57 protein-coding genes, 1 tRNA gene and 1 pseudogene are annotated in these 57,671 nt (G+C 32.1%); 18 read left to right on the forward strand and 41 right to left on the reverse strand.

Annotation, left to right across the window (positions count from 1 at the left end; translation table 11 throughout):
- Window positions 1-3: 3 nt before the first annotated feature.
- The 3 genes from AAGD53_RS00515 to AAGD53_RS00525 all read right to left on the reverse strand — a co-directional run bounded on the left by AAGD53_RS00515 (window position 4) and on the right by AAGD53_RS00525 (window position 3,140).
- On the reverse strand, window positions 4-603 hold the full coding sequence (locus tag AAGD53_RS00515; protein WP_341762871.1) for a bifunctional (p)ppGpp synthetase/guanosine-3',5'-bis(diphosphate) 3'-pyrophosphohydrolase: 600 nt from the start codon (window positions 601-603) through the stop codon (window positions 4-6).
- A gap of 395 nt (window positions 604-998) precedes the next feature.
- Window positions 999-2,192: a hypothetical protein gene (locus tag AAGD53_RS00520; protein ID WP_341762872.1), complete on the reverse strand. Its 1,194-nt coding sequence runs from the start codon at window positions 2,190-2,192 to the stop codon at window positions 999-1,001.
- A gap of 63 nt (window positions 2,193-2,255) precedes the next feature.
- Entirely contained in the window at window positions 2,256-3,140 is an 885-nt protein-coding gene (locus tag AAGD53_RS00525; protein WP_341762873.1) for a sensor histidine kinase, read from the reverse strand.
- A gap of 534 nt (window positions 3,141-3,674) precedes the next feature.
- Here AAGD53_RS00525 and AAGD53_RS00530 point away from each other — a divergent pair.
- Entirely contained in the window at window positions 3,675-4,493 is an 819-nt protein-coding gene (locus AAGD53_RS00530; RefSeq protein ID WP_410521123.1) for a DNA adenine methylase, read from the forward strand.
- Between the two features lie 60 nt (window positions 4,494-4,553).
- On the opposite strand, the gene AAGD53_RS00535 is transcribed toward AAGD53_RS00530, so the two are convergent.
- From AAGD53_RS00535 to AAGD53_RS00545, 3 genes are all read right to left on the reverse strand, one after another.
- Window positions 4,554-4,862, reverse strand: coding sequence for a hypothetical protein (locus AAGD53_RS00535; protein ID WP_341762875.1), 309 nt, complete (start codon window positions 4,860-4,862; stop codon window positions 4,554-4,556).
- A gap of 58 nt (window positions 4,863-4,920) precedes the next feature.
- Window positions 4,921-6,090: a tyrosine-type recombinase/integrase gene (locus AAGD53_RS00540; RefSeq protein ID WP_341762876.1), complete on the reverse strand. Its 1,170-nt coding sequence runs from the start codon at window positions 6,088-6,090 to the stop codon at window positions 4,921-4,923.
- Window positions 6,091-6,159: 69 nt separating this feature from the next.
- Window positions 6,160-7,001, reverse strand: a protein-coding gene (locus tag AAGD53_RS00545; protein ID WP_341762384.1) for an IS5 family transposase whose coding sequence is annotated in 2 segments (ribosomal slippage) — window positions 6,160-6,629 and window positions 6,629-7,001 — 843 coding nt in all. Because the reading frame shifts where the segments join, the coding sequence is not laid out codon by codon here.
- A 172-nt stretch (window positions 7,002-7,173) separates the two neighbouring features.
- Here AAGD53_RS00545 and AAGD53_RS00550 point away from each other — a divergent pair.
- Together AAGD53_RS00550 and AAGD53_RS00555 are read left to right on the forward strand one after the other, a co-directional pair.
- The gene (locus AAGD53_RS00550; RefSeq protein ID WP_341762723.1) at window positions 7,174-7,659 is read left to right on the forward strand and encodes a helix-turn-helix domain-containing protein; all 486 of its coding nucleotides are present in this window, start codon (window positions 7,174-7,176) and stop codon (window positions 7,657-7,659) included.
- A gap of 20 nt (window positions 7,660-7,679) precedes the next feature.
- The gene (locus AAGD53_RS00555; protein WP_341762877.1) at window positions 7,680-8,177 is read left to right on the forward strand and encodes an IS630 family transposase; all 498 of its coding nucleotides are present in this window, start codon (window positions 7,680-7,682) and stop codon (window positions 8,175-8,177) included.
- 669 nt (window positions 8,178-8,846) lie between these two features.
- On the opposite strand, the gene AAGD53_RS00560 is transcribed toward AAGD53_RS00555, so the two are convergent.
- A tRNA-Arg gene (locus AAGD53_RS00560) sits at window positions 8,847-8,923 on the reverse strand.
- A 700-nt stretch (window positions 8,924-9,623) separates the two neighbouring features.
- On the opposite strand from AAGD53_RS00560, the pseudogene AAGD53_RS00565 reads away from it, so the two are divergent.
- Both AAGD53_RS00565 and AAGD53_RS00570 read left to right on the forward strand, forming a co-directional pair.
- Window positions 9,624-9,893: pseudogene (locus AAGD53_RS00565) on the forward strand (helix-turn-helix domain-containing protein); the annotation flags it as partial.
- A gap of 79 nt (window positions 9,894-9,972) precedes the next feature.
- Complete coding sequence (locus AAGD53_RS00570) at window positions 9,973-11,616, forward strand: IS1634 family transposase (protein WP_341762878.1); 1,644 nt, start codon at window positions 9,973-9,975, stop codon at window positions 11,614-11,616.
- A 137-nt stretch (window positions 11,617-11,753) separates the two neighbouring features.
- Here AAGD53_RS00570 and AAGD53_RS00575 read toward each other — a convergent pair whose 3' ends face one another.
- The 3 genes from AAGD53_RS00575 to lgt form a co-directional block, all read right to left on the reverse strand.
- Window positions 11,754-12,794: a transposase gene (locus AAGD53_RS00575; RefSeq protein ID WP_341762879.1), complete on the reverse strand. Its 1,041-nt coding sequence runs from the start codon at window positions 12,792-12,794 to the stop codon at window positions 11,754-11,756.
- Between the two features lie 375 nt (window positions 12,795-13,169).
- Window positions 13,170-14,249: a class I SAM-dependent methyltransferase gene (locus AAGD53_RS00580; RefSeq protein WP_341762880.1), complete on the reverse strand. Its 1,080-nt coding sequence runs from the start codon at window positions 14,247-14,249 to the stop codon at window positions 13,170-13,172.
- The gene (gene lgt, locus AAGD53_RS00585) at window positions 14,228-15,019 is read right to left on the reverse strand and encodes a prolipoprotein diacylglyceryl transferase (protein WP_341763369.1); all 792 of its coding nucleotides are present in this window, start codon (window positions 15,017-15,019) and stop codon (window positions 14,228-14,230) included. Before lgt ends, AAGD53_RS00580 begins: the two co-directional genes overlap by 22 nt.
- Before the next feature lie 131 nt (window positions 15,020-15,150).
- On the opposite strand from lgt, the gene AAGD53_RS00590 reads away from it, so the two are divergent.
- The 4 genes from AAGD53_RS00590 (at window position 15,151) to AAGD53_RS00605 (ending at window position 19,343) form a co-directional block, all read left to right on the forward strand.
- On the forward strand, window positions 15,151-16,314 hold the full coding sequence (locus AAGD53_RS00590) for a mechanosensitive ion channel family protein (RefSeq protein WP_341762881.1): 1,164 nt from the start codon (window positions 15,151-15,153) through the stop codon (window positions 16,312-16,314).
- 18 nt (window positions 16,315-16,332) lie between these two features.
- Window positions 16,333-17,085 carry a class II aldolase/adducin family protein gene (locus AAGD53_RS00595; protein WP_341761789.1) on the forward strand — a complete coding sequence of 251 codons (753 nt, stop codon included), beginning with the start codon at window positions 16,333-16,335 and terminating at the stop codon, window positions 17,083-17,085.
- A gap of 416 nt (window positions 17,086-17,501) precedes the next feature.
- Complete coding sequence (locus AAGD53_RS00600) at window positions 17,502-18,452, forward strand: IS110 family transposase (protein WP_341762882.1); 951 nt, start codon at window positions 17,502-17,504, stop codon at window positions 18,450-18,452.
- A gap of 141 nt (window positions 18,453-18,593) precedes the next feature.
- Entirely contained in the window at window positions 18,594-19,343 is a 750-nt protein-coding gene (locus AAGD53_RS00605; protein WP_341762883.1) for an IS5 family transposase, read from the forward strand.
- Window positions 19,344-19,403: 60 nt separating this feature from the next.
- Here AAGD53_RS00605 and AAGD53_RS00610 read toward each other — a convergent pair whose 3' ends face one another.
- From AAGD53_RS00610 to AAGD53_RS00635, 6 genes are all read right to left on the reverse strand, one after another.
- Complete coding sequence (locus AAGD53_RS00610) at window positions 19,404-19,727, reverse strand: transposase (protein ID WP_341762884.1); 324 nt, start codon at window positions 19,725-19,727, stop codon at window positions 19,404-19,406.
- Between the two features lie 72 nt (window positions 19,728-19,799).
- Window positions 19,800-20,213, reverse strand: a complete 414-nt coding sequence (locus AAGD53_RS00615) for a hypothetical protein (protein ID WP_341762885.1) — start codon at window positions 20,211-20,213, stop codon at window positions 19,800-19,802.
- A 76-nt stretch (window positions 20,214-20,289) separates the two neighbouring features.
- Complete coding sequence (locus AAGD53_RS00620; RefSeq protein WP_341763457.1) at window positions 20,290-20,430, reverse strand: hypothetical protein; 141 nt, start codon at window positions 20,428-20,430, stop codon at window positions 20,290-20,292.
- Window positions 20,431-20,725: 295 nt separating this feature from the next.
- A complete protein-coding gene (locus AAGD53_RS00625) occupies window positions 20,726-21,214 on the reverse strand; it encodes an IS630 family transposase (protein WP_341763370.1) in 489 nt (162 codons plus the stop codon).
- 27 nt (window positions 21,215-21,241) lie between these two features.
- The gene (locus AAGD53_RS00630; RefSeq protein WP_341762886.1) at window positions 21,242-21,388 is read right to left on the reverse strand and encodes a hypothetical protein; all 147 of its coding nucleotides are present in this window, start codon (window positions 21,386-21,388) and stop codon (window positions 21,242-21,244) included.
- Window positions 21,389-21,442: 54 nt separating this feature from the next.
- Entirely contained in the window at window positions 21,443-21,766 is a 324-nt protein-coding gene (locus AAGD53_RS00635) for a hypothetical protein (protein WP_341762887.1), read from the reverse strand.
- Between the two features lie 218 nt (window positions 21,767-21,984).
- Between AAGD53_RS00635 and AAGD53_RS00640 the strand changes: the two genes are divergently transcribed.
- Complete coding sequence (locus tag AAGD53_RS00640; protein ID WP_341762889.1) at window positions 21,985-22,239, forward strand: hypothetical protein; 255 nt, start codon at window positions 21,985-21,987, stop codon at window positions 22,237-22,239.
- A 53-nt stretch (window positions 22,240-22,292) separates the two neighbouring features.
- Here AAGD53_RS00640 and AAGD53_RS00645 read toward each other — a convergent pair whose 3' ends face one another.
- From AAGD53_RS00645 to AAGD53_RS00665, 5 genes are all read right to left on the reverse strand, one after another.
- A complete protein-coding gene (locus tag AAGD53_RS00645) occupies window positions 22,293-22,892 on the reverse strand; it encodes a phosphatidylglycerophosphatase A (RefSeq protein ID WP_341761759.1) in 600 nt (199 codons plus the stop codon).
- A gap of 8 nt (window positions 22,893-22,900) precedes the next feature.
- A complete protein-coding gene (locus tag AAGD53_RS00650) occupies window positions 22,901-24,121 on the reverse strand; it encodes an aspartate kinase (RefSeq protein WP_341761760.1) in 1,221 nt (406 codons plus the stop codon).
- Between the two features lie 158 nt (window positions 24,122-24,279).
- Window positions 24,280-24,528 (reverse strand): 50S ribosomal protein L27, encoded by a 249-nt coding sequence (gene rpmA, locus AAGD53_RS00655; RefSeq protein WP_341761761.1) that lies wholly within the window; start codon window positions 24,526-24,528, stop codon window positions 24,280-24,282.
- Window positions 24,529-24,552: 24 nt separating this feature from the next.
- Window positions 24,553-24,870: a 50S ribosomal protein L21 gene (gene rplU / locus AAGD53_RS00660; protein ID WP_341748347.1), complete on the reverse strand. Its 318-nt coding sequence runs from the start codon at window positions 24,868-24,870 to the stop codon at window positions 24,553-24,555.
- 328 nt (window positions 24,871-25,198) lie between these two features.
- Window positions 25,199-25,546 (reverse strand): hypothetical protein, encoded by a 348-nt coding sequence (locus tag AAGD53_RS00665; RefSeq protein ID WP_341762890.1) that lies wholly within the window; start codon window positions 25,544-25,546, stop codon window positions 25,199-25,201.
- Between the two features lie 364 nt (window positions 25,547-25,910).
- Here AAGD53_RS00665 and AAGD53_RS00670 point away from each other — a divergent pair, with 364 nt between their 5' ends.
- The gene (locus tag AAGD53_RS00670; protein WP_341762891.1) at window positions 25,911-26,330 is read left to right on the forward strand and encodes a helix-turn-helix domain-containing protein; all 420 of its coding nucleotides are present in this window, start codon (window positions 25,911-25,913) and stop codon (window positions 26,328-26,330) included.
- A 59-nt stretch (window positions 26,331-26,389) separates the two neighbouring features.
- Here AAGD53_RS00670 and AAGD53_RS00675 read toward each other — a convergent pair whose 3' ends face one another.
- From AAGD53_RS00675 to AAGD53_RS00715, 8 genes are all read right to left on the reverse strand, one after another.
- Window positions 26,390-28,699: an NB-ARC domain-containing protein gene (locus tag AAGD53_RS00675; protein ID WP_341762892.1), complete on the reverse strand. Its 2,310-nt coding sequence runs from the start codon at window positions 28,697-28,699 to the stop codon at window positions 26,390-26,392.
- Entirely contained in the window at window positions 28,696-30,084 is a 1,389-nt protein-coding gene (locus AAGD53_RS00680) for a hypothetical protein (RefSeq protein ID WP_341762893.1), read from the reverse strand. The genes AAGD53_RS00675 and AAGD53_RS00680 overlap by 4 nt, the downstream gene beginning before the upstream one ends.
- Window positions 30,057-31,337, reverse strand: a complete 1,281-nt coding sequence (locus AAGD53_RS00685) for a hypothetical protein (protein ID WP_341762894.1) — start codon at window positions 31,335-31,337, stop codon at window positions 30,057-30,059. Before AAGD53_RS00685 ends, AAGD53_RS00680 begins: the two co-directional genes overlap by 28 nt.
- Window positions 31,338-31,615: 278 nt before the next feature.
- Window positions 31,616-31,948 carry a HesB/IscA family protein gene (locus AAGD53_RS00695; RefSeq protein ID WP_341761768.1) on the reverse strand — a complete coding sequence of 111 codons (333 nt, stop codon included), beginning with the start codon at window positions 31,946-31,948 and terminating at the stop codon, window positions 31,616-31,618.
- A gap of 4 nt (window positions 31,949-31,952) precedes the next feature.
- Window positions 31,953-32,336, reverse strand: coding sequence for a Fe-S cluster assembly scaffold IscU (gene iscU, locus AAGD53_RS00700; RefSeq protein ID WP_341753738.1), 384 nt, complete (start codon window positions 32,334-32,336; stop codon window positions 31,953-31,955).
- 102 nt (window positions 32,337-32,438) lie between these two features.
- A complete protein-coding gene (locus AAGD53_RS00705; RefSeq protein WP_341762185.1) occupies window positions 32,439-33,695 on the reverse strand; it encodes an IscS subfamily cysteine desulfurase in 1,257 nt (418 codons plus the stop codon).
- 22 nt (window positions 33,696-33,717) lie between these two features.
- The gene (locus AAGD53_RS00710) at window positions 33,718-34,851 is read right to left on the reverse strand and encodes a cysteine desulfurase family protein (protein ID WP_341762895.1); all 1,134 of its coding nucleotides are present in this window, start codon (window positions 34,849-34,851) and stop codon (window positions 33,718-33,720) included.
- 65 nt (window positions 34,852-34,916) lie between these two features.
- Window positions 34,917-35,333: an Rrf2 family transcriptional regulator gene (locus AAGD53_RS00715; RefSeq protein WP_341761770.1), complete on the reverse strand. Its 417-nt coding sequence runs from the start codon at window positions 35,331-35,333 to the stop codon at window positions 34,917-34,919.
- A 194-nt stretch (window positions 35,334-35,527) separates the two neighbouring features.
- Here AAGD53_RS00715 and AAGD53_RS00720 point away from each other — a divergent pair, with 194 nt between their 5' ends.
- The 4 genes from AAGD53_RS00720 to AAGD53_RS00735 all read left to right on the forward strand — a co-directional run bounded on the left by AAGD53_RS00720 (window position 35,528) and on the right by AAGD53_RS00735 (window position 40,335).
- Complete coding sequence (locus AAGD53_RS00720) at window positions 35,528-37,681, forward strand: LPS-assembly protein LptD (RefSeq protein ID WP_341762896.1); 2,154 nt, start codon at window positions 35,528-35,530, stop codon at window positions 37,679-37,681.
- A 10-nt stretch (window positions 37,682-37,691) separates the two neighbouring features.
- Window positions 37,692-38,579, forward strand: a complete 888-nt coding sequence (locus AAGD53_RS00725; protein ID WP_341762897.1) for a SurA N-terminal domain-containing protein — start codon at window positions 37,692-37,694, stop codon at window positions 38,577-38,579.
- Between the two features lie 23 nt (window positions 38,580-38,602).
- Window positions 38,603-39,442 (forward strand): 16S rRNA (adenine(1518)-N(6)/adenine(1519)-N(6))-dimethyltransferase RsmA, encoded by an 840-nt coding sequence (rsmA, locus tag AAGD53_RS00730; RefSeq protein ID WP_341763372.1) that lies wholly within the window; start codon window positions 38,603-38,605, stop codon window positions 39,440-39,442.
- A 128-nt stretch (window positions 39,443-39,570) separates the two neighbouring features.
- The gene (locus tag AAGD53_RS00735; RefSeq protein WP_341762898.1) at window positions 39,571-40,335 is read left to right on the forward strand and encodes a polysaccharide deacetylase family protein; all 765 of its coding nucleotides are present in this window, start codon (window positions 39,571-39,573) and stop codon (window positions 40,333-40,335) included.
- 373 nt (window positions 40,336-40,708) lie between these two features.
- On the opposite strand, the gene AAGD53_RS00740 is transcribed toward AAGD53_RS00735, so the two are convergent.
- The 4 genes from AAGD53_RS00740 to AAGD53_RS00755 all read right to left on the reverse strand — a co-directional run bounded on the left by AAGD53_RS00740 (window position 40,709) and on the right by AAGD53_RS00755 (window position 45,532).
- Entirely contained in the window at window positions 40,709-41,494 is a 786-nt protein-coding gene (locus tag AAGD53_RS00740; protein WP_341762899.1) for a succinate dehydrogenase iron-sulfur subunit, read from the reverse strand.
- Window positions 41,495-41,787: 293 nt separating this feature from the next.
- On the reverse strand, window positions 41,788-43,677 hold the full coding sequence (gene ftsH / locus AAGD53_RS00745) for an ATP-dependent zinc metalloprotease FtsH (RefSeq protein ID WP_341762900.1): 1,890 nt from the start codon (window positions 43,675-43,677) through the stop codon (window positions 41,788-41,790).
- Between the two features lie 11 nt (window positions 43,678-43,688).
- Window positions 43,689-45,125: a tRNA lysidine(34) synthetase TilS gene (tilS, locus tag AAGD53_RS00750; RefSeq protein ID WP_341762901.1), complete on the reverse strand. Its 1,437-nt coding sequence runs from the start codon at window positions 45,123-45,125 to the stop codon at window positions 43,689-43,691.
- Window positions 45,125-45,532 carry a hypothetical protein gene (locus AAGD53_RS00755; protein ID WP_341762902.1) on the reverse strand — a complete coding sequence of 136 codons (408 nt, stop codon included), beginning with the start codon at window positions 45,530-45,532 and terminating at the stop codon, window positions 45,125-45,127. Before AAGD53_RS00755 ends, tilS begins: the two co-directional genes overlap by 1 nt.
- A gap of 262 nt (window positions 45,533-45,794) precedes the next feature.
- Between AAGD53_RS00755 and AAGD53_RS00760 the strand changes: the two genes are divergently transcribed.
- Together AAGD53_RS00760 and AAGD53_RS00765 are read left to right on the forward strand one after the other, a co-directional pair.
- Entirely contained in the window at window positions 45,795-46,475 is a 681-nt protein-coding gene (locus tag AAGD53_RS00760; RefSeq protein ID WP_341762903.1) for a palindromic element RPE2 domain-containing protein, read from the forward strand.
- A gap of 177 nt (window positions 46,476-46,652) precedes the next feature.
- Window positions 46,653-47,693 carry a transposase gene (locus AAGD53_RS00765; protein ID WP_341762904.1) on the forward strand — a complete coding sequence of 347 codons (1,041 nt, stop codon included), beginning with the start codon at window positions 46,653-46,655 and terminating at the stop codon, window positions 47,691-47,693.
- Here AAGD53_RS00765 and AAGD53_RS00770 read toward each other — a convergent pair.
- From AAGD53_RS00770 to AAGD53_RS00785, 4 genes are read right to left on the reverse strand one after another with little or no spacing between them, the layout of a single operon-like run.
- Window positions 47,665-50,400, reverse strand: a complete 2,736-nt coding sequence (locus tag AAGD53_RS00770) for a hypothetical protein (RefSeq protein WP_341762905.1) — start codon at window positions 50,398-50,400, stop codon at window positions 47,665-47,667. The two genes, AAGD53_RS00765 and AAGD53_RS00770, sit on opposite strands and share 29 nt — an antisense overlap.
- 12 nt (window positions 50,401-50,412) lie before the next feature.
- Window positions 50,413-51,435 (reverse strand): hypothetical protein, encoded by a 1,023-nt coding sequence (locus AAGD53_RS00775; protein WP_341762906.1) that lies wholly within the window; start codon window positions 51,433-51,435, stop codon window positions 50,413-50,415.
- A gap of 16 nt (window positions 51,436-51,451) precedes the next feature.
- On the reverse strand, window positions 51,452-52,021 hold the full coding sequence (locus AAGD53_RS00780) for a hypothetical protein (RefSeq protein WP_341762907.1): 570 nt from the start codon (window positions 52,019-52,021) through the stop codon (window positions 51,452-51,454).
- A gap of 55 nt (window positions 52,022-52,076) precedes the next feature.
- Window positions 52,077-52,781 carry a hypothetical protein gene (locus AAGD53_RS00785; protein ID WP_341762908.1) on the reverse strand — a complete coding sequence of 235 codons (705 nt, stop codon included), beginning with the start codon at window positions 52,779-52,781 and terminating at the stop codon, window positions 52,077-52,079.
- Between the two features lie 312 nt (window positions 52,782-53,093).
- Here AAGD53_RS00785 and AAGD53_RS00790 point away from each other — a divergent pair, with 312 nt between their 5' ends.
- Window positions 53,094-53,270: a hypothetical protein gene (locus tag AAGD53_RS00790; protein WP_341762909.1), complete on the forward strand. Its 177-nt coding sequence runs from the start codon at window positions 53,094-53,096 to the stop codon at window positions 53,268-53,270.
- Window positions 53,271-53,356: 86 nt separating this feature from the next.
- On the opposite strand, the gene AAGD53_RS00795 is transcribed toward AAGD53_RS00790, so the two are convergent.
- The 4 genes from AAGD53_RS00795 to AAGD53_RS00810 form a co-directional block, all read right to left on the reverse strand.
- Window positions 53,357-55,000, reverse strand: coding sequence for an IS1634 family transposase (locus AAGD53_RS00795; protein ID WP_341762910.1), 1,644 nt, complete (start codon window positions 54,998-55,000; stop codon window positions 53,357-53,359).
- A gap of 145 nt (window positions 55,001-55,145) precedes the next feature.
- Window positions 55,146-56,048 carry a hypothetical protein gene (locus AAGD53_RS00800; RefSeq protein WP_341762911.1) on the reverse strand — a complete coding sequence of 301 codons (903 nt, stop codon included), beginning with the start codon at window positions 56,046-56,048 and terminating at the stop codon, window positions 55,146-55,148.
- A 105-nt stretch (window positions 56,049-56,153) separates the two neighbouring features.
- Window positions 56,154-56,468: a hypothetical protein gene (locus tag AAGD53_RS00805; protein WP_341762912.1), complete on the reverse strand. Its 315-nt coding sequence runs from the start codon at window positions 56,466-56,468 to the stop codon at window positions 56,154-56,156.
- A 50-nt stretch (window positions 56,469-56,518) separates the two neighbouring features.
- Entirely contained in the window at window positions 56,519-57,652 is a 1,134-nt protein-coding gene (locus AAGD53_RS00810; protein ID WP_341762913.1) for an RNA-guided endonuclease TnpB family protein, read from the reverse strand.
- Window positions 57,653-57,671: the final 19 nt, after the last annotated feature.

Here is a 57,671-nt window from a genome sequence, read left to right on the forward strand (position 1 = left end):
TTCTTAAGAATTATTTTGGAATTTACGCCAAAGATTTTCAATCGCCTGCTCATAAGCAATGAGTTCTGATATAGTCCAATTAAACTGGTTAAAAATATCATAGGCTTCATTTATTTCATCATTAATAGCAACTGTATTAAGTCTCTCCTCATAAAATAACTTTCTTAATTTTTCTTCCTGCGTTTTTTTATATTCTTCATGGTTGGCAATGCCAAATTCGGCTATATTATGCATCCTTCTAGTCCGTATTTGTATTTCTATGTTACGGTCATAGATATCAGCTATAACTACGAGATGCAAAGAACGGTAACCATTATCCTTAGGATCAGCAATATAGTCTTTAGTCTTTCCCATATTAACAGGATAGATATTGTAAAGAGTAACCAATACTTTGTAACAGTCATATTGTTTATTCACAATAATCCTAAAACCAATTAGGTCAGTTAATTTTTTCACCTCTATATTCTTCCTTAACATCTTTTGTAAAACAGAATAAGGGTCTTTTAATCTGTACTGTATTTCAGCTTCTACATCATTTTTTCTCAGATTAGTCCTAATATTAGCCATAATGTTACGTAAATCATTAGTAGTGCTACCTTGCATAATTAATATTATACTCTATACTCAGAATCTTTAATGTTAACAATTAACAACTAGTCTGTCAATTATCAGCAATTAATTAGTTAATAAATTAATACATATTTGTCATAAAAGACTCATAAACTATCATTCTGCCATTCCATTAGATAATTTGGTGTACAGGCATACTTTAAATATAAAGCCATATTACACTAATAATAGAAATGCTTCAATGCTTTTTTATATTATTTTTAAAAAATTAATTCCTATTTTTTGTGTTTCAGAAGACAGACACTGAGGTTAGATTAAAATCTTGCATTGGTTGTCCTAACCTCGGTGCTGAACACCACACCACGTGGCATCCTATCCCCAAATACTCTCATTAATCAGAACACTGTTATTTTTTCCCTAATATAGTGTTAAACCACCGACAAACTACCAGTCAGTTTTTTGTTGTGGATATCTATAGCCTTAATTAACCACTCTATTGCTACATCAGCAACCATTACTCCTCCCAAATCTATTATTATCTTGCTGACAACTTTATTAGCATTTAGAATTCTTATTAGTTTTATTATCCCAGTAGTACTCATAGTGTCCTCATAGCCAAAATCTATCTCTTTGATGGCTCTATTAATTTCTAGAGCCTTAAAAAGTCTAACAATCCCAAAATCATAAATCTTATTGCCCTCAAGTTCTATGTACTTTATAGTGCGATTTTTTGCTAGAAAGCGTGCTAGTATAGCTGCACCATAATGATCAATATTGTTGCATTTAAGCTTTATACAATCCAATGTGCTATTAGTCTTTAGTCCTTTGATAAGCAGACTTATTCCTTTACGACCAATATTGTTGCTGTTAAGATTTATTTCACTTAAAACTTTATTATGTTGCAAAGCTTTGCTAAGCAGTCCCACCCCTTCTGCTCCAATTCCAGTATTTGCAATATCTAGAGAGGCTAGGGTTTCGTTATGTTCGAGAAGATTACTTAATGATCGTACTCCTTCTACACCAATATTGTTACACGCAATATCCAGCATCTCTATAGACTTATTATGTTTTAGAGTTTTAGCAAGCTCTCCTACTCCTTTTGCTCCTATGTTATTTTCAGCAAGAGATAGCCTATATATACTATTATTATCCTCTAAAAACATAGATAAGCCTTCTGCTCCACCATCTTCAATATTATTTCCATCAAGATTTAGTACAGTTATATTATGGTTTTTTAAAGCTTCTGCAAGTCGGCAAGCTCCTGTATCACCAATATTGTTATCACTAATATCTATTTGGGTTATAGTGTTATTGCCTTTCATCGCTTCTGCAAGTTTACATATACCTCTATTGCCAATATTGTTCTCGCTAATATCTATTGTAGTTACAGTGTTATTATTTTGCAAAAAATCCGCAATTAGCTCTATTCCATCATCGTCAATCGCATTGTTGCAAAGATATAGGCTCTTTACTGTGTTATTGTTCCTCAAAGCTCGGATAAGTTGCTTTACACCACTAGTACCAATATTATAGTTTTCAAGATTTATATCAGGCACATTTTCACCAGCTTGTAGTTTTTCAAGAAGTTCATAAAAGTTATTAATTTTAACAAGTTCAGTCATAATATTTATCCTCCAAATTTATTAGATATTTTTACATAGTTGTGTAAATAATTATTAATCTCATCATTGATGCAATCCTTTAGCTGATGTTGATGTTACAGGTATTTGCAAAGTAAAGGTTGTACTCTTACCCTGCCGGCTACTAACATCAATTTTACCATTTACTTCATAAATAAATTGTTTGACTAAACTTAGACCTAATCCTAAAGTTGATTCTGAGCTTGAATCCGTCGCCAATTCTTCACCATCGAGACCATTTAATTGCTTATAGATATATTGTCGCTGCTCTTCAGACATGCCAATACCTGTATCATGAACAATGAATTGTAAAATATCTTTGGCTTTCTGAGCTTCTGTGGTTTTTTTACTATTGTAGTCTTTATCATTTTGTAATATTTTGATACCTTCAGGAAAAAAGTAAGTGGTTAAGGTAATACCGCCTTGTTCAGTATATTTAATGGCATTAGTAATTAACTGGGTTAATATTGCCTCAAGTCGGTAACCGTCACCAATGATAATGGTTGGAATGTCATCTCTGAAATTATTTGCAAACCTTATGCCCTTATTTTTAGAGGATAACATTAGTTTATTAAGAACGTTATTTACTAACGTTTCAGGGTTGAATTTCCTAGAAGTTGTAGCGGCAGGTACTACGCTTGTGGCAGCAATTGAGATTGGGTAGCTAGTAAAATTTACTATATTTCTAGAGTAATACATTAAGTCCTTAGCATAAGTGACAAACACAGCTATAGTACTCTTTTTGTTGGGTTCATCCTCGTGTTCATATAGTACTGTAAAAAGAGCAAACATCTCACTACAAGGTTTGTTTATGCTAATGGATATAGTTCTTACAGAATCTTGGTGGATAAAATTAGCTAGTTCTAGACTAATATTATTTTTTTCATGGGTAGATTTGTTTTCTTGTTGATTTTTTATATCGGTAGGCATAGAATTAACTCCTATTTTACTCTAGGTGGAATAGACACTGAGGTTAGAGAAAAATTTTGCGATTGATATCTAACCTTAGTGCTTGACATTTACATTATTGTAACGTCGTCTTAACAAATACTCTTATTTTTCCTCAGAGTACAGCGGTTTTTCACGATTAGTAATTTTTTTTATAAAGTTTTTTAGAATAGTGTTAAACTAGAGACAGTGAGTAAGATTATTCTTATAGTCGCTGGCTAAACAGCTAAGAAACAAGCCGTAAATTAGTTGTTCAAACAAGCTACCTAACGCGGTTAATTGCATAAATATCTAATTATCTACTTACATTTTAAGGCAAATATCAGCCTAAAATTGTATCAGGTTTTTTTATACCCAATAAAGCTAATTGTTTAGCAGAAGAAAGGGTGTACTTCCATTGACCATGACTTTTAAACCACCATTTTTACCAATATACCGATGATTCTTGTAGCATTTTTGTGATATTTATGATACAATAAGTGAGATATTTATATACTTGAATAATGAACACTTACCATCATGGCTACTACCCAAAATAAGTCGTTACCATTCTTTAATTGGGTTGGCGGCAAAAGAAAACTTGCCGATCAATTGATACAATATGTTCCTGATACTTTCAATAATTATTATGAGCCTTTTCTTGGTGGTGGTGCATTATTCTTCAAAATAAAAGATAGGTGTCAGAAATGTTTTTTATCTGACATTAATTTAGAATTAATTACCAGCTACAATGCTGTAAAAAAGAATCCAATAGCAGTAAATGATTTATTGTCCCAACACAAAGCACAGCACTCAAAAGAATATTATTACAGTGTACTAAACAATGATAACAGCAATGACCCTACTAACATCACTGCTCGGTTTCTTTATTTAAATAAATATTGTTTTAATGGCATTTATTGTATCAACAAAAAGGGCAAGCTTGGCTTGCACTTTTCTACTCATAACTATGGTATCTCTCATTTTAAGAAAAGACTAAAACAATGCAGTAGCTTTCTAAGTGATACCGTAATTTACGTCACTGACTTCTCATTTATCGAACCTCAGGAAAATGATTTTGTCTATTTTGACCCGCCTTATCATAAGGCTGGAGAGAAATTTTATACTCGATTGCCCTTTAATGAACAGGAACAAGTCAGGCTAAGAGATTTTGCCAAGGAACTCACTAGCAAAGGTGTAAAACTAATGATTTCTAATAGTGACACCAATTTTATCAGAGAAATATACCAAGATTTCACCATAAATACTGTTGACATTAAATACACCATAACTGGACAGAAAGTAAACGTACAGAAAGAAATCGCCAAAGAGCTTATCATTACTAACTATGAATAAGCTGATTGCTATGCTGATTACTCAATATATACTCAGCACTACTCTTACATTTAAGTATATTTAGTTTTTTATCTGTTTCGTCAATTCTTCAATCATTCTTTGTTGTACTTCAATCTGTATTTGCAATGCCTCAATAATATTATTAAATTGAACATTATCAGTAATTTCTTTTGTTTCCTTTGGCAGAGCTACTTTATTTTCTGTAAAAAATTCTGTGTCTTTCAGAATTTTGTCGAATGGAATCGCAGCTTTGTTCTGAAACTCTCTAACTTGCTCCTTAGCTATAATATCATATACTTCTGTTGACCTTTGATCCTTATGACCTAAAGCCTCACCTATTATCTCTCTATTTGCTCCAGCTTTACGCATCCAACTATACTCGATGAAAATCAACAATTGCGTTGTCGTTGTCCAAGACCTGCGGTGCTCACGTACTAATGTACGCTGCGCTCCTCGGCTTGAACACTCCTAGCACTTGTTGATTTTGATCTTCGTCTACCAACTCTTCATTTACGAGCAGTATACCATGTGTTCTTCTTAAGTCATGTATCCTTAAGTCGTCAATACCCGCTACTTTACAAATTTTCTGCCAAGCCTCCTGTGGGACTGCTATGTGACCACTCTTACTATCTTTATGGCTACTTGGAAATACCCATACTGATTTATTATTATTTTCTTTTTGTCTTCTTGTCAATATGCTTAGGGCAGAGTTCACTAAATGAACTCTTTGTGTTTTATTATTTTTAGCAATCTTAGCTGGTATAGTCCATGTCATGTTTTCAAAATTAATATCCTGCCATTTCATAGATAAAACATTACTTCTCCTAGCTCCAGTAAATAATAGCATTAAGATAGCATCTGCAGTTATACTAGTACATTCTGCAATAACTGTCTTAATAAACTTTGTCAATTCCTCTATGATTGCAATATATCGTGTTCTGACATTTTCCGGATTTCTTTCAATATCCTTTGCTGGATTCTTCTCTAACATTTCCCATTTAATACCCCTATTGAACATCGCACTAAATAACTTAACAAAGTCGTTAGCACTATATAGACCTCTATTATTGCTAATATCATTAAACGTTTTCTGAATATCAGCCCTTGTTACAGTAGCTATTTTCATGTCATAATAATCTTTACCTAATCGTTTCATTCTAGCAATATCATTTTCCCAGCCTCTATTTCTACGTTTACAGTGTTCTTCAATATAATGTTTATCAAAAAACTCTTTAACGGTTAATTTGGTTAATTTATCATCTATTGGATTATTTGTTAGTTCGGCTGGTTGATTATCTATTTGATTATTTGCAATAGCTAATTTTTCAAGAGGGTTAATGCCTCTTGCTATCTGTCTTTTTAGTTCAGCAGCTTTATTTCTTGCCTCTGCTATCGACATATAAGGAAATTTACCTAATTTAATTGAACGACTAGGACATTTCTTCTGCACTGTTTTACGTAAGTAAAAAGTCTTGCTTTTGTTTGCAATAAGATATAAGCCCTTTTCTTTGATATCATTATAAAAATCTTGTTTAGTTTTGGGAGGAATAATTTTGCTTATAGAATCTTGAGTAAAATGTAATTTGAAAGTTGCCATATATCTACCTTAATTATATTATTAGTTTCAATAGCGTTTACACTAATGATGTTAGAGCTTGTCCGCAAACTAAGTAATAGAAGTAATCCTACGAAGAAGTAATCGACTCATAGCCAAAAAAATTATATTTTCACTAGAATCAGTAAGAAAATCATATTCCTTGGAGAGCCTTCTATTTCTATTTATCCAAGCAAAGCTTCTCTCAACAACCCATCGCCTTGGCTGTACTTTAAACCCAACTTCCCTTGTTGGCAATAGTTCTAGTGGTGTATTTTTTGGTATCCAAAATCTGCACACTGGGCGTTTAACAATTTCTAAATCTATGTTATACTTTTCCTTAATGAGACCCTTTAAATCTTTAGACTGATACCCCATATCAGCCCACATTTGTTTAATAGTAGTGTACTCTTTTTGCATGTTACTGAGTAGCACTGTAGCTCCGTATCGATCATTCTCATTCGCAGAACCGACATAACAACCTAATACAAAGCCTTGTGTATCGGTAATAATATGCCTCTTTCTGCCCTTAATTTTCTTAGCTCCATCATAACCTTTAGCTCCCCTTTTTCTGTTGTCTTGACAGACTGACTATCTATTATGCAAGCACTAGGATACTCATTTCTACCTAATTTTCGTCTAACATCCTTGATAAGTTCATGGTTCATACGTTCAAATACACCTTGCTTCTTCCATCTTCTAAATTGTTCATATACTGTCTTCCAAATTGGAAAGTCATGCGGCATATATCTCCACTGACACCCAGTACGTAATACATAAAAAATTGCATTCAAAATCTCTCTTTTGCTATGTTTTAAAGGTCTACCTCCCTTTACATACGATACTTGAAACAAACCCTCTATCCTTAACCATTCTTCATCTGTTAAATCTGTTGGATAATTTTTTCTGCTCATTCTTCTATACTTCTTACTAATAATACTTTGTTCACTTCATCATACCTTAATTTTAGTTTGCGGACAAGCTCTTATACTAATTCCCTAATTTAAATTAGTATAAATAGTAGAAAAAAGATGAGATTATGTTATAATATTCCAAGTTTATGAATAAATTAAGGAAAGGAATATAATGGGATGTCATCAAAGATTAATAACAGAAGAGTTATACCAACGTGCTATTGAGCAACTTGCAAGCATGAACCGAGATAATAGAGTTGCTATTAGACTTATGGCTATAATTGCTGCTAAAGAAAATGGTGTTGGTGTAGTATGTAAGGTATTTAATATAACAACCAATACGCTTAGGAACTGGGTAAAAAGCTTTGCTCAAGGTAATGATAAAAGCCTTGAATATAAACAAGGTAGAGGACGAAAAAGTAAATTAACAAAAAATTGTTGTGAAGCAATAAATAAATGGTTACAAGACGATTGTAACATGACAATAAAAAATATCATCATAAAACTTAAAGAAAATTTGGAGATTGATGCTAGTAAATCGGTTGTACATAGAGTATTACAGAAACTTAAATTTGCATACATTACCCCAAGACCAGTGCATTACAAACAGAATAAAGAAACTCATGAAGGGTCTAAAAAAAACTTCAAGAAACAATAACAAATAACCCTAGCAGTTACTTGTATTTCTTTGATGAATCACGTTTTGGGACTCATTCTAAATTAGGTTATGGTTGGTTTCGTAAAGGTAGCAGAACTCAAGTTAAAGCCAAAATGGGCTTTCAAAATTTCTATGTTTATAGTGCGGTTAACCCAATCACAGGTGATGATTTTACTTTAATGATGCCAAATGTCAATACCGTTTGTTTAAATATATTTTTGGCAGAGATGTCTAAACAGATAGGAGAACAAAAAGCGATTATTGTTATGGATTGTGCTGGATGGCACAAAGCTAAAGAGCTAATTATTGCAACAAATATAGAAATTCTTTATTTACCCCCATATTCTCCTGAATTGAATCCGACAGAAAAATTGTGGCAATATTTAAAGTCTAATACTATAAAGAATAGAGTATATGACACAATCGAACAACTAGAAATAGTAGTATGTTCCTGCCTTAAAAATTTAAGTGCCTCACTAATTAAATCGATTTGTTGTATGAATTATTTGCTAAATTAAATTAGGGAATTAGTATTATTGGTATTTTTTATTTAAATTAAGTGGTTTTTTATTGATTTTTAATATAGGAGGGCATAGAGTAAAATCCTGTTTTTTGTTTTGTAAAAAATAGACATTGAGGTTAGAATTAAAAATTTGACTATTATCATTCTAACCTCGGTGCTTGATACTGCACCACGCAGTTTCATGTTCTACAAATACACCCATTATTCCTGATAGTACAGGGGATTTTCACTAGATTTAGAAAATTTTTAGAATAGTGTTAACTTAGTAACATCAGCTAAAATTGTTATTATAGTTGATGCCTAAATATCTGATAAGTAAGCACTTAATTGATAATGTGTATTGAGTTATATACCGATGATTTTTGTGATATTTATTGTTAATTTAATTATTAATATTAAGTTTTAAGCAAAAAACAATTAAAAAAATTAACTTATTTAATTAACCTATTTTAGTTTAAAACTATAATAACAATTCAACTAAGAATGTGACTAGAAACTATTATTTTTCATGTAGGTTTTATTTTGGTTTTGCAAGAAATTACCCCAATTTTTATCATAAATTGACAAATATATTAGGTTTAGATGGTTTTTAAATATTAATTCAAACTATAGGAGGAAAGCTTATGAGTACTAGGACTTCAATGGCTAAAACTAATAAAAAATTTGGCGCACCCGGAGGGAGTCGAACCCCCAGCCTTATGATCCGTAGTCATATACTCTATCCAATTGAGCTACGGGTGCTATATATACTCTTCTGTTTTAAAGAATTGTTTTTTGAGATATTATTGGATTCACGTACCAAAGTACACTGAGTGCGTTCCTAATTCATTTTCAATTCGTAAGACCATTCGAGTATACTTGAATCCTAGATAGCATAGTGTGCTTATTTTTATAAAACATCTTAAAATTGAAAATTTTTAGAAAGAGTATACTATATCCCTAAACTCCTATTATGTCAAGATCACAAGTTTCCAAACCTAGAACAGGGCAGTTTAAAAATCGCAACTGTGAGTAGAAGGGGGTGCAAATGTTTAGAACAGGAATAAAAGAACTAAAAGATACTGCAAGCTAGGAAATAAGGTATCTAGAAAGAGATAAAGATAGTAAGAAAGAGTGGCTTTGTTGCATAAATAGGATTTGAGATAAATTACCCCTAACCCCAAAATAGAAGGTTAGCAAACGGCAACAGAAATTGGTTTGCCAATCTCAAACATTTTGTTTAGAAGGTAGCATTTAAAATTGTAAAAGTAAAGACTTGATCTGACAGTTTGGAGTTGTTGGATACGAAAATATGGAATAAAATCGTACCCAGCAAATTTTAACAACCTCTTATTAAGGAGATTGTCAGATGACAACATATCAAGAAAAAATTATAAAACCAAGAATTGGTTTATTACAATTAGCAGAACAACTAGGAAACGTATAGCAAGCTTGTAAAGTAATGGGCTATAGCAGAGATACATTTTACCGCTATAAGGAACTGCATGAGCAAGGTGGAGCAGAATCTTTGTTTGAGATGACTAGAAAGAAGCCATGTTTGAAGAATCGTGTTCCATCTAATATCGAGGATGCAGTAGTTAATATAGCTGTTGAATTTCCTGCTTATGATCAGGAACGTACTGCTAATGAATTACGTAGGAGAGGTATCATTATCTTTGGAGGTGGAGTAAGGTCTGTTTGGCTACGTCATGACTCATCTTCTAGACGAAAAAGTGCTTAAAACACCTAAAGAATGAGGTTTATAAGGATTATGCTATAAGATTTGTAGTCATGTAAATGATGTTTTTTATTTGACAATACTGGAATTTAGAGATATAATCTCTTTCATGTATATTACAACTGTTCCAAATAGAAATTCTCGTCCTGCAATATTGCTTCGTACCTCTTATCGCGAAGACGGGAAAGTATTAAATAAAACCCTAGCTAACTTAACTAACTGGGATGATTTACGCATTGAGGCTTTTAAGAAGATGCTTAAAGGTGAATTTGATGGTTTAGATGGTGTTCCTGAGGTTGGTGAAAGTTTTGGGACTATTTTTCTACTAAAAAAAATTGCTGATGAAATTGGTATTACTAAGGCTCTTGGTACTAGAAGCAAAGAAGCTTTATTGAGTCTATTTTTGGTTTTAGCACGCTTTGCTCACCAAGGGTCTAGACTTTCCAGCGTGAAATGGGCGAAATCGCATGCGATATCTGATGTATTATCTGTCGATTCATTTGATGAAAACCATTTATATCAGGCTCTAGAATGGTTAGAAGAGAACCAAGAAAAGATCGAATTAAAATTATTTAAAACTTATCAAAAGAAAAATAACAAGCTGCCTGTTATGCTTTTATATGACGTCACTTCCAGCTATTTCGAAGGAACAGAGAATGAACTTGCGGAATATGGGTACAATCGGGATAAAAAGAAGGGTAAAAAGCAAATAGTGATTGGTCTATTAACTGATGATTATGGCGAACCTTTGGCTGTTAGAGTTTTTAAGGGTAATAGTGCTGATCCTTCTACCATTTATGAGCAGATTGAGCTAGTAAAATCTAATTTTGGTATTAAGAATATCGTCTTTGTTGGTGATAAAGGAATGATTAAGAGGACAGGCAAAGAAGCCCTGAGCAAAGAAGGATGGGACTATATTACAACCTTAAGTAAAGTTGAGATTGAAAGCTTAAAGAAAAGCGGAGTTTTGCAATATAGTTTTTTTGCAGAACAGCTATGCGAAGTAACCAATAATGGCAAAAGATATATTTTAAGGAAAAATGGTTCTATAGCCCGAAAAGTTGAGTTTGATAGGAATACCCGAGTTGAAAAATTGGTTGCAAAGATTGAAGAGCGTAATATATATGTATCAACCCATAAGAAAGCAAAGCTAGAACTTGGTTTAAATAATATTCAAAAAATTGCCAAAGAATGGCGGATAGATAAATTTATCAACCTAAAATTAGATGGCAACCAAATAGTGGTTGAAATTGATCAAGATAAGAAAAAAGAGTTGTTTGCTCTTGATGGTTGTTATGCGATTGAAACACAGATTGAAATTAAACTGATGAGTAAAGAATTGGTTGATAAAGCTTACCATAATTTACATGAAGTAGAATCGAATTTTAGCAGTATGAAGACAGGATTACTCGAAGTAAGACCGATCTTTTTAAGGAAAAGCAACAGAACGAAGGGACATGTATTTGTTTGTATGTTGGCATTAAAAATATGGCACTATATGAAAAATAAGTTGAAACAAGGTTGTGGCGTAACCAAGGATGGTAAATATAATGTAACCATTGAGGAAGCATTAAGAGAGCTGGATAAAGTATGTTTTTTATATTACACAATCAAGGGTTGCAAAGTTGCAAGATTACCAAAATTAAGCGAGTTTCAACAAAATTTATTCAATTTATTTGATTTAACGATGCCCCAAATGACAAAATCTGCAAAATGATAAAATGTAGTCAGTAACAAAAATTTAATTTTCTGTCCCACACACCGCATGACAATCTACTTCTATAGCATAATTTTTGCTCATATTTATCTCGAAGATGAGTCACGTACTTCATGTCACACTACTGGACAAAAAGGTTAGGTTGGTTGCACAAAGTGTAACTTAAACAATTTTATGATTAAGGAATCAAAAAATTGCTTAGAACGACTATAAGCTTGTTTAATTGATCTTATACCTAACTGTAGTACAGAATAACTCCTACATCCTAGCGTTTTCTTCATTTTTATCGGTTGCTCTTGCTCTCCAATTGCTCCTATTTTTATTGCCATTGCATATGCTATAAATAAACATTTTATAAAATTCTCTAATCGCACTTTACTCTTTATATGCGTATCTTCCATTCTAAAACCATTACTTTTGCACCCTTTAAAGGCTGCCTCGATATCCCATCTCTTCCGATATATTTCAGATCCGTTTGACATGTTCTTACTGTACACTATCGATAGATATTCTCCGCTTGCTAATTTGATATGATCAAATTTCACTGGGACAGAATAAAACCTTGTAGAAAAATTTCTTATCTTTGTTTCTTTCATGCTATCGATCCTAATCCATTGACCTTCTTTATTAACTATTCTATTTGTCCTTCTCACCCTTAATGCATAATTAATATTTTTATTGTGAAGATAGGTAATTAATTTCTCATTATCAAATTCCCTATCTCCTAATATTCCCTCTATCTTTTCCTTACCAAATTCCTCTATAAATTTCGATATTACTGCAATTTGATCGTCTGCCGTACATGCTCCTTTATAAGGAATTATTTTATATATTAATGGCATAGCAATTTTATTATATGATACCGACAATACTAATATATTTCTTATCTCCTGTCCTAATTCCCAAGTGGTTCTATCTATTGATAAAACCACTTTCCCTTGAGGAATATAATTTTTCATATACTTATAATAATCATCAATATTGATATTGTCTTCTTGAAGAAATCTATATACCGCTTTTATTTTTGAATCTAATAATTTATCTCCTTCTATTTCTTCTGCCATATTTTTATATTTGCTTCCTCGACACAACATTAATGATTTTATTATGCCCTTGAACGTGTTTAGTCTTGTATCTTTCATCTCAAAATGATTATATAGTAATTCGGCTAGTAACATAGAGTACCACAGATTTTTTTGTGTTCAATCTAAAATACTCTATTTACTAGCTCTTGCAACCACCCCATCTCTTTTGTCCAGTAGTGTGACTTCATGTACTCCTAGTCCTCCCACCTTTTGTTTTACGTTCCAATTTGCTTGCACCTTATGATTTTCTTTAATTTTTAAATTATCAAATACTAATAACCATTTATCTTTACTAGATAAGTAAGATAACGCTTCTTTTTTTGCTGATCCGACATCTTCCGATATTAAATTAGTCCTAGCCTTTTCATTGATTGACTTTGCTAGTTTTAAAAATTCTTCATTAATATCTAAGTTACAATTGCTTCGTCGACCTACGGTCTCCTCGCAATGACGCCGTGGAATTATACCTTACTCCTGTACAAGGCACAATACTTTAAACAATAGTCCCATTTTATTCGGAGCGATTAGCCTATCAACTTGTTTTGCTATTATATTTGCTTCTATAATAGGTAATTTATTTTGCAATAGTTTACTTCGTAATAATATACCATTACCAATTAGAAAATCACGTTGTGTTATTGATCCATAAACATTTATTCCTATATTTTGGGCTACTGTTTTTAAAGCATAAAAGTCAACATGTGCTGACAAATCAGCTTCTCCTAAAGTTTCAAGCAGAGGGTAATATTTATGATTTTTTATCGCTTGTAAAGTAGGGTCATATTGGTTACGCATCCTTTTTATTGGATATATATCATAACCGTAATCAATAACTAAGCTAGCCCCACCAAATTTCATTATATGCTTGCTAATAAATTTTATGATTTCTAATGATTTAGGTGATTCTTCTATTACTGCTCCGTCATATGCGTTTGGGTGTTCTTGCAGTAAGTAGTGTTGCAATTCTTTACTAACTTCTATCTTATCGAACTTAATTTTACCATCAGTTGGGTCAATAATAAGTATTGACTCGTACCAAAGTTCTTTGCTTTTAATATATTGTTTAATTGGCATAGCGTCAAAAAATTCGTTAGCTATTATAATAGAAGGAATTTTAGATATATATTGTACTGCTGTATGATGTTTAATAGGTAAACCAACTAATTTGAGGTTTGTTTTCTGTTTCTTGATAAAATGAAGATTAATTTCAATCAATTCTATTGAAATGGATTGGTAGAATTTTGGAACTAATTTAGCAACATTGAGAAAATCCCGCATTAATACTCCTTGTCCAGGACCTAACTCAACTAAATTAGTCTTCTGAGGACATCCCATTTTATGCCATTGATCAATAGCCCATAACGCTATCATTTCACCAAAAAGCTGAGAAATTTCTGGAGCTGTGGTAAAATCTCCTAGGCAACCTAACTTATCTTGTTTTTTGTAGTAAGAAGAAGGATTTACCGACATTACTTGGAGCATCATTTCGTCAAGCTTAATACTACCATTCTGTTCAATAAGTTTTCTTACTTTAGAGTCGATTGGCATCTAATTCGTATTATTAAATAAATTCCTAGTATTAGCATAGGTAATGATAAAATTTGTCCCATAGTTAAGTTATTAAAAATAAAGCCTATGTGAAAATCTGGCTCACGAAACATTTCTATAATAATTCGAAATACAGAATATAATATTAAAAATATAGCAAAATTCAAACCACGGATATTTATAGTTTTGTATTTAAAAGTGGCATAAGCTAGAATTGACAGTAATATAATTCCTTCAAAAAATGCCTCATAAAGTTGGCTGGGGTGTCTTATTTGTAGATCACTATTTGGGAAAATCATTCCCCAAGGCATTTTAGTTACTCTACCATATAATTCACCATTAATAAAATTGGCTATTCTACCTAAAAATAAACCGATAGGACCAATTGTAGCTAATAGATCACATAGAAATAAGAAGTTAATTTTATACTTATGGCAGAAAAAATAACTAGATATGATTAAACCAATCATACCACCATGAAATGACATACCGCCTTCATAAGTCTTTAAAATGGTAATAGGATCAGAAAAATATTTAATCGGATTATATAGTAATACATAGCCTAATCTTCCCCCTATTACTATACCGAGAATAGCCCAAGTAACAAAATTTTCTAAGTGTGACGCGGTAACACCAACTTCAAATTTTTTTATAATTTTATAAGCATAGAACCACCCAACTATTATACCCAAAACATAAGCCATGGAGTACCAATAAACGGTAAATGATCCAATAGAAAAAATAACAGGATTGATATTTGGGAAGAGCATACGGTAATTATATACACCAACTTGATAGATTGCAAGTGTTGGAAAAAATATTAAATAAATCATCGAATTAATTAGACTAATAGTTGACTAATTAATATCATACAATGAACAAATATCAAAAAGGTTGATTTATGACGCAGTATTTATTGCATCTTTATCACAAATACGATAAAGAAACTTTCATGTTAATAATTATGATAGTTTCAATCATTCCATTGGTTATTGTTATTAAGACAGTAATATTTTCAATGATAAAAAACTATATTAATAAACGGCATCATGATTATGAAAAAACATTTAAAAAATATTCTATATACACCTACTTATTACATACATTGCTAAGTTTATACCTTATATTTTGGGGCAATATCTTACAGGCATTTCCTATTCCACATTGGATAATTAGTATTAAGAATATTGTAATAACACTCTATACAGGTAGCTTCGTTACATTGCTAATCCTATCTCTTATAGAGGCTTTTGCCGATATTTATCGAAACAAAATGGCAACTTCTGTACAAGCCTATTTAAGTTTATACACACAAATATCAAAAATACTTATTGTTTCTGTTGCTACCATTATAATTATTTCCAGTATTTTGAATATTTCCCTTGGTGCATTTTTTACTAGTTTAGGAGCAGCGGCAGCGTTGTTAACCTTCCTATTTAAAGATACTGTTACAGGTTTGTTAGCAAGCTTACAACTTATTTCTCAGGATATAATACGAATTGGTGATTTTGTTACTGTTAACCAGTATAATGTTGAAGGTACTGTAGAAAAAATTACTATTACAGTAGTTAAGATTAAAAATGCCGATCAAACTATTTCAACAATACCTACATCTAGTCTTTTAACAACTAATGTAGTGAATTCTCGTGGTATAACGGAATCAGTGGCAAAAAAAATTCAGAGAGCAATATGTATTGATACAAATAGTATCGTATTTGTTCCAACTATATTTATACAGGAGTTACAAAAATCACCATATCTTGCACCGGAAGCAATAAATAAAGTGAATTTGGAACATATAGGTAGCGATATAACAAATATAAAAATATTTAGATTATATATAAAAGAATATCTTAAAAATCACCCTGCGATATATAAAGAAAATTTTACATTTTTGGTACGTCAGTTAGCTCCAACCCCTAATGGTTTACCAATAGAATTATATGTCTTTACTAATGAAACAAGAGGGGATATATATGAAGATATTCAAAGCGGTATTTTTGATCATTTGTTTGCAGTGATTCCTGAATTCAAATTAAAAGTATTTCAAAATAATAATGTATAAGCTTAAACTAATATAACAATGACTTTAGAAGAGATCAAATTTAACTTAGCTTCTGCATATCAAATTCTTGCGATTTTGACCCTAGATGACCATACTTATACACATCTATCTGCAAGACCTGAAGGGGCAGATTTTTACTATATTTATCCTTTTGGTTTAAGGTTTGAAGAAGTAACTAGCGATAATTTACTGCGAGTTGGTTTTGATGGAACAGTTCTAGAGGGTAGCGAAGATAGTTACAATGAAACCGGCTACGTCACTCACGGTAATATATACAAAAAAAGATCAGACATTTTATCTATCTTTCATCTACATACTCCAGCAACTGTTGCTGTATCATCTATGCGAGTTGGATTGATGCCCATAAGTCAATGGGCGTTGCATTTTTATGGAAAACTATCTTATCATGACTATAACTCTCTTCTACTTAAATCTAATCAAAGTAATACAATGCTTGATGATCTTGGACAAAATTATGTTATGTTTCTACGTAATCATGGAATATTAGCTTGTGGTAAAACAATCCATGAAGCTATGTTCTATACTTATCATCTAGAGCAAGCATGTAAGACCCAATGTTTAGCATGTTCAACAAATCAGGAGTTAATCTTGCCATCTCAAGAAATTTGTAAAAAATCTGTGCAAGATCTATTGTCATTTGAAGAAGATTTAGGCAAACGTGACTGGATTGCTTGGCTTAACTTACTTAAGAGAGTTAATTTTGCAAAGTATAAAGAATATACTCAAATAGATTTGAAGAATTGGATTTGAAAATGAATGGTGAGCATGCTAGGCGTACAACTAGTCACACTACTGGACAAAAGAGAAGGTTTTTACTTACATGTTACCAAATTTTTGGCAAAAAGTGTCTCTAGTTAATCCTATTATTTACCTCGTAAGTGGATTAAGATAGACTTTTTATGTACTAGTTACGACTTAATCTGACAATAAGTAATAATCAGGCAGCTTGATAAGTAATAGCCAAGTTGTCTGATATTCTCTCTATATTACTAGGTTCTTATATCTTTAAATTATGATATAAGTAATTGTAAGAGGGTGACTTGATAGGTTCTTGATTGAAATAATCGTGCACAGAATAAGTACCCTCTTACAAGGTTTGCTTTGAACAAATTGCAGAAGGTGCTGGAAGCAGCAGCCTTGCCCAATAAGATGAAGGAGATTATATCATGAGTAAAATAATAGGTCTAGATGTAAGTAAAAAATGGTTAGATATATGTTTATATGAGTCTAACAATAAACCGATATATAATCGTTTTTCCAATGATAAGTTAGGGCATGAAGAACTGATAAAATTAATAAAAGAGCAAGAAATTAAGATAATAGTATGTGAGCCTACTGGAGGTTATGAAGCAGAGATTTGCCAAGAATTGTATAATAATAAGCAACAGATACATAAGGTCAATACCTATAGTTTTAATTCATTTAGTAAATCGGTGAATTTGTGTAAAACTGATAAGAAGGACGCATTTAAATTAGCATATTATGGCGATAAGATGCAACTTACAGCTAATTATTTATATCAAGTTGAATCAGAGACTTTGAAGAGATGTCAGCAAAGGCGAGAAGATTTAGTATTAATGCTTAGCAATGAAAAGAAGAGGCTACATCATAGTATTGATGGCATTGATAAAGAGAGTATAGAAAAACTCATTAAATTTTTACAGAATGAAATAGCTGAGCTTGATAAGAAATTAAATGAGGTAATAGATGAATCAGAAGAGTTGAAAGAGAAGGTAAAAATATTAGAGAGTGTGCCTGGTATTGGTAAATGCGTAGGTAAAAAACTAATTAGTTTTTTACCTGAATTAGGAAATAAAAATTATAGTAGTAACGAATTGTCAGCAATTGTGGGGATAGCTCCTTATGCTCGTGATAGTGGTAATAAGCAAGGACGAAGATTTATTAGAGGTGGCAGGAAAATACCACGAGATGCTTTATACATGGCGGTATTGGCGGGGAAAAATGGTGTCAAAAATAGTTTTCAATATTTAAAAGCTTTATATGATAGGCTTGTTAACAATTTTAAACCTAAAAAGGTTGCTATAGTTGCGTGCATGCGTAAACTACTTGAAGTGTGCCATAAACTTATTCAACAAAAACGTTGTTTTGTTATTTAGATAAATATTTTTTATTTTTTTGAAAATTTAGATAAAAGATAATTGCTGTTGACAAAAATTGTAGTTAGGAAAAAGGAATAAAAAGTTGTCATAGTAAGAAGAAATGGTAGTTTCTAGTTATCAAAAAAAGGAACTACCAATATGAAGTATTACATAGAAGAACAAGCATGGGAAGTAATTTTATCATTTTTTAAGGAAAGAAATGGTATACACAAGAATGAAGAAAAAATGAGACAGTTTATTGAAGCAATATGGTTTATTGTTAGAACAGGTTGTCAATGGCGTCTTCTACCTGACGATTATGGTTGTTGGTACAGTATTTATCGCAGATTTAAGAGATGGGTTGATAAAGGTATATGGGATGCTTTAATGGATTATATTAAAGTAGATGCAGATATGGAATTGATTATGATTGATGCAACTATTATAAGAGCACATGCTTGCTCATCTGGATATATCAAAGGTAATCAAGAAGAAGCAGCTTTAGGTAGAAGCAGAGGTGGTTTTAGTACTAAAATTCATGCCCTTGTTGATGCCCTTGGTAATCCATTAAAGTTTATACTAACTGCTGGGCAAAGAAATGATATAACTCAAGCGGGAAATCTTACTCAAGATGTTCAGAATACGACAGTGATAGCCGATAAAGGATACGATAGTAGTGCATTTGTAGAAAGTTTAGAAAATAAGGGGTGTGAGATTGTTATACCACCAAAATCTAACCGTAAAGTACAACGTGAATATGATAAACATACTTATAAGGAACGACATTTAATTGAGTACTTATTTGGTAAAATCAAACATTTTAGGCGTATATTTTCTAGATTTGATAAAGCCCCAGCCACTTTTTTAGCTTTTCTAAATTTCGTTGGAACTTTAATATGGTTACGTTAAAATTTTTGTCAACAGCAATTATCTTTTATCTAAAATTTCAAAAAAATAAAAAATATTTATCTAAATAACAAAACAACGTTTTTGTTGAATAAGTTTATGGCACACTTCAAGTAGTTTACGCATGCACGCAACTATAGCAACCTTTTTAGGTTTAAAATTGTTAACAAGCCTATCATATAAAGCTTTTAAATATTGAAAACTATTTTTGACACCATTTTTCCCCGCCAATACCGCCATGTATAAAGCATCTCGTGGTATTTTCCTGCCACCTCTAATAAATCTTCGTCCTTGCTTATTACCACTATCACGAGCATAAGGAGCTATCCCCACAATTGCTGACAATTCGTTACTACTATAATTTTTATTTCCTCCCGACTTCCGCATTTTTTAATAAGGCATAAGCTTAGAAGGGTCATAGTGCTAGGATTTTTAAAATTTAGGCACAACATTATTTTGTTATTTTAAATATATTTCAGCATGGTCTGAACGTTTGATGTTAAAGGTTTTATAGATTTTTCTAGCTTCGTTTTTTATTGCACTTGGTAGTCTATAAAAATCACCAGTCTTTGTATGTCTTAAGATTGAAGCCTGTACTGATATTAATAATTCAACAATATTAGTTACACTAATCTTTTGGGTCAGAGCAACCTTGTATTCTATAGTCTTAAGCACTGCAAAACTCATATAACACATCGCTATGTGTGCTTCTATCCTTTGTTTAGTCCAGTGAAAAATTGGACGCATTTGTAAATTATGTTTATTGATTCTAAATTGCTCTTCAATTACCCATAATCTAGCATATTTTGCTATTGCTTCATGTGGAGTTATAGTTTGGTCATTGGTGATTACCCCATGTATGCCATCCCACAACGCATCCTGCTCTATCTTCTCTGCGTCAATATAGCTCTTGCCATTTTCACTAGAAGTATATTTTTTTACTCCACTATTAGATATAAGAACCTAGGGTTTTATTTAATACTTTCCCGTCTTCGCGATAAGAGGTACGAAGCAATATTGCAGGACGAGAATTTCTATTTGGAACAGTTGTAATATACATGAAAGAGATTATATCTCTAAATTCCAGCATTGTCAAATAAAAAATATCATTTACATGACTACAAATCTTATAGCAAAATCCTTATAAACCTCATTCTTTAGGTGTTTTAAGCACTTTTTCGTCTAGAAAATGAGAAGCCAGTTATCAGACCTCCCAACCATTCATTATCAGTTAAATTACACAAGCCTAAAACAGAGAGAGATAAAGCTGTAAAATATCAATGAAAGAGGAGATATCAAGCATGGAGAGTAAAGAATAGTTATGACCGAAGGGAGAGCGTAGAAAATACGCTTTTTCGTTTTAAAACTTCTTTTGGTATACTCAATTAACCTGAAGAGTTGCAGAAATGGTTAACGGTAATAGTTTGGAAATTATCGTTTATTAAGGTACGTAACCTATCTTTATAATCGGCGATGTTGCTGAAAAATTTGTTTATTGCTTCCGAAAATTGTTCAAAATTATGATAAAATTTATTATTAGTTGTAATACTGTGCATAAACTTCCATAATCTCTCAATTGGGTTAAGATTTGGACTATATGGTGGCAAAAATACTAGCTCTATTTTACTATTTACTAGGTATTCTTTAACTTTCTTGGATTTGTGGTAACTAGCATTGTCACAGATTAAATATATTCTTTCCTTGTCACTATTCTCCTCTTCCAATCTCTGTAGAAAATTAACTATCTGCTCCCCATTTATTTTGGGGTTCTCTGTCCTTACTAACTGTAAATCAGCTAGGTTAATAGCACCAATCATGTGCTTTCTTCTCCAGCCACTGAATGTTGGTAAGGTCTTATCTTGCTTCTTTCTTATCCAACCGCACCTTGCCCTTGCTTGATACTAAGGATGAACACCATCCATAAAATATATGGCTTCCTTATCTCTGAGATTCCCTTTTAGTAAACTGTAGTTTAACTTAAATAATTCTTGCTTGTCAAAATCCAGCTTAGCCGGTACTATTTTCGCCTTCTTGTAAACAAAACCCAATTTGTATAGTAATTTTGTTACTCCCGTTATCGTATATGTTACCCCATATTTGTTCTAAATGTGATGCATGATATCTTTAGCATAAACATAATTATTTGCTTCTAGGTGACTCGCTAATTCTTTCCTCTCACCATCACTTAATTTGCTTGTGCTACTTCCATTGTTGGTATCAAGCTTATTGGCTTTTTGATAATCAACAATATGTTTTCTTATCGATTCGTGGCTCAAGAGTAGTACCTTAGCAATCTCTACATTACTATACCCATCGTCATACATCAAAACTGCCTTAATACGATCACGTATGCGTCCGTCTCGTTCTGTCTTATGACGTTCCTTCAACTTTTCTCTTTGTTCTTCTGTCAATACATTCTTACTCATAATCTCCTAAACTCTACAATATCTCTCCTATCTTTGCAACCCTTCATTTACGAGCAGTATAGCAAGTTTTTATCAAGAGATAATCAGAATATGACAAATGAAATATCGATTAAATGCCACCTTCTAAACAAAATGTTTTAGATTGGCAAACCAATTTCTGTTGCCGTTTGCTAACCCTCTATTTTGGGGTTAGGGGTAATTTATCTCAAATCCTATTTATGCAACAAAGCCCAGAAGAATTATTAAAATTTAACAGAAGTCATTGGTCATGCGAAAATAATTTAAACTGGATAAAAGATAAGGTTTTTGAAGAAGATAAGTCAACTATTAGTACTGGAGAAGCTCCGTTAATAATGTCATTATTGAGGACAATAACTCTTGCTATAATAGCTCTATTTTCAAACAAAATTACTGAAACTAGAGAAAATTTTAACAATTATAGACATAGGTTATTTAAATTATTCTCAACTTAAAGTTAGGATTTTTAAACTGCCCTGAACCTAGAACATCCTAATTAAAATATTATTTAGCCAAACCAATTTATTAAAGTAAAAGTGATAGCATAATGCATGACTGAAGCAAAGATTGCTGCTGCAATGTCATCTACCATAATACCAACACCCCCTTTGATATTAGCATCGAGCCAATTTATTGGCCATGGTTTTATTATATCAAAAAATCTAAACAACACTAAGGGCAAAGCAAATAAAAAGATAAAATTTATTAGTTGTGAACTTAAATATTTTGTAAGTCCTGAGTAGTTTACGAAAACCACAGAAAAACAACTTAGTATTATTGTTAGCATTTGACCAACTACCTCATCAATCACCACTTCTTTTGGATCGTCCTGTGTAGCATATTGTATGTATATTGAAGAGAAGTATGTGCCTAACATAAATAACAATAGGCAAATCAAAAGAGTAATAATAAAGAGAGTAATAAGTTGTGCTTGTAAAGTTGTGAAATTAGTAAATGAAAAAATTAGTTGATTAGTTAGAGAAAGATATACGATCAAGTAGCACAAAGGGAAAGCAGCTAAAGACCCAAATGTACCAGGACAATATTTTATTCTACCTATATAGAAAAAAGTTACAAAAAGTTCTACAAATTTTTTTCTTTTAGACATAATTCTGCTTAATTTTCTGATAATTCAAATAATTGATGCAAGCAACGTATTGTTTTTTCAGTATCTAGGTCTTTTATTAGGATAGAAATTTTAATTTCTGAGATTTGTATCTTTTTCACTGGTATATTTTCTTTTTCTAGTTCATTTAATACCGTACCAAGTAGGGTTTGATCATTTTTAATACCATAACCAATAATTGACACTATAGAAATTTGACTGTCAATGATAAAATTATTTATTTGATTAGTATTTTTTAGATCATCTAGTAAATGTTGTAATTTATTTTTATCGGATAGTTGGATAATGAAACTATATTGTATATTTGTCTTAATATTTTCCATTAATTCTAGGTGAATATTATGGTCAGCGATGAGTTTGCATATCTTAGAAAAACTCAATTGGGAGGATACCACTAATTGTAATAAATTCTTGTTGGAAGTAATACCAGTAATTTGCCTATTTTCCATAATTTTATCTCTAGATGTTATTAGTGTACCATTTTTTTCGTGGTATAATGGGAGTAAAAACGACGATAAAACGCGTATGGGTACATTATATCTAATAGCAACCTCTAAGGAACGTGGATGCAGCACTTTAGCTCCACAAGATGTAAATTCCAGCATTTCTTCAAAACTAATCTGTGATAATTTTGTTGCTCCCGGGACAATGCGAGGATCAGCAGTAAACACTCCTTCCACATCAGTGTATATATCACATCTATCAGCTTTCATAGCAGCTGCAATTAAAGAGGCGGTAGTATCTGATCCTCCTCGACCAAGCGTTGTCAACCTATTATTATTGGTAACACCTTGGAATCCAGCAACTATTGGAATGATGTTTTGCTTAATACATTCTATTAACAAACTAGTAGAGAGTTGTTCAACCAAAGCTTTGCTATAATTATCATTGGTTAAGATCGGTAATTGCCATGCCAGCACAGATCTTGCACTCATGCCTTGTTCTTGTAGTTTAAGGGCTAGTAAAGATGCTGTTACCATCTCCCCGCTACAAAGAGCGGCATCATATTCTGCGAGTTCTGAATTGGTCTTAAGACTAGAAACTTCATTACATAGAGTAACTAGTTGGTTGGTAACCCCGGCCATAGCTGAAACGACAATTATTACTTGATTGCCATGCTGCTTTTCAAGCTTAATTATTGGAATAATTTCTTTTATTCTTGCAATGTTAGCAACGGAAGTTCCACCAAATTTTTGAACTATTACTGACATAAATCTGCAAGCGTAATTTTCGATGTCATTCCTACGTAGGTAGCAGAATCTAAAAAAATAGACCTAGAGGGTTTGTTAGACTTTTTTAGACCCCTGTCTACGCAGGGGTAACATTGTGTGGTTAATAGGGATGACATCTGCAGGCAGAAATAGCATCATCACTGCACAATATTGACTATTTTATAGTCTCTCTTACTAGAAAATTCTACTTTGCCTGCAATCAATGCAAATAACGTATGATCTCTACCAAGTCCAACATTCTTACCTGGGTGAAATTTAGTACCACGTTGTCTAACAATAATGTTACCTGGTATCACATATTGTCCATCATATTTTTTAACACCCAACCTACGACCGACCGAATCTCTGCCGTTTCTAGAACTACCACCAGCTTTTTTAGTTGCCATTTATATATCCTTAAATAAATCCTATTATAGTTTAGTAATGTCTAATATTTTCAATTCGGTCAATTCCTGCCTATGACCAGTCTTGCGACGATAATTCTGACGACGTTTTTTCTTAAAGACAATAACCTTATTATCTTTAAACTGGTTAGTAATTTCAGCAGTAACAAGAGCTCCTTTAACCATTGGCGTACCTATAAAAGATGGCTTTGAATCTTCACCAATCATCAATATTTGGTCAAATTGGATTTTTGCACCTCTTTCACCGTCAATTTTTTCTACTTTGATGACACTGTTTTTGCCGACTTTATACTGTTTTCCGCCTGATTTGACGATTGCGAACATGAAAAATATCCTAACTAAAATTTAAACAAATTAAGTCGGCATTATATTACCAGCAACTATTTTAGTCAATAGCAATTCGTAATTAAATAGATAATGCTATAAATAAAAGATAGCCCGTATTATTTATAATAATACAGTTTCTAATCATTATTATTGACCTTGTATTGTTGACATGATTAGTATACTCTTCTGCTCCTACAAATTGTTTTTTGAAAATATCATGGATTCGCATGCTCACCATTCATTTTCAAATCCAATTCTTCAAATCATTTGAGTATAACAGCGATAGTTGCTTGCCTTATCACAACTACACATTCTATCTTCTATGCTATAATTTTATTTTGGTTTTACTATTACTTATTTTGGATTTATTTGTTGACTCTTCAGTTGTCTTACACTTTTCTTGTTGTTCAAGTATGCTCAAAATACTTTTGATATACAGTTCGATATCCTCTAAGTGATACACTACGCTTAAAATGTTATCATCTCTTTTACTGGTTACAGCACTTAACTGTTGTAGTTCTTTAAATAAACGAGATGTATCTGTCTTAGCTTTGCCAAATATATTGGAGAAATCTTTACTAGTTATATTTATCTGATGCAAATATTTCAAAGATATTAAGATTAATAAACCTTCAATAATAATTAATATTATTGCTAAGTATTGCTGCCACATTCTAATTTCTTATTGTTTTGTTATGATATCAATGTTACTTCAACATGTTTTTTGTGAACTATCTTGAGTTGCATCTTGCTGTTCCATACATACTACCCCAATTCGTAATAAGAATTAGTTAATTCTTATCACGAATTGGCTTTAATATAAGGAAAAATGCATCCTTAAATCCATTTACATGAATATTAATCATTCTTATTTAAATAAATACTTTGATAAACTACTTTACCTTGTACAAATTTTAGTATATCAATACAGTTAATACTTATAATATTATGCATAATAATATACATTTATTTTTAGTGTATATAAATACATAATATTGTCAACTAAAATGTCTAACTAAATTCATTTATTTATAAGAATGTCACACTTAATTATTAAGAAAAATATTGAAAGGCTATTAAAAGAAAAAAATTGGCGTGTTGCTGATCTTGAAAATAAGATTGGACAAGGTAGAAGCGTTACAAATATATTCAGAGGTACTTCCAAAAATCCTACTATAGAAGTATTGCAATCTATAGCAGGTGCTTTTAATATTGAAATTCAAGAATTATTATTAGATCACGATAACCAAGATTCTATACTTAATATTTCTTTGCTTCGTGATACTTGTGATAAAATCATTAATGAACTTGAGCTAATTCACTATCCTATTGCTGTAAGGTATAGTAACGTGTTTACTCTTATTAAAGAAGTATACGAATACTCTTCACAGTTGAGTTTAGATAAAGCTGATGAAAATTTTACTAAATGGCTTATTCAAAAACATTATAAAAAATAACTCTAATATTTAGATTAACACTAGGTTCTAGAGCATTATTCACTTCAGACAATATGCTTTTATGGGCATACTCCATATAATTCTTTACTCCTAGGATGATCAGAACCAAAATATGTCAAAAGAAGTGAGTAAAAATAAGTGCATTGTATATGTCTATCACTTTTATTAGCTAATTTCGTAGCAGTTTTTGCTGCCTGAAAGAAGGCATAACTTACATTATCCATATTGCCGATGTTTTTGATATTGTATATGTTCCAATAAATATTTTTAGCTAATCTATAATTAATCATAGCCTCTTCTGCTTTCCCTAAAGTACTTAATATATTTGCTTTTACTACTAAAGCATTAGCTAAAAATATATCTATGGAATTCTCTAACTCATTTTCCCTATTGCTTCTATCTTGGTCTTGTATCAGTATATCAACTACTTTTACTATATGTTTCCAAGCATCATTCTGCCTCTTTAGTCCTAATTCAGATTTTGACAACTCTGTTAAACAATATGCTATTGTTGTAGATGTGATATCTTTAATTTCATTTAGATCACTACTCATTATCTTAGTATATACATCGTTAGTTATAGCGTAAGCCTCTTCAAATTTTTGCATATTATTTAGTATTTCTGCTTGTAAAGTATAAATGGGTGCAAGCCATGCATTTTCTTGTCTTAATTCTACATCACTTATTTGTGTCAATATCCTAGATTTATTTAGCTGAGCTTTTTCTTTACTTATCGTATCTATAATTGCTAATAAAGCCTGCTGATACTTTCCTTGAGTTAATAATATTCTAGCCATACCATAATCTATCATGCTTGCTTTATGTATAAAGTTTTTATTATTAAGCATTATATTTTGTATAATATGTAAGTTATCTTCTGCCTCTTTTATTTGCCCTGTGAATACCTGAACTTGAAACATTTCATAATAAATTGATGATTTTGCTACCTCATTGTTTGGTAAACTATTTATGGCGTTTTTAGCCTTCACTAAATATTGCATGGCTATATCTGAATGGTGATTAACAACAAAGTATTCATATCGTCCTATACGTCCTAAATACCTACTATACGCTACTTGCTCTAATTCTGTCATATTTTGCCAAATCAACTTATGTTCGTGTTCTTTAAACCAACTTACCATTTTTTTGGCATTATATGGTTCTCTAGAACGTAAGTAGTAGCCAAGTAGGATATTATGCAAGACCATGCTTGCATAAATATTACTATTATACTTATCCGCATTAGCTAGCAGTACTTCTACATTACTTTCAAAGGTATTATCCTGCATAATTAAATAAAATTGATTTACCATCTCCCCTGACATTAAATGTTGTATTTTAATAAGTAGTTTATCAATAGTTTTCTTATTAGTAGCTAAATCGTATATATTTAATATCTCATATTTTACTGCATCATGCATTCGAAATACTTTTTTATTTCTATTGTTACTAATTTGTTCAATTAAACCAAATCTTACTATCTCATCAATTAAATCGGATAATTTCTCCTTATCATCTACTAGATGTTCTAGTAAATTATTACCTATTTTTTGATTATTTAATAACGCCATATAGTATAATAGTGTTTTGGCTTCTGATGTAATTTCATTTAATACTATTGATAAATGTGCATTTAATTTGTTATCATGTTTTCGTATATAATTTATATACTCTTTGATTGTCATGTGGTTGTTGCTTTGTAAAAAAATAGCACTATGTCCAATTATATTAGTTGGATAACCTTTTAAATTACATGCCAAATCTTTTTTAAATTCCTCTGATCGCTCGTCTATAAGCTTATTAATTGCCATAAAAATGTCTTTTTCTTGTAAATAAGGAACTGAGATTCTTGGTAGCAAATATTGACTATCTTGCGAACAAATTATAATATGTCCATTATGATGCCAATCAATAATATCCTTAATTTTGTTATTTTCATTAATATGTAAATTATCGAATATTAATAACCACCTCCCCTGAGGTTTAAGATATGTCATAAGGTTTTGTTTAACGCTTCCGGTACTTTCTGAAATGAAACACCCCGTTTTTGAACATATTTTTTGATTTATTTCTTTGGCCAATAAAACAAATTGTGGGATTAAATCTATACTTGCATCTAAAAACGCAATAATATCGTAATCTTGTTGATATTTTTGTGCATATTTTCTAGCTATTTCACTTTTTCCTATACCACTGATACCTGTAATACCTACTATTCTGTCTCTTATTAATAACTTCCTTATGTTGTTAATTTGTTCCTCATGATTAACGAAATAGTATACTGGCTCTTCTTTATTAAAAAGAAGTACTGCATATGCTTCACAAGTAGAAATTACTACTATAAAGAGTAATAGTATAAAATTTCTCATTTTAAGTCGTTAAGTTTTCTATACTTATTCATTTTAATTATCTGTGCCTTTTGGGTAGTGTCGGTATTTAACTCTGTTGGTACATTATCTAATTTTATTTCTATTGTTGTAGAGTACTTATTTTTAGTTACTTGACAATTTATTTTAAAACTTTTTAACAAAATAAATATTTGTCCCAAATTTAATATGTATAAATTAGCTGTATCATTAAATATTTTTTCAGAATATCTTACTGCTAAATTTTGGTCTAAACTAAACCCTTCACCGATAAAGGTAATCAAGTTGTTTTGAAATATTAACTTTACACATCTCGATCTTTCTGTATTTTTATTAAAGTACAAGATATTAGATAATACACTAACCATAATTTGGTTAAATATTTCCGATTCAAAAGGCACTTCAAGTGTCTCTATATTACTGACTATATCTAGTTTAATATTAGAATTATAGCAAGCTGTGTATCCTGTATAATAACTTTGTAGATATAAAATTATCGGAGTTAGTTTTATTGTATGGTAATTAATTTCATTGTGGGACTCTAATGTTGTTATTGGTAATGGAAAATATTCACTATTATATCCTAGTTCGTCTTCTATATTAACAGTATTAGAGATATTAAATGATTTTTTATTATCACTACTTTTAGAATAGTGATAACATTTTAGAGTAAACTCTTCGTTTATTTTTTGAAATAATAGAATATTTTTACTATGTTCCATACTGTTAGTTAAATCTGCCTCTAACTTGTTAAGTTTAATTTTAATTTTTTTATCTCTATAAGATAGATACAATATTATTGTAAATAGTACTAAAATTGTAAATATAGAACCTATATTTAATAATAAAATTTGCTGCTTAACCCTAGAGATAGCTTGTTGTGTATAATAAGAATTAGGAGAAATTTGTATTGAGATATTATAAGTGAGGTCTTTATTAATGTGATACTGCTTGTTCAAACTCTCCTGAAATTCTACCACACCATTAGATATAATGGAATGATTATTAATAGTAATATTGTATTTAAATACTTGGTTTGATAGTATATCTAGTAGTTCTTGTAGAGTGATATAAGGTAGATCGTTTTTGCCATACACGCTATTTGGTATATGATACTTCGAAATGAAAACATGATTCCTAATATGTTCTTTTAAAATAGAGATTTGATCAGATACATCATTACTACTTAATATATAATTAATATTAAATTTATCAACTAAAAGCGATCTAATTATATTATGATATTCTTCTAATTTTATTAGGTTTTGCTGATGACATTCATGATTGATACAACGACGTACCAATATATTTGTTAATACAACAAAGCTAATCACAAATATCATAGATATTGCACTTGCTTTTAAAATGTTCTCCCTTTTAATAAACATTTTTGTTTTTTTTGTTCATGATGTAAAGCTATTAATAAACGATATAAATCTTCTTGTTTTTGGGTGCTATCAGCATATTTTATTAATTCTAATAATACTTCAATTGTTTCTTGCAAAATTGTTTTTTCTGAATTTTCTTTATACTTATAGTAATTGAAACGCTTCCTATAAGCATAATGTTTTGCACTGTTATCTGCATTACTATTAATGATTAATGTAACCAGTTGATTAGTATACTCATCTAATAACCCTTCCTCTTCCTTTGTTAAGAATGACTTTAGCTTTATTTTATCAAAATATACTCCTATTAACTCTTCATAGTGAATCACCCTTAATGAATCGGATGGTATCTTTGCTACAATAGAGTGTATTATTTTTATATATTTATCATGATCTATATATTGATAATATTCAGATAGAAGCTTATCCAACACATGTACATAAACCTTATAATGATCTGTGTCTTGTTGTTTGTTAAGAAGTAATTTTATATGTTGAGAAATCTCACCTCTTTTGTTATTTAAGATAACATCAAGACATTCTAAAAACTCTTTTGACCTATTGTTCTCGAATTTACGTACCGCTTTAAACCCTCCCTCAGATGTTACCTCCTTTGGTAAACATTCTTGTAATTCTTTTTTGAATTTTTCTATATTTTTATCGTAATCCTCTTGATTAAATTTGCCTTGTAGTATTTCTGAAGATTTCTTAGCTCCTTTTTTCTCTTTTAACCATTGAATTAATTCGCTGTTTTTCTTGATTTCTGATCTATCTATTAATACATCGTTTAAAGATTTGAGCAAATCTAATAATGTTAAGTTATTATCATCATTTAATCTATTAGGGTTAAATAAATTCTCATCAAAAACTTTACTATTCAATAAATATTTGATAACACTTTCCTCACCCTTCTTTAAATGCTCACGAATTAATACAAGATTATATAATTGTCTCCAAGGTTGTAATTGTTCCATTGAATTCTTATCCATTTCTTGAACAAACTTTGACACAAATTGCTCTATAATCTTTATATATTTTATTTTTTCTCCATTAGTTATATTAGTTGCATCAAGGGAACATAAAATACGATTGATTATAAAATTTCCTATTTTACTACCACCTCCTAAAGAATTATTTAAAACTGCTTGTAATTTGTCATCAAATTGTCGTAGTTTAACACTAGGGTCACTTACTGAGCTAGCTGATAAGCTACTGCTTGTAGATGATGCTTTTGTAGAGTGTTTATGTTTCATATAAGAACCAATGTTAAGAATGAGCGGTTTTGTTGCCACTTAGATTAGACTTCTTTCGAAACTCGCTTATGCTGAGGGATTTGAAGGAGACGAGGAACCTCGACCCGCAGCGTACTCTAATGTACGTGAGGATTCGAGTACCGCATCGACGTACAAATCACCAGCAGAAGTAGAGTTTCGAAAGAAGTCTATTGAAACTCAAGGTGAGTAACGCCTTACATTCTACACGCTAAAGACATGGGTTTTACGACATTTTTTATAAAAACAGAAATATTTTCTTATATATTAAACGACTTCCCACATCCACAACTACCTTTTTCGTTTGGGTTATTAAAAGTAAAGCCGGATTTAAACTTGTCTTCTACATAATCCATTTCACTTGCTAGGATATACATCAAAGCTTTTGGATCGATTAATATTCGTACACCTTTATCTTCTATCACCTCATCAAACTTATTTTTGTCATCCGCATATTCTACGTAATAAGATAGACCAGAACAGCCACCAGATTTTACCCCAACCCTAATACCAAAAGATGGTTTATTACGTTTGTCTATCAATAGCTTTATTTGCCTAGCTGCTGCATCAGTCAATGACATAATATTTTTCATAAATTTACTGCAATTTTTTAGTTTTATAATCAGCTATTGCAGCTTTTATTGCATCTTCTGCCAATAAAGAGCAATGGAGTTTTACTGGCGGTAAAGATAGTTCTTTGGCTATTTCAGTATTTTTTATACTACCAGCCTCATCAATAGATTTACCCTTAACCCATTCTGTTACTAAAGAACTTGAAGCAATAGCAGAACCACAACCAAAGGTTTTAAATTTGGCATCTGTAATAATTCCATCTTCACTAACTTTAATTTGTAACTTCATTACATCACCGCATGCAGGAGCTCCGACAAGACCTGTTCCAACATATGCATCATTTTTATCTAATGACCCTACATTACGAGGATTTTCATAGTGATCCAGCACTTTTAGACTATATGCCATTTTATTTCCTATCTATATTATAATAATTAAGTGATAAGCATCTAAGCAACCTAAGCGAATTTAGGATCAGAATTGACAAATTCTTATCCCGATGCTGGGGTATCAATGCATTGCCCATTTGATCTGCTTTAAATCAACTCCCTCTTGCACCATCTCCCAAAGAGGGCTTAGCTCTCTTAATTTATTAATTTTGGACGCTATTAACGCTGCAGCATAATCGATTTCTTCTCTAGTAGTAAATCTACCAATACCAAACCTAATAGAGGTATGTGCCATTTCTTCATCAACACCCATAGCTTTTAGCACATATGATGGTTCAAGTGAAGATGACGTACAAGCAGAGCCGGATGAAACGGCTAAATCTTTAATAGCTAGTATCATAGACTCACCTTCCACATAAGCAAAACTTAGATTTAAATTCCCCTTATATCTATTATGTCTAGCACCGTTTAGATAAACGTCGGCAATTTCTTTAGTAATATTATCATAAAACCTATCAAAAAGCTCTTCTACATGCTTAGCATCTTTTTGCATCTCAAGCAGAGCTATTTCAGCAGCCTTACCAAGCCCAACAATTAAAGGAGCTGGTAGAGTTCCAGAACGCATACCTCTTTCCTGTCCTCCACCATTTAAAATCGGCACTAGTCGTACTCTAGGTTTTTTCCTTACATATAAAGCACCAATACCTTTAGGAGCATAAATTTTATGCCCAGAAATACTTGCAAGATCAATATTACAATCATTAACATCTATTGGAATTTTGCCGTATCCTTGGGCAATATCTGAGTGAAAGAATACTCCTCGTTCACGACAAATTTTGCCAATTTCTTTAATTGGTTGGATAACACCAATTTCATTATTTACAGCCATCACCGATACCAGTATAGTTTGATCTGTTATGGCATTTTTCAATATTTCTAAATCAATCAAACCACTCAGCTGAATTGGCAAATATGTTACCTTAAATCCCTCATCTTCTAAATGTCTACAAGCATCTAAAACGCATTTATGTTCACTTACCACCGTCACTATGTGATTTTTTTTATTACCATAGAATTTGGCAATTCCTTTAATAGCTAAATTATTAGATTCAGTAGCACCAGAAGTAAAAATAATCTCTTTAGGATCTGCTCCAATAAGCCTAGCTACTTTTTTCCTCGACAACTCCACAGCTTCTTCAGCTTCCCAACCAAAGGAATGACTCCTAGAATGCGGATTACCAAATTTAGTGGTAAAATATGGCAGCATACATTCCAAGACCCTTGGATCTATAGGAGTTGTAGACTGGTAATCCATATAAATTGGCAGCGATTTACCACTTAATTTTACTTTTTGTTTTAATTTCTCTAATTCATCCATACTAGTTACTCTTTTAGCTTTGCTACTTCCTCGCAATGACGTTTAAGTTAGAAGTGTATATTTCTTCAAATGCTTTAATAAACGTCACAACATCTTGGGTAGTTTGTTGATAATCAAAGCTGACTCTAATCGAAGACCTAGTGTCATCCTCACTAAACCCCATATTCGATAAAACATGTGATTTACCAACTCTCCCTGATGAACAAGCAGAACCGGAACTAACTGCTATACCCCGTAAATCGAAAGCTATCAATTTGGTTTGTGCATCAGTGTTAGGTACGATTATCAACGTGGTATTTGGTAATCTTTCAACATCTTTCGACACTATTTTAACATTTTTATAGTTGCACAAATTTTGTTCCAAATATGTCTGTAATTTCTTCATTTTTTTGTATCTATCTTCTATCTCTGTAGTCGCTATTGATGATACAAGCCCGAACGAAGCAATCGCTAGTACATTTTCTGTACCTGAGCGAATGTTTCTCTCTTGCCCTCCACCAATCATCATTGCTTTAAGCGTATGCTCTGCTTTAGCAATCAACGCACTACTTCCCTGTACTCCTCCTAATTTATGACTTGATATAGTAGCAAAATCAACTCCTAATTCTTTAATATTGACCGATATTTTGCCAACTGCTTGAACACAATCACTATGAAATACTGCCCCATATTTTTGGGCAATTTTAACCAGCTCTTGTACATTTTGCACAACACCACTTTCATTATTAGCTAGCATTATAGACACGAGCTTTTTATTGCTATGACTAACCGATAGTAGTTCTCCTAAATGCTGAGCATCAACAATGCCATCGCTATCTACCCTAATAATTTTAATATTATTGCTATATTTAGCATGATCAAAGATCGATAAATGTTCTATGCTAGAAACAAAAATTTCTCCGTCATAATAATTATTCATCAGCAAATTATTACTTTCTGTGCCAGAGGAAGTAAAAATAACCTGATATTCTCTAGAATTTATGTCAACGCCCACAGATCTTGCAACTTGCTCCCTAGCTGTTTCTACTAAACTCCTAGCATAACGCCCTTTGGTATGAATAGAAGACGGATTATATGCTTCTTCGAGCAAATTCTTCATAAGTTCCTTAACCTTAGGATGAACGTTAGTAGTAGAATTATGGTCTAAATATAACATATATATAACATAATTTATTCGTCCACTAATACATAAGTTAAAATAATTTTCAAAAACTTTTAGAGCTAATCTAGTGTATCAGCTAGCATGTCAGCTACAGAGATGGTGTCAAAATAGTTCCTTATATGCTTACTTAAACCTAACCATAAATGATGAGCGTTACATTTTACTTTATTAGGTACGCAACTATTCTGAGATTTTCTTAAACATCTTGTCATTTCAATATTCTCATCTACCGCATCAATAATATTAGTAATCTTGATATTATTTAATTTTTCATTAATGATGTAACCACCTTTTGGACCTTTCGCTGATCTAACTATATTAGCTTTCTTAAGTTTTGCAAAAATTTGCTCCAAATAGTTAACCGGTATATTTTGTTTTGCTGAAATTTCAGCCAAGGTAACAGGCATATCCGACATTTGCGATGCGATTTCTAAGATAGCCATTACAGCATACCGCCCCTTTGTAGTTAATTGCATACAAACAACTCCCCTATAATAACATGATTATATAATACCATACTAATTTAGTCAAGTATAGATTGACAGTATAACTATTATTTCAAGGACAACCTAATTTTAAAAATTACTACTATTTAACCTCGGATTATCGTATAAATATATCAAATTTGATGTATACATGATATATCATCTTACTTCAAAAGTTATCTTTAATGCGAATTTTCTGCAATATATTAATTATTATTACTTTGTTATCGGTTTTTGGCTTTGCAATAGCTGATAAGCAAGGGACTGATAAACAAAAGATAGGCAAACAATTTAGCTTTATGTCAGCGGATTATATTGAATATAACCAAAAAGAACAGTTTATTTATGCTAAAGGTGATGTTCAAGTTATATTGGATAATTACTTCCTAACAGCTAATTCTTTGATTTATGATATAGGGCAAGATAAACTTTGGGCTGAAGGTGATATTAGAATTAAAGATCAGCAAAATAGAATTATTCTAGGAGATCTTGTTATATTAAAAAACAAACTAAAGGCAGGGATAATCTCAGATTTTATTTTATATTTTGGTGATAATACACTACTAGTATCAAAATTAGCAGAAAGAGTAAATGAAGATATTTTTCGTCTGCATAATAGTACCTTTACTCCATGCAAAATACTATGTAACCAAAAACCTATTTGGCAAGTTTCTGCAAAAAATACTGAGATAGATCTTAATAAGAATAAAATGATTTATAATCACCTATTTTTTGAGGTATATGGTGTACCAATCTTGTATATACCATATTTTTCTCATCCAACACCTAAGGCGTCCGCAGAATCGGGAATATTGATACCTAGAGTGCGGGATAATGCTTTGGGAATACCGCTATATTATAGAGCTAAACCTAATCTAGACTTTACTCTAACCCCTAGGGTCTTTTGGCAAAAGCATAATATTATATATAAAATTTTTGAACTAGAAGCTCGTTACAAACCAAATAAAACTGATTATATATCTTTAGACGCTAATTATGGTAAAGTACCATACTCTATAAAAGATGGTGATGTAACGATAAAAAATCGTAAGGTGAACTCATATTATCTATTAAGCAATGGTAATTTTACCAAAAACGATTATAGATACGGATTTAGGTTACAACGTACTTCTGATAAAGCTTATTTAAAAAATTACTATAACAATTATACTCCGTATTTAATGTCTAAGTTATATTTAGAACATGTCAATAATTATAATTATTTATTAACGGAAGGAATATATTTTGAGGGATTGGGAACAAATGATTCTAGTAGTACGAATCCATTAATTTTCCCCAAGGTCAGAACCAAGAATGTTATACCTCTAAATGACGAAGAAACTAGTAATTTAGTTGTAGAGAATGATGCATTAATCTATAAGGAAAGAAGTGGAAAAGAACTAGGTCGAGTTGCATTGCAACTAGCAGTGGACAATAATTTTTTAACTGAGACAGGTCATTTGTTTAATGTTACCTTACGTAATAGATCAGATGTATATTTTATTAATCACCTATATCTAAATGATTCTAGGACTAATCATGTTCTAACTAGAAATATACCTGACATCCAAAATATTTGGCGTTATCCATTAGCTGGATCAATTTTTGATAAAACTAGCTTGTTTGTAGAACCAATTATATCCGTGACTATTGGACGTAGACATAATTATAATAAGAAATTTTCCTTTATTGATCCATCAAAATATGAACTATCAGAAAATAATATATTCAATTCGAATCGTTATAGTGGTATAGATTATCATGAATTTAGCAATAGGTTAAGTTATGGGGTTAATTCTTCTATACTATCGGAGGAGAATTATACAAGTTTATTTCTAGGACAAACCTATAACACTGCTATTAATACTAACTCTATTAATAATATCGAAAATGTTGGTAGAATTGCTAGTAGTTTTTCTGATAAGATAGAGCTATTCTATAGATTTAGAAAAAGTAGAAATTTTGATCCAATTAGAGATGAATTAGGTGGAAGCCTTAACTCTAAGAAAATTCAGTTAACTGCTGGATTGGTTCAGATTTCAAATTTACAGAAATATTATTTTACAGATAAATTAACTGATAACAAAATAAGGCAATTTTACTATAATTTCACTTATCAATTAACCGAAAATTGGTCAGTTGCCTATGATATGAGAGTAGATTGGCCAAAAAGCAAACTAAATGTTCTTTCTAAGAGTATCCAGGTGACATACTTGAATGATTGTGTTAGAATAGCCGGAAAACTTTCAGACAATTACATGGAAGATGGTAGTAGGGGAATAAAAAAGAATTCTGCTGTACCTACTATTTCTATAGGTTTAAAAATATTAAATATGTGAGTCTAAAATTATGAAGAAGTTATTTTGTTTAGTTGCTATCGTTTTTAACCTAGCCATAGCGAAAGCAGAATTATCCAATATAGTTGCATTAGTTAATAATGAGCCAATTACATTACATGAATTTCTAGCTAGAAAACACATGATCATGGCACTTAACAATATTAACAATCCTGATTCTCAAACAGATAAGCAACTTGACAAGATGGCAATTAACAGCGTGATTGATGATTTATTGCTTTATCAGTCTGTAAACGGTAAAAAAAGTTCTGATAGTGAGTTAAATGAGTCTATAGAGACTATTGAGCAACGTAATAAAATGGCAAAAGGACAATTAATGCAACTTTTGAAGAGTAAATCTGTAGATATTAATAGTTTTAAATCTCAGATTGGTGCTGAAATTATCAAAATGAATATTTTATCTAGTATTTCTAGATCAGTTGCTATTAGTGCAAAAGAAGTTGATGCTATAATATTAGCGACTAATTCAAAAGACGCAGAAATATCGGCCCAAATCTTTACTTCAAAAGATAAACAGGATAAAATTTTGCAAAAGATGTATGGGTTACAAAAACGCCTTACAAATTGTCACGATATCAAAGAATCTTTATATAAAGATTTTTCTACGTTAGAAATAGTCAATCAAAATTTAAGCACTCTAGATTCTACGTTACAAACAATTCTCAAGGATTTAAATACAGGAGAGAAAAGTAGTGTTTTCGAGATGCAAGATGGGTTTAAGTTAATCTTAATGTGTAATAAAAAGATAGTTAATGTTACTCTAGATGAAAATGATTATGTAGTAAATCTTCTGACTAATAAAAAAATGTCACAAAAAGCCCAAAAATACTTTGAGGATATGCGTAAGAAAGCATATATCAAAATAATGCTACCTTTGTGATATACTCGAATGATCCGAGTACAATACCTTCAATCGCCAAGCATGCCAGCCAACATGGTATTGTTCCTATTAAGAGATATGGTCAGAATTTCATTTTTGATAGTAGTCTATGTGATAAAATAGTTCGCGTAAGCGGTCTCCGAGAAAATGACTCTGTATTAGAAGTTGGTCCTGGTACAGCTGGACTCACTAGAGCTATCCTTTCCTACAACCCTAAATCTTTAACTGTGGTTGAAACTGACGCTAGATGCATACCGTTACTGACGGAAATAAGAGAGTTATACCCTAATCTGCATATTATTCATTCAGATGCTTCTAAATTTGATCTATCAACCTTAAGTCATGACAAAACACATGATAAAATAACTATTATTTCAAATTTACCTTACCAAATAGGTACAGAGTTAGTTATAAAATGGTTAAAAAAATCATACTTAATAAGTAGTATGACTTTAATGCTGCAAAGAGAGGTTGTAGAGCGAATATGTGGTAAAGTTGGAACAAAATCTTATGGCAGATTATCAATAATATGTCAGTTACTTTGTTCAGTCGAAAAATGTTTTGATGTTAATCCGCAAGCTTTTTACCCTGCACCAAAAGTCCACTCTGCAATAGTTAGACTCGTGCCTTTTGATAATCCATTAACACTTGAACTAATTGGGAAAGTTGAACTAATTACCAAACTAGCCTTTAGTGAACGTCGTAAAATGATTAAATCATCTTTGAAGAAACTAACCCCGTATATAGAAGATTTGTTATCTCGATTAAAGATTGATAATTCTTCTCGATCTGAAAATTTATCACCACAAGATTATTTGTCTTTAGCAAAATTATACTCAAATGAACCACTACATCGCTATTAATATCACTACCAGTAAATATTTATTGTTAATTGTCAATTTTTTACTTTGGTATACTTGGTAATGTAATGATACAATTCTATTTACGGTAAAAGCAACCTACTTAACCATATAATCTCAGGTATATTTTTATGAGAATAACCAAAATCTTCCTAATCTATTGTTTCGTAGCTATAGTAAATCTACCTTATGCATTATGTGCAGATACAAATAAAACAATTTATATAACATCAGATGATGGGTCTCTTGGAGGAACCGAAAATGTTATTAATGTCATGACCCAAAAAAAGACTCCTATTACCATGTTCATGGTAGGATTACATTATGATAATTCGAGTCCTAGCCTAAAGAAAGCTGTTGATCTAGCTAAAAAAAGCCCTTTTATTGAAATAGGAAATCACAGCTATACTCACGCTAATAACCACTATAGGAATTTTTATCATCAGCTTCCGGATATAATTAAGGATCTTAAAAAAAATAATACTGTTTTTGGTTTCACTGGTTCACATATCAATACTAGACTACCAGGTAGAGATGTATTCCGTCTCCCTAACCTAAGTAAAGATGATCCATATATTTCAAAAGAAGAAGATAAAGTAGAAAGAATAGATGATGATGGAATATATAAAAACGGCTTCTATCTATATGGCTGGGATTTAGAATGGGCACATAATCAGCATGGCAAGCCAATTCAATCTTTAGATGAATTAGTGCAAGAGATAGAAGATAAATTTAACAGAAATGATACTGCCTTACCTAATAAATTAATTTTACTTATGCATGATGAAATGTTTCAAGACCAATTTAATGGCAAAGAAAATTTAAGTCAGTTAGTTGATCTTTTGCATAAAAAAAATTATAAGTTTGATTTTATTAAAAATTATCATGTAGAGTGATTTTTATCTATAAATGCTTTAAAGAATTGGATTTGAAAATAAATGGTAAGCATGCTAGGCGTACATATAGTATAGTTACGCATGCGAATCCATGATATTTTCAAAAAACAATTCTTCAAAGTAGAAGAGTATACACTAATGCTATATCGAATTTAGGTTAAGTAACTCACCTTACGTATAACCCCCATGGTAATTTAAAAGTCATAGGAAAAACAGCCTAGCGTCTATTAGCGAGAAGCCACTTTGTGGCGACGAAGCAATCTAATGAATGTGGATTGCTACTACACTCACGTGGTCTCGCTAATAGACGTCTTGTACTTTTCTGCAATTTTTAAATGCTATACGTAAGGTGAATTAAGTAAGTCTATTCGCTTTACACTCCGTGACGTTCTATTATTTGGCTTTTTATCTCTGCAATAGCTTTAGCTGGATTTAAACCTTTCGGACAAGTTTTTGTACAGTTCATAATCGTATGACAACGATATAATTTAAATGGATCTTCTAAAGCATCTAAACGTTCTCCTGTATACTCATCCCTAGAATCAGCAATCCACCGATAGGCTTGTAGTAAAATCGCAGGTCCTAAATATTTATCACCATTCCACCAATAACTTGGGCAAGAGGTGGAACAACACGCACATAATATGCATTCATATAAACCATCCAGTTTTTCTCTATCCTTAAGAGACTGCAATCTTTCAGTATTGGAAGGTGGCGGACTGTCAGTTTTTAGCCAAGGTTCTATCGATTCATATTGAGCATAGAAATGCGACATATCAGGTACTAAATCTTTTACTACCTTCATGTGCGGTAGAGGATATATCTTGACATCACCACGAATTTCTTCAATAGACTTAATGCAGGCAAGTGTGTTAGTTCCATCTATATTCATCGCACAGCTACCACAAATTCCTTCACGACAAGAACGCCTAAAAGTCAAGGTAGAATCTATTTCATTTTTTATTTTAATTAAGGCATCTAGAACCATTGGACCTGTTTTGCATAGATCTAACTCATAAATATCAATTCTAGGGTTTTCTTCAGAATTTGGGTCATATCTATAAATTCTGATATTACGTAACTTAACCGCTTCTCCAGAATGTTTATATGTAGTACCTTTACGGACTTTAGAATTAGGTGGTAATCTAAGTTCTGCCATGTTTATTCCTTATCTAAAATTCTAACTATACCAAGTGTGCAAGTTTTATTAACTTAAGTAGCCTCGGTATCATTCACAACTGTTGAAAGTTAAAAAATCGTCTATTAGCGAAGTGCTGTTGTAAGGCTTAAACCGTCATTGCGAGCGAACGGACGTGAGTGTGGCAATCTATGAATCTTGTCATATAGATTGCTTCGTCGACCTACGGTCTCCTCGCTAATAGACGATTTTTAACTTTCAATAGTTGTGGGGTGACATTAAGCATATTGCCTACCGTAGCCACGACTTTTCAATTATCCTGCTGTCCTTTTCTGATTTAGTTTCTTAACTTTTACAGTACCACCATAATCATTTTTTATTGGAAATAAATTTTCCTCTTCTGAATTCATTGATCTATCACTCAGCAAGTTTTTAATCTGCTGACCAGACAATGTCTCATGTTCAATTAATAATTTAGCTAACAAATGAAGTTGATCAATATGTGTAGTTAATATATTTTTGGCAAAATCATAACCTTTTTCAATAATTTTTCTTACTTCTGTATCAATTAATTCTGCTGTATGTACAGAAGTATGACCTGCTCCCCTACCACTAGTATATAGATCTTCATTACTCGAACCATGATATACTGGTCCTATTGCATCACTTAATCCCCAGTCCGTTACCATAGCTCTAGCCATTTGGGTTGCCATTTTAATATCTGAAGAAGCCCCAGAAGTAACTTTATCTCTGCCAAAAATAAGCTCCTCAGCTACCCTGCCAGCCATTGCTACCGCTATATCAGCTTCCATTTTATCACGTGGCATAGAAAAACGATCATTTTCAGGAAGCCGCATAACCATTCCAAGTGACCTACCCCTTGGAATAATAGTTGCTTTGTGAATTGGATCAGAAGCAGGACAATACAACCCAACCAATGCATGCCCTCCCTCATGATAAGCAGTTAGTTTTTTCTGCTCATCTGACATAACCATAGAACGTCTTTCTACGCCCATTAACACTTTATCTTTTGCCTCTTCTAAATCTGCCATACTTACTTCTTTTTTGCCCTTGCGAGCAGCAATTAATGCAGATTCATTGACAAGATTAGCAAGATCTGCTCCTGAAGATCCAGGAGTTCCTCTAGCTATGATTCTAGCGACTATATTTGAGGCATATTTTATTTTCTTCAAATGTACTTGTAAAATTTGTTCTCTACCATCAATATCTGGATTAGGAACAGTAATTTGGCGATCAAATCTCCCAGGTCTTAGCAATGCTGGATCCAATACATCCGGTCTGTTAGTTGCAGCAATAATAACTACCCCTTCATTATCCTCAAACCCATCCATTTCTACCAGCATTTGATTTAGTGTTTGTTCACGTTCATCGTTGCCACCACCCATACCAATACCTCTGTGGCGACCTACTGCATCTATTTCGTCAATAAAAATTATGCAAGGAGCATTACGTTTACCTTGTTCGAACATATCACGGACACGGCTAGCACCAACGCCAACGAACATTTCAACAAAATCAGAGCCAGAGATACTAAAGAATGGAACATTTGCCTCGCCGGCTATAGCTTTTGCTAGGAGAGTTTTACCTGTTCCAGGTGATCCTATAAGTAAACATCCCTTTGGAATTTTACCACCAAGTTTTTGGAATTTGCTTGGGTCTCTAAGGAAATCAACAATTTCAGTTAACTCTTCTTTAGCTTCGTTAATTCCAGCAACATCTTTAAAAGTAATTTTCGGACCTTTATCTGAAACTAGTTTAGCTTTAGATTTACCAAAACCCATGGCTTTTCCTCCACCTTGCATTTGACGCATGAAAAATACCCACCCACCTATCAAAAGAATCATTGGAAACCACGAAACAAATATGTTAAACAACAAGTTCATTTTTGTATCAGGTGGTATTATTTCAATATGAACCGAATTGCTGTTTAGGCGATTTATTAGATCTGGATAGTCAGCAGCATAAGTTGAAAAAGAAGATCCATCGCTGAGAGTCCCCTCAATCATTCTACCCTGAATTTTAACAGCACTAATTGCTTTCTCATCAATTTTGCTTAAAAAATCTGAAAAAGCGATATTACTTTTTCCTCCAATAAAACCATCATTTTGAAATGCATGAAAAACAAGTATCATTAAAACAAAAACCGACACCCAAATTAGAACATTCTTACCTTGATTATTCATCTATGACTCACCTAACAGAAATGCGTAAAACGCGATATAAAATTGGGAGAGAAAGAAACACTAAGACTTCTCCTCAAACCTTGGTCATTATAATACGATATATGGGGTATGGCTATAACTTTTTCAAGTATCTTGACTACTGGTAGGGTGAATAAAATAGCTATATGATTGTTAAAACTTGCGTCTTTCAGTATTTTAAAATCTAAATCTTGCCTTATTTTACTATAATCCTTGATCGTTAGGTTACTGATCAAATAGCCTGAATTATTAGACCTCTTGTATAATTCTACTCCTGCTGGTAATTTGGACGTCGGGGCTAGACTCGAATCCTCACATATGTTTGAGTATGATGTGGTTCTGTGTTCCGGATCTCCTGCAAATTCCTGAGCTAGAGCGAATTCTAAAAGAGGTCTATTGATATAGAAATGAAATCTACCATCCCATGAATCTACATTATTAAGCCTAATATCTATAGGTAAATTCCTACCAAATTCTCGGTAAATTATTAGATTATTACTAATTTTTTTAATCACGCAACCATGGAGTGTCTTAATAAAGTCTATTTTTTGTTGTAATAGTTCTGTTATCATACTTATTGAGCCTGATCTACTAGTGCGGTTCTTACCGCTAATAATGATAAGTACAAAACTGATTACCTGTAGTGTTATTGCACTAGAAAATTCTGCAAACTTTAATAAATTTACAGTAGCAAAACCAAAATCATAAATTTTTACTGATTCTGCGATGCAAGCAATCAATTCCGGTTGCCATTTCTCTTCTACTACTTGGTTAATTCTAGATTGTTGAGAAGTTATTTGATTCTTTATATATTCTCCTTCTAGGGATAGCTTTTTTCTAATGATATTTCGTTGATATTTATCAGATTTATTAGATTCATCTTCAAACCATTTTATATTATTGGTAACTAAATATGCAATTAACTGTTGTTTCGGAATGTTAAACAATGGTCTCACTATTTTAACATTATTATACCAATTAATATTGCTAGCACTAAGTCCAAATAGACTACTTTTTTTTTCTAATCTCAGACAATAATTTTCAATATAATCATCCAAGTGATGTGCTGTTAAAATTGTCAATATATCTAATTTGCTACACAAATCAGTCATTAATTTATAACGACCTTCTCTAGCCCTTGCTTGTAAATTAGAAAAATTATTTTGGTGATCGAAATGAAGCTGGTGATATCTATGTCCCAATTTATGGCTTAAGTCTCGTACATACTCATGCTCCAACTTAGCCTGCTCTCGTAAATGATGATTAACTAACATTACTACTAGCTTAATACTATTAGTGCTAGCCCATTTATGTGTTAACATTAAAAGGGCTATGGAATCAGAACCACCTGAGATAGCCAATGCGATAGACCTCAGGTGAGGTCTATCAACTAGCTTTTCAATATTCTGCTGAAATTGTTCATAAAGCATTATTTAGGCAAATCTTTTTTGTCAGATTTTTTCTCAATAGAGCTAGTATCCTCTTGGTTTTTATCTGAATTTTTGCTTAAGGATAGTATTCTTTTTTTATAGTCTCGTTCTTTGGCAAGATAATTTTGAGCTTCTTGTGAGATTTTTTTATATAATTCACGTTTTTGGCCATTAATTTTAGCCACTTCTATTCTATATTTTGTTATTTCTTCTCTTAGTTCTGCTGAAATTCCCGCAGCATAAGACTTGAAATCATTCTCAATTTTTTGTAATTCATCATTAGTGCCACTACTACTAATATTAGTTTTATTGGCATTTGATTTTGCAGTTGTTGTACTTGCTAAGCTATTTGAACTTAGTAATAGTAATCCTATTATAGTAGTAATTAATCTATTTTTTTTTATCATCATATGCTCCTAAAATGTTTTTATATATTTTTTGCTAAACGTGAAATCTAGCAAAATTTAATATACACTATAATAATCCTATTTAGTCAATCATAAAGATACTGAAATAATCTTTTTAACAGCAAATAATATCATAATTTTTAATATATTATTATATTTAGAATATTAGCGATTAAATATAATAATTTCATTTGATATTAATCGATATTTTATGTAAAGTAGTTGAATGCAACAAATTTGTTAATGTACAAGGAGGAAGAATATGGGACGTAACAAACATAATCAGGGAGACTGGGCTAATCATTTCCGAAAATATAATTTTTCAAAACAAGATAAACCTCTTTCTAAAGAAGTAGAGCCTCTTAAGTTATATACAGATAAAGATATGCTGTTATTGACAACTCTTTCTATGATTCGTCCTAACTCGATAGATGATAAAGATAATCTGTCAGCACATTATATTGCAAAACGTGCAATAAGTGAGGGTTACACAAATGCTGGTTATACATTAGAAAATACTACTACTCCTAAACATAATACTCCTGAAAAATCAACTTCTCACAATCAGGATATAGTCAATTCAGGAGGATTTGGTGCTAGGAGCGATGGAGCGACGCCTATATGTAATAGGCGAGCGATCGAAGACGACGTCACCAACTTCTCATCAATTGACTATAGTGGGACAATAATGTTAAGCATAGGTAGCACAGCTACTGGTTGTGTTATTATAGGTTTTGTTGGGATTGCTGCATGCAAAGCATATAAAAGTTTTGGCAGTAAGAACAAAAACGTTAATCACCCAACAGAAGTATGTAAAAGTTCTGATAGTAAGAACGAACATGTTGATTACTCAGTAGATACTAACTTGTCAATAATAACAATACCACTAGAAGAGATTCAAGATATATCTTTAGCAGGTAATACAACAACGCAGGTAGAATAGTAATAAAAATAAAGACCTCTTGCATAATTCTACTTCTGCTGGTAATTTGTGCGTCGGGACTAGACTCGAATCCTCACGTACGTTTGAGTCACACTACTGGACAAAAGAGATGGGGTGGTTGCAAGAGCTAGTAAATAGAGTATTTTAGATTGAACACAAAAAAATCTGTGGTGCTCTATGTTACTAGCCGAATTACTATATAATCATTTTGAGATGAAAGATACAAGACTAAACACGTTCAAGGGCATAATAAAATCATTAATGTTGTGTCGAGGAAGCAAATATAAAAATATGGCAGAAGAAATAGAAGGAGATAAATTATTAGATTCAAAAATAAAAGCGGTATATAGATTTCTTCAAGAAGACAATATCAATATTGATGATTATTATAAGTATATGAAAAATTATATTCCTCAAGGGAAAGTGGTTTTATCAATAGATAGAACCACTTGGGAATTAGGACAGGAGATAAGAAATATATTAGTATTGTCGGTATCATATAATAAAATTGCTATGTCATTAATATATAAAATAATTCCTTATAAAGGAGCATGTACGGCAGACGATCAAATTGCAGTAATATCGAAATTTATAGAGGAATTTGGTAAGGAAAAGATAGAGGGAATATTAGGAGATAGGGAATTTGATAATGAGAAATTAATTACCTATCTTCACAATAAAAATATTAATTATGCATTAAGGGTGAGAAGGACAAATAGAATAGTTAATAAAGAAGGTCAATGGATTAGGATCGATAGCATGAAAGAAATAAAGATAAGAAATTTTTCTACAAGGTTTTATTCTGTCCCAGTGAAATTTGATCATATCAAATTAGCAAGCGGAGAATATCTATCGATAGTGTATAGTAAGAACATGTCAAACGGATCTGAAATATATCGGAAGAGATGGGATATCGAGGCAGCCTTTAAAGGGTGCAAAAGTAATGGTTTTAGAATGGAAGATACGCATATAAAGAGTAAAGTGCGATTAGAGAATTTTATAAAATGTTTATTTATAGCATATGCAATGGCAATAAAAATAGGAGCAATTGGAGAGCAAGAGCAACCGATAAAAATGAAGAAAACGCTAGGATGTAGGAGTTATTCTGTACTACAGTTAGGTATAAGATCAATTAAACAAGCTTATAGTCGTTCTAAGCAATTTTTTGATTCCTTAATCATAAAATTGTTTAAGTTGCACTTTGTGCAACCAACCTAACCTTTTTGTCCAGTAGTGTGACATTAGAGTACGCTGCGGGTCGAGGTTCCGCGTCTCCTTCAAATCCCTCAGCACAAGCGAGTTTCGAAGCAGGGCTAATAGCTGGGTCTTTAATTGCTAACTCTTGTAGCTCCTTGGTAAAAGTGCTTTTGATTGATTGTAGCATTAATTCAGGATTACAACCCATACTCTCCATCACCCCGATACTCCGACCTAGTATATTAAGGTTACTAACTATCGAATCAGCAATGAAGGATCGACTTTTAATTAAAGGGCTAATGAGCTTGTCAACAAGGTCATTTTGTACGTAATTACCAAACTCCTTCTGATATGTTAACCAAGCTTCTGCCGATTTAAAATGTAGTTTCCTACTAGCCGACACCACATCAGCTACGTTACTTCCTCTAATGTGAGTAAATGCTATATTTAAATATTGGTCAGTATCTTTTAAATGAATACTACTAGCAAGATTATTAAATATTGCCTTATGATCTATTTTCTCATTTAGTTTAGCAATTTTTTGGTGATCAAGTAGCGGATGGATGAATTTCAACCATGCCTCATAACCAGCTTCTCGAAGTTTAAGACTGTTATGCTCTTGTTTAGTAATATAACCCTCTAACGGTATTATATTACTACCGGCTAGATTAGCTCTATTGATGGCAGCTGTTTGCCATTTATTGATTATTTGAGCTACTATTATTGCCCTCTCACTCCCTGTCGGATTTTTATCAGGATGGCTGATATTCCATAATTCCTGTATTATGTCCTTTTCATAAGCAATATTTCCAAACTCGCGATCTACACCAGCTTTTTCTAAATCTCTTGTAATGCCATATAACAGCTCTTTAGCAATAGTTTGTTGCCGTAAATCAACCTGCCGTAAATATTCTTTTATTGCAGCAATCTTATTGTCATGATTTCTAACAAATCTCTCTATGGTAGCCATCTTGATTAAATTCAGGGCATTATTTCTTTTTTTTACAAACTGTTCCTTCTTAAAATCATCAATGAACATATCTATTTGTTTGTCTCTCTCTAGCAAATCCAATCTTTTCTGTCCAACAAATTCTTTATGGATAGTTTTTAGCTCATCCACTAACTGTGGATCGATGAGACTTAGAGTTTTAAATAATTCCTCTAGTTCTGAAGGGTTAGCCTGTTGCTTAATCTTACGTAAGATTTCTTCGGTTCGTTGGTAAATAACATCTTGCTTGTTGCTTTCTGCTTGATAACTAACCTTTTGTTGTTCAGGTAAATTGGCTATCTCAGCTTCTAAAGAAGCTAGATGCTCTTGTAGATTAGGACTGGCATTGTTATTCTCAAATTTCTTATCATCACCATGGTAAAAAGATTCAGCTTTTTGTGGATTCTCAAGATTTATATGTTTGCCTTCCTCTAGCTGTTTTCTTGCTATATATAACTCTTCGGGTGATAAATCATAGCCTTTAGTCTCCCATTGCTGACGTCGTAAATTATTGATAATTTGCTGATCTAATTGTTTTACTGCTGTCAAATATTCCTGAAACTCCGGGTTATTAATATGCTCCTGATATAATTGTTGTAATTTACCTTCTTCCTCTAGTAAAATATCCAAGAACCATCTTGGTATTGCTTCAGTTTTACCATTAGTACCAAACTGATCATGCATATGTTGTTGTAATTCTGCTATTTGCCTCTGCTGGGCAGAATATGAGGGAAATTGTTGCTCGGCTGCCGTAATTAATTGTAACTTCTTTGCTTGTAACTCAGCTAACCTTGATAAAGAACTGTTTCCAATATTAGCATCGGTACTTGTTGGTACTTGACTATCAACTTGCTCAGTTTCTATTATATTCTCCTGAGGAGATGATTCTTTTAGTACAGTGTCAATATTATCTTTTAACTGACTATCAACTATCGGATGTAAGGTCTCAATTTCAGGATGTAGCTTATTTGAATATAAATACAATCTGTCTCGCAAATATTTAGCCGAATAACCAAGACCATGCAAAGTTGCACCAAATAAACCACTTTCTATAATATTAATCAAACTATTTGACAAGTCATAAGGTCTTTGTTCAGTATGTCGTTCATTATGAAGAATTGGCTCGGTAACTCCCTGACCTATAGCCCCGCCTAGCAAATCCTTAACTAATGTTGTTGGAATTTTGCCATATTTTTGGCTAAGTGCCGCCCACATTGCTGGTCTACCAATAGGAATGAAGCTAGCAGCAATATTAATTACTGACAAATTACCAAATACTACCTCAGCTCCAAATTTACCAATAGCTTCAACTAACCCACCTTTACCTGCAGCAATGATATACTCGTTAATTTCTCGCTGCTTTTTTCTCTCTAAAATATCTTCTACTAGTGTTTCGGTAAAATTAGGGTCATATTTTAAACCTGAGTCACCATATTTTTGCTCAAACTCTTCCTTGGTTAATTTATTATTATAAGTTTTAAAATATTCAGCAATATCCTGCAATTCAGGATCAATAATATATTGTGGGTCAAAAGCTCGCCATAAAGTTGATAGGCTTGGACTATCTGCATAAGCTTGCCGGCTAACTGCTCCCAAAACATCCCATGTACTACTGCCTAACAAATCAAAGATACTTTTATAAGATGTATGCTCTGGCAATAAGGTGGAATAGTAACGCGGGTGAATTGGTTCGTTATTTGACCGATAATGTAAGTAACTTAATCTGTCATTATTTTCCATCGTATTAATCTATTAAATATGATATAGTTTCTCTTTCTTGTCATAATCACTATCCCCACCCTTTGGGGCAATTTGTTGTAATATTTCCTGACCTTGGTTGAATGGTAGGTGTTTTATTTGTTGTGAGATAACAAAAGCCTGCTTATACAAAGCTTCTTGGCTTCTAAATTGCAGTAATCGTGGATCACCAGCATTAAAGCTGGCTTGCAGTAGGTTTTCAATGCCCTCAACACGTTCTCCAGTATTTAAGATACTGTGCAAATCGGCATTGATAAGCGAACTAAGTTGATGTTGTCTCAGTAATTGCTGATGATGCAGTAGATTATTTGCTTGATGTTCTAGCTTAATCCTTTGTTCAAACGATAAATCTTCTTTCCATTCAGCAACTATATTGGGATTTAATATAGCATCCGGCGAATGCTTTAAAGTAGCTTGTGCCGCGGCAAATGCTAAATCATGTTTGGCATTAATCAACATTTGATCTCGCTCTTGCGGCAGTAATGATAGAGAATTAATAGCTACTGCAACATCTTGTAAGTGACTAGTATAAAACTGTGGGTTATCATAAGTAGCATTCTTTAACTTTTCGATAACTTCAATTGCTAAATGGTGACGTTTACCATCAATCAGCTTGGCTTCTGTGTGACTTATTTGCCCAGCTAACGATATCCTATAATCATTAATCTTAGCTTGCAACAAACGTTTGGTCAGTGGATTATTAGTACGCTGCAAATAATCATTGGCTCGTTGGTCATATTTACTTAGAAAGTAATCAAGACATGGTTTGTTATTCTCAAGAAAATCCGGGTGCATCTCATCAAATTGCGTTAAACATGTCAGACCACCAGTTTTACTATTGGGGGCTACTTCAATATTACTTTGTGACTGGTTTAGATGCTTGGTGGTATCGCTAAGGAAATCTGACCATAAATGTGGCATTTCTACACTAGCATCTTTCTCTAGCTTACGTGCCAAATAGCCTTTAGCTTCTTCGTTGATCTGATTAGTTACTGCTGCTATAGCTTGCCATTTCATTTTTATACTTCCACAGTTACTTTCTTTTTTCTTCTCCGCTACTCAGTCGTGCTATCTCGCCAAGATCAGATACACCTTTTAACACCGTACCTAATGCTTGCCAAGGTGCGGCTGAGTTAATCGAGCTAATATTGCGGTTAATTGCCTGCTTGTTTAAGTCAATTAGTGCCGTGTTTAAGTTTGATCTTGGTCTTTGATGAAAATACTCCGCCTCAACACTTCTTGCCTTCATTTCATCCATATAAGCCATATGCCTCAGCAACAAGCCAGCTGAATCAGTGCTAGTTATACCAATGCCAGTTTTTAGGATATTATAGCCCAGCTGCTGACGATTATATAACTGCTCTTGCCGTAACATATCCACGTGATAACTTGATATCGCCCCATATTCAGCGGTTCGCTCAAAGAGTTGTTGACGATCAAATTTAAGATGCTCTTGTTGTTGCTTGAGTAAATACTGCTGCTCATATAATGATTGTTTGGTTTTTTCTCTATTACTTCTTAGTTGGGCATAAGTGTTAAGCAAAGACGTCCCCGTAGCAAATACATTCGCACCACTCGAGAAAAAGTTTAGAAAATCAAACATTACATGTCTGCTTTTTTATATTTTAGAAACAAAATTTACAACGCAATGATTATATTCAGTTAGTCATACAATGTTCAGAAGGTATCTCAACCACTTCTCTAGAACCATCTCGTCCCGGAAAATCTTTAAACAGAGCTAATATTAAACATTTGCCAACTATAAAAAAATCACCTATATTACCAATATTTGTAACTTTTCCTTCATATACTTTAATAGCATCATTTCCATCATTATTTAGATAAATATTAAGATCAAATCCAAGAGTATATACAATGTGTGTTGCAACTTCTGTTCCTACTCGTTGCAAAGTCTGTGGAGTATAAGAACTACCAGTGTAATAGGAAGAACCACTATTATATGAACTTATAGATCCTGAATGGTACGTAGTATTCCCTTGCACATAGCCATATACAGGAAAAGATTCTACGATTTTTTCACGGTTAAGCATTCCATACGAAAAATACACCATATAATTTGCTTGCTCTTGATTGTGTATCTCAGTTAATCCACTGTTATTTAGTTGTTCAGCAACCAGCTTCGCATATTGTTGGAATTCAAGGCTATCTTTTTGGTTACCTAAAGGCAATATAATAAATTTTCTTTGATTAATATTAAAATCCTTATGAAAAACAGTAACTGTTGATATAATTTGATGAGTACAACCATTGAGAAAAAGACATAAGAATATTAAAAAGAATAAATTTTGATTTATTTTTTTTAAAAATATCATGACATTTCCTTTATTTTTTAAATAAAACATTAGAATAACTTACCCCTTATAATTTGGCAAGATTTTTGCCTTAGCATAGATTTTAAGTATACTAACCGGGTAGGGCTTATCTACCTTAAAAGTTACATCAATATCGGTTTTGATTGCTCCCCGCATGATGAAATTCATCCAACCTGACTGGTAAGGGGTGGAAAGTACGTCACAAACTTCCTTGGTGGTGGTTGTGGTTAAATATTTTTTGCTCAGTACAGGACAAAGAGATTAAGGAGAGAATAAAAAATAGTAGATAACGCGTAGACAAAGCTCTATTACTAGGTTGTTAAAGACTTAAGAGGCAAGAGAATGATTACAGCGTTATCACAATTAATAGGAGACTACTTTTTTAATAGTTTTGCAAGTATAAAATTAATAGAACAAATAATATTAGGATTACTGCAAGTGAGAGATGTAAATCTTACACAACTTGCCTTAACGATAAAAGGAGACAAGCAAGAATCACGCTACTCATCTTCGAGATAAATATGAGCAAAAATTATGCTATAGAAGTAGATTGTCATGCGGTGTGTGGGACAGAAAATTAAATTTTTGTTACTGACTACATTTTATCATTTTGCAGATTTTGTCATTTGGGGCATCGTTAAATCAAATAAATTGAATAAATTTTGTTGAAACTCGCTTAATTTTGGTAATCTTGCAACTTTGCAACCCTTGATTGTGTAATATAAAAAACATACTTTATCCAGCTCTCTTAATGCTTCCTCAATGGTCACATTATATTTACCATCCTTGGTTACGCCACAACCTTGTTTCAACTTATTTTTCATATAGTGCCATATTTTTAATGCCAACATACAAACAAATACATGTCCCTTCGTTCTGTTGCTTTTCCTTAAAAAGATCGGTCTTACTTCGAGTAATCCTGTCTTCATACTGCTAAAATTCGATTCTACTTCATGTAAATTATGGTAAGCTTTATCAACCAATTCTTTACTCATCAGTTTAATTTCAATCTGTGTTTCAATCGCATAACAACCATCAAGAGCAAACAACTCTTTTTTCTTATCTTGATCAATTTCAACCACTATTTGGTTGCCATCTAATTTTAGGTTGATAAATTTATCTATCCGCCATTCTTTGGTAATTTTTTGAATATTATTTAAACCAAGTTCTAGCTTTGCTTTCTTATGGGTTGATACATATATATTACGCTCTTCAATCTTTGCAACCAATTTTTCAACTCGGGTATTCCTATCAAACTCAACTTTTCGGGCTATAGAACCATTTTTCCTTAAAATATATCTTTTGCCATTATTGGTTACTTCGCATAGCTGTTCTGCAAAAAAACTATATTGCAAAACTCCGCTTTTCTTTAAGCTTTCAATCTCAACTTTACTTAAGGTTGTAATATAGTCCCATCCTTCTTTGCTCAGGGCTTCTTTGCTTGTCCTCTTAATCATTCCTTTATCACCAACAAAGACGATATTCTTAATACCAAAATTAGATTTTACTAGCTCAATCTGCTCATAAATGGTAGAAGGATCAGCACTATTACCCTTAAAAACTCTAACAGCCAAAGGTTCGCCATGATCATCAGTTAATAGACCAATCACTATTTGCTTTTTACCCTTCTTTTTATCCCGATTGTACCCATATTCCGCAAGTTCATTCTCTGTTCCTTCGAAATAGCTGGAAGTGACGTCATATAAAAGCATAACAGGCGGCTTGTTATTTTGCTTTTGGTAAGTTTTAAATAATTTCAACTCGATCTTTTCTTGATTCTCTTCTAACCATTCCAGAGCCTGATATAAATGGTTTTCATTAAATGAATCGACAGATAATACATCAGATATCGCCTGCGATTTTGCCCATTTCACGCTGGAAAGCCTAGACCCTTGGTGAGCAAAGCGTGCTAAAACCAAAAATAAACTCAACAAAGCTTCTCTACTTTTGGTTCCAAGAGCCTTAGTAATACCAATTTCATCAGCAATTCTTTTTAGTAGAAAAATAGTCCCAAAACTTTCGCCAATTTCAGGCACTCCATCTACACCATCAAAGTCACCTTTAAGCATCTTCTTAAAAGCCTCAATACGCAACTCGTCCCAGTTAGTTAAATTAGCTAGGGTTTTATGCAATACTTTTTTGCCTTCGCGATAAGAAGTGCGAAGCAATATTGCCGGACGAGAATTTCTATTTGGAACAGTTGTAATATACATGAATAAGATTATATCTTCTAATTCTAGCCATGTCAAGCAAAAAATATCATTTACATGGCTACAAATCTTATAGCAAAATCCTTATAAACCTCATTCTTTAGGTGTTTTAAGCACTTTTTCGTCTAGAAGATGAGTAGCTAGGTATAAGATCAATTAAATTTTTACTTCGATTATCACCTTGTTAATCTCTTTGTCCTGTACTGAGAAAATCTCCCTTATAACTTGCCCAAATTGAATGAATATTTTTATTAACCCCAAAGCACCATAATCGGTTTTCAAAAGTAACCACTGAAGTACAATATAACTTCTCCTTATTGGCTTGGTAGATATTGCTTTGTCCAGCTGACTGGCTAGCTGCTCGTTGGTGAATAGCTTTTAGCTCATCGTTAATTTTGTCTACCTCTGCTCCGTAGATTACTTCATTAAAAGGTTTTTGTATTAAGCGTTCTCTTTGGTCACTTCGTCCTGTCGAAAAATAGTTAACATGACATTTCAATGCTTCAATGATAAACATCTTATCTTTGTTAGGGAATAGCTCATAGCTGCTACTGGACGCTATCTCAGCTCTTTCACCATATTCTACCTGTCTCTTTCTTGCCTGCTCTTCAATATGTTGGTAAAATTGCTCGACAATTTCCGGGTCAATGGAGAATTTAAAGATTGGTTGCTTCTCACCAAAGGAAATATAAGCAATCCCTTGAAAAACTACGTAAGAAAAATCTTTAGGACGAAAATGAAAATTTTGCCCTTCATCCTGTATAACTTTACTAGTTAACAACAATTCACCACCAACAAAGAATAAGCAACGAGTTTCTAGCTGATGCGATTCAAAAACCAGCAAGTAGGATAATTTCCTTGAGAACATTACTGCTGCCATTTTCTTTGGCACATTATCAGTGAACAAGTGAACAAATTGTGTACCGTGTCTACGCATAATGCCACCTGATGGCAGCAGCATGAAGTTAATCAACTTCTTAACTCCGTTCTGATACAAAGCCAGCTCGGTTCTCCCTTCAATGGTGGGAGTTAGCTCACCACCTGAGAAGTTATTTTTTTGCGAATATACAAATTGCTCTTGTTGCATAATATTTTTTTATTATTAGTAGTTATTCTAATATTAGATATTCTATTTAAAGTTACATGTCAACAAATTATTTGCTATTTTTACGCGTAATGTAAAAAATTTTTTTCATACCTCACCGGAATTAATTAAATTATAATCGGCAGAGTACAGTCTTCTTGTTTCTTCTAATTTGATCAAATATTGTTTCTTTAGTCCATCAGTAAATACACTATCTGAATACATAGCAAATGATACTTGTGAGGCTAAGGACAAAGACGCTAATAACTTAAAGCTGCTTGGCACTTGTTGCCAAGTAGTGTTATCGTCATTTAGCAAATTATCGATAATTTTCTTTGAATAAAAAAACAGTGAGGTAAGTTTACCACCTTTAAAGAAAATCTTACCTGCTTCGGTGTGAATTACCAAAAGGCTAAAGACCATTTGGCTTCTTGGTTCAATGCTCCTTGTTAGAACGGGCAGCTCCCCAAGCTTTAGACGGTAATCCCTACCGCCTGTAAATTGTTTAGACCTTGATTTAGTATATTTATTGATGCGTTTAAATCCCGGTCTAATTGAGTACCACAACTTGAACAACTCCATGTTCTATCTTTTAGTGTTAGTTGATCATTAACAAAATTACAAAAACTGCACATTTTGCTAGAAGGAAAAAACCGATCTATTATATGATAGGCTCTATCATTCCACTTACTTTTATATTCAAGTTGTCTATGTATCTCATGCCACGCTACATCGCTAATTGCTTTAGCTAACTTATGGTTTCGCATCATACCTTTAACATGTAGATCTTCTGCAATTATTACTTGGTTTTCGTTGATAATTGCTTTAGTAATTTTATGAATATAATCGCTTCTAGTATTTTTAATTTTCTCGTGAACAATAGCCACTTTATGCTTAGCTTTTTTTCTGTTATTGCTTCCTTTTACTTTTTTTGATAATTGTTTTTGCTTATATCTTAACTTGTCCTCTAAATTAGATAATGATCTGATATTGTGATACTTCTTACCGTCAGAACAAATTATTAGGTCTTTTATTCCTAAATCGATACCTATTGATTTTTCTATTAACGAAGAGGTTTGTATTTCTTTCTCAACAATGATAGAAATGTAATATTTATTTGTAGTGCTTTTAGATAATGTTGCTACTACAAATTTACCTTGTAATTTTCTATGTTCTTCAACTTTTATTCCCTCATTAAATTTAGGAAAGTGTATTTTATTATCCTCTAATTTAAAATGTTGTGGAATTGTAAAAGACTGCTTAGCATTTTTATCCTTAAAATTAGGAAAAGCATGAGTCTTCCTAAAGAACATTCTATAAGCACTATCAAGATGCTTTAAGGTTGCTTGTAGACTTTGAGAATTACAATCTCTTAACCACTCTTTTTCTCGTTTTAGCAAGGTTAGTTGTTTGGCATTATCGTAATAATTTAAATTACCTTTTATCCTTTTTGCTTCTATTTCTTCTTTATTTTTTAAATAGTGTTCCTTTCTTTCGTTTAAAAAATAATTCCATACAAAACGCACGCAACCAAAGTGTTTAGAGAGTAATTGCTTTTGCTCTTTAGTCGGATATATTCGATATTTGTAAGCGAAATTAGTTTGCATTATTATTAAATTATACTAT

It is taken from the genome of Candidatus Tisiphia endosymbiont of Melanophora roralis (genome assembly GCF_964026575.1).
Classification (GTDB): domain Bacteria; phylum Pseudomonadota; class Alphaproteobacteria; order Rickettsiales; family Rickettsiaceae; genus Tisiphia.

What these genes read in the sequence shown, in the direction of transcription:
- AAGD53_RS00515 (WP_341762871.1), bottom strand. Translation starts at nt 603, where the DNA reads ATGCAAGGTAGCACTACTAATGATTTACGTAACATTATGGCTAATATT.
- AAGD53_RS00520 (WP_341762872.1), bottom strand. Translation starts at nt 2,192, where the DNA reads ATGACTGAACTTGTTAAAATTAATAACTTTTATGAACTTCTTGAAAAA.
- AAGD53_RS00525 (WP_341762873.1), bottom strand. Translation starts at nt 3,140, where the DNA reads ATGCCTACCGATATAAAAAATCAACAAGAAAACAAATCTACCCATGAA.
- AAGD53_RS00535 (WP_341762875.1), bottom strand. Translation starts at nt 4,862, where the DNA reads ATGCGTAAAGCTGGAGCAAATAGAGAGATAATAGGTGAGGCTTTAGGT.
- AAGD53_RS00540 (WP_341762876.1), bottom strand. Translation starts at nt 6,090, where the DNA reads ATGGCAACTTTCAAATTACATTTTACTCAAGATTCTATAAGCAAAATT.
- AAGD53_RS00550 (WP_341762723.1), top strand. Translation starts at nt 7,174, where the DNA reads ATGGGATGTCATCAAAGATTAATAACAGAAGAGTTATACCAACGTGCT.
- AAGD53_RS00575 (WP_341762879.1), bottom strand. Translation starts at nt 12,794, where the DNA reads ATGTTACTAGCCGAATTACTATATAATCATTTTGAGATGAAAGATACA.
- AAGD53_RS00580 (WP_341762880.1), bottom strand. Translation starts at nt 14,249, where the DNA reads ATGCCAATCGACTCTAAAGTAAGAAAACTTATTGAACAGAATGGTAGT.
- lgt (WP_341763369.1), bottom strand. Translation starts at nt 15,019, where the DNA reads ATGCTCTTCCCAAATATCAATCCTGTTATTTTTTCTATTGGATCATTT.
- AAGD53_RS00590 (WP_341762881.1), top strand. Translation starts at nt 15,151, where the DNA reads ATGACGCAGTATTTATTGCATCTTTATCACAAATACGATAAAGAAACT.
- AAGD53_RS00595 (WP_341761789.1), top strand. Translation starts at nt 16,333, where the DNA reads ATGACTTTAGAAGAGATCAAATTTAACTTAGCTTCTGCATATCAAATT.
- AAGD53_RS00600 (WP_341762882.1), top strand. Translation starts at nt 17,502, where the DNA reads ATGAGTAAAATAATAGGTCTAGATGTAAGTAAAAAATGGTTAGATATA.
- AAGD53_RS00605 (WP_341762883.1), top strand. Translation starts at nt 18,594, where the DNA reads ATGAAGTATTACATAGAAGAACAAGCATGGGAAGTAATTTTATCATTT.
- AAGD53_RS00610 (WP_341762884.1), bottom strand. Translation starts at nt 19,727, where the DNA reads ATGCGGAAGTCGGGAGGAAATAAAAATTATAGTAGTAACGAATTGTCA.
- AAGD53_RS00620 (WP_341763457.1), bottom strand. Translation starts at nt 20,430, where the DNA reads ATGCTGGAATTTAGAGATATAATCTCTTTCATGTATATTACAACTGTT.
- AAGD53_RS00635 (WP_341762887.1), bottom strand. Translation starts at nt 21,766, where the DNA reads ATGAGTAAGAATGTATTGACAGAAGAACAAAGAGAAAAGTTGAAGGAA.
- AAGD53_RS00640 (WP_341762889.1), top strand. Translation starts at nt 21,985, where the DNA reads ATGCAACAAAGCCCAGAAGAATTATTAAAATTTAACAGAAGTCATTGG.
- AAGD53_RS00645 (WP_341761759.1), bottom strand. Translation starts at nt 22,892, where the DNA reads ATGTCTAAAAGAAAAAAATTTGTAGAACTTTTTGTAACTTTTTTCTAT.
- AAGD53_RS00650 (WP_341761760.1), bottom strand. Translation starts at nt 24,121, where the DNA reads ATGTCAGTAATAGTTCAAAAATTTGGTGGAACTTCCGTTGCTAACATT.
- rpmA (WP_341761761.1), bottom strand. Translation starts at nt 24,528, where the DNA reads ATGGCAACTAAAAAAGCTGGTGGTAGTTCTAGAAACGGCAGAGATTCG.
- rplU (WP_341748347.1), bottom strand. Translation starts at nt 24,870, where the DNA reads ATGTTCGCAATCGTCAAATCAGGCGGAAAACAGTATAAAGTCGGCAAA.
- AAGD53_RS00665 (WP_341762890.1), bottom strand. Translation starts at nt 25,546, where the DNA reads ATGTGGCAGCAATACTTAGCAATAATATTAATTATTATTGAAGGTTTA.
- AAGD53_RS00670 (WP_341762891.1), top strand. Translation starts at nt 25,911, where the DNA reads ATGTCACACTTAATTATTAAGAAAAATATTGAAAGGCTATTAAAAGAA.
- AAGD53_RS00675 (WP_341762892.1), bottom strand. Translation starts at nt 28,699, where the DNA reads ATGAGAAATTTTATACTATTACTCTTTATAGTAGTAATTTCTACTTGT.
- AAGD53_RS00680 (WP_341762893.1), bottom strand. Translation starts at nt 30,084, where the DNA reads ATGTTTATTAAAAGGGAGAACATTTTAAAAGCAAGTGCAATATCTATG.
- AAGD53_RS00685 (WP_341762894.1), bottom strand. Translation starts at nt 31,337, where the DNA reads ATGAAACATAAACACTCTACAAAAGCATCATCTACAAGCAGTAGCTTA.
- AAGD53_RS00695 (WP_341761768.1), bottom strand. Translation starts at nt 31,948, where the DNA reads ATGAAAAATATTATGTCATTGACTGATGCAGCAGCTAGGCAAATAAAG.
- iscU (WP_341753738.1), bottom strand. Translation starts at nt 32,336, where the DNA reads ATGGCATATAGTCTAAAAGTGCTGGATCACTATGAAAATCCTCGTAAT.
- AAGD53_RS00705 (WP_341762185.1), bottom strand. Translation starts at nt 33,695, where the DNA reads ATGGATGAATTAGAGAAATTAAAACAAAAAGTAAAATTAAGTGGTAAA.
- AAGD53_RS00710 (WP_341762895.1), bottom strand. Translation starts at nt 34,851, where the DNA reads ATGTTATATTTAGACCATAATTCTACTACTAACGTTCATCCTAAGGTT.
- AAGD53_RS00715 (WP_341761770.1), bottom strand. Translation starts at nt 35,333, where the DNA reads ATGCAATTAACTACAAAGGGGCGGTATGCTGTAATGGCTATCTTAGAA.
- AAGD53_RS00720 (WP_341762896.1), top strand. Translation starts at nt 35,528, where the DNA reads ATGCGAATTTTCTGCAATATATTAATTATTATTACTTTGTTATCGGTT.
- AAGD53_RS00725 (WP_341762897.1), top strand. Translation starts at nt 37,692, where the DNA reads ATGAAGAAGTTATTTTGTTTAGTTGCTATCGTTTTTAACCTAGCCATA.
- AAGD53_RS00735 (WP_341762898.1), top strand. Translation starts at nt 39,571, where the DNA reads ATGAGAATAACCAAAATCTTCCTAATCTATTGTTTCGTAGCTATAGTA.
- AAGD53_RS00740 (WP_341762899.1), bottom strand. Translation starts at nt 41,494, where the DNA reads ATGGCAGAACTTAGATTACCACCTAATTCTAAAGTCCGTAAAGGTACT.
- ftsH (WP_341762900.1), bottom strand. Translation starts at nt 43,677, where the DNA reads ATGAATAATCAAGGTAAGAATGTTCTAATTTGGGTGTCGGTTTTTGTT.
- tilS (WP_341762901.1), bottom strand. Translation starts at nt 45,125, where the DNA reads ATGCTTTATGAACAATTTCAGCAGAATATTGAAAAGCTAGTTGATAGA.
- AAGD53_RS00755 (WP_341762902.1), bottom strand. Translation starts at nt 45,532, where the DNA reads ATGATAAAAAAAAATAGATTAATTACTACTATAATAGGATTACTATTA.
- AAGD53_RS00760 (WP_341762903.1), top strand. Translation starts at nt 45,795, where the DNA reads ATGGGACGTAACAAACATAATCAGGGAGACTGGGCTAATCATTTCCGA.
- AAGD53_RS00765 (WP_341762904.1), top strand. Translation starts at nt 46,653, where the DNA reads ATGTTACTAGCCGAATTACTATATAATCATTTTGAGATGAAAGATACA.
- AAGD53_RS00770 (WP_341762905.1), bottom strand. Translation starts at nt 50,400, where the DNA reads ATGGAAAATAATGACAGATTAAGTTACTTACATTATCGGTCAAATAAC.
- AAGD53_RS00775 (WP_341762906.1), bottom strand. Translation starts at nt 51,435, where the DNA reads ATGAAATGGCAAGCTATAGCAGCAGTAACTAATCAGATCAACGAAGAA.
- AAGD53_RS00780 (WP_341762907.1), bottom strand. Translation starts at nt 52,021, where the DNA reads ATGTTTGATTTTCTAAACTTTTTCTCGAGTGGTGCGAATGTATTTGCT.
- AAGD53_RS00785 (WP_341762908.1), bottom strand. Translation starts at nt 52,781, where the DNA reads ATGTTTTATTTAAAAAATAAAGGAAATGTCATGATATTTTTAAAAAAA.
- AAGD53_RS00790 (WP_341762909.1), top strand. Translation starts at nt 53,094, where the DNA reads ATGATTACAGCGTTATCACAATTAATAGGAGACTACTTTTTTAATAGT.
- AAGD53_RS00800 (WP_341762911.1), bottom strand. Translation starts at nt 56,048, where the DNA reads ATGCAACAAGAGCAATTTGTATATTCGCAAAAAAATAACTTCTCAGGT.
- AAGD53_RS00805 (WP_341762912.1), bottom strand. Translation starts at nt 56,468, where the DNA reads ATGGTCTTTAGCCTTTTGGTAATTCACACCGAAGCAGGTAAGATTTTC.
- AAGD53_RS00810 (WP_341762913.1), bottom strand. Translation starts at nt 57,652, where the DNA reads ATGCAAACTAATTTCGCTTACAAATATCGAATATATCCGACTAAAGAG.